This is a genomic window from Enterocloster clostridioformis, assembly GCF_020297485.1.
GTDB lineage: Bacteria > Bacillota > Clostridia > Lachnospirales > Lachnospiraceae > Enterocloster > Enterocloster clostridioformis.
In genome coordinates this window covers 461,372-519,042 of the sequence record NZ_JAIWZC010000001.1, presented here as the reverse complement: position 1 = coordinate 519,042, position 57,671 = coordinate 461,372, and the positions used below count along the sequence as shown (strand labels likewise).

Here is a 57,671-nt window from a genome sequence, read left to right as displayed (position 1 = left end):
TTGTTAGCCTGAACAAAACGCTCCAGGGTTGCTACGTTCTCAGGACTGTTTACAGTTACCTTAAAGCTGTCCCCATCCTTTTCTACCAGAGAACCGCCGTTTCCGTACATCAGGATATCGTAACGTGCTCTTGATACATCAGCAGCAAAGCCGTACTTTACGCCACCCTTTTCCTGAAGCACTGCCGCATTTTCATACAGCTGTTCCCATGTCCATGGATTCTCCTGTGTGGGAGCCTCAATGCCTGCTGCAGCAAATGCATCCTTGTTATAGAAAACACAGGTTGTTGTAAACTGCTCTGTGATACCTGTAATCGCATCCGAAGAATAGGATTTTCCTACAATATTAAGTGCGGACTGATTAAATCTGGAAAGATCTACCACATCCTCCATGTTTACGAACTCATCTGGATAAATCTGATGAAGGAAGGTAGTGGAAACAATATCCGGAAGGTCTTTATTCTTAGCCATAGCCGGGAACTTGCTTCTCATATCATCATGGGAAATGATAATCTTTTTAATGGTATTTCCGCTTTCCTCTGCCCAGTGGTTTAAAGCATTTCCAAGAGCATCCTGCTCTCCCGGCTCCTCAGAAAGCATTACGGAAAGAGTCTGTCCTGTAATAGGGCCTGAACTTTCTGCTGCTGTTTCTTCTCCCTTTTTTGCTGAATCAGAACCACCGCAGGCTGTCAGTGCTGCTGCCATAGACAGAGTCAGAGTCAGAACGCCTGCCAATGCTCTTGCTGATCTCTTTTTCATAATAATATCCTCCTTAATACCTCTTGTTTTTGCATTTCCTCTCAACTGCTTTCGATGACTCCATAGTATCATTTTAATACATCAATTTCTACGCCATTTTTGCCTTTTTCGATATATAATATTGTATATTTTGCTTTTCACTTCCATCTTTGCTCTTACAGACCTATTTTCCGGTACAAACCTTCGGTGTAAGGCGGATGGAAAAAATCTCATATGGTTTCATCTCAAATTCCAGCGTCTGCCCCTTCCGGCACAGCTCTGTCTCCGGAACAAATGAGATTGTCTTTAAATCGGTCTGTTCCATCAGATCACAGACGGCTGCCTCAAAATCAGGAAGTAAAGGAAGCTCCAGATGCACTCTGGTACGCATTCCATAAGCCTCATACAGGCGGATAATCAGGTCATCCCCCTCCTCAGCCTTCTTTACCGTATCTGTAAAAATGTTTTCTTCGGCAATCCGTAAGAAGGACCAGCTTTCTGTTTTTATTCCGTTTTCTCTCTGTATTATCAGAGGACAATTTAAGTCATATGCCTCCCGGATTACCCCTCCTCTCCTGAAATCGCCTCTGTGTGGATAAAGGGAGTATGTAAACTCATGGAGACCCTGATCTGCCTGAGGATCCGGGAATATGCCGGATTTAATCAGAGTCAGGCTCATCACTGAATCATGAATGTCACAGCCGTATTTACAGTCATTTAAGATTGCAGCTCCATAGCCATATTCGGACAGATCCATCCACTTGTGGGCGCATACCTCAAAGCGTGCCTGATCCCAGGTGGTATTTTTGTGAACCGGGCGCTTCACATTTCCAAACTGAATTTCAAAATCTGCTTCACTGCTCTGTATATCAAGAGGGAAGGAGGTTCTTAAAAGGAGCTGGCTTTCATTCCAGTCTGCCTTTGTCTTAAAATCAATTCTGGAGGTATGGGGATAAAAGCAGATCTTCTGTTCCAGAACGGAATCCATGAAACGGCGGCGGATAAAAAGGCAGCCTCTTACAGGGCCATTTTCCTCCAGATAAAATTCCATGACACCTCCGAATTTCCATTTCTTTTCCCTGTATCCTGCATCAATATTCCAAGCATCAAACTCCATGGGGCGATCCTCATATACCAGAAGTTCATTTCCAACAGCACCTTTTTTAAGCAGCTCTCTGTCCTCTCTCAGATCTCGTATACCGCAGATTTCCCCCTGACCGTCAAATTCCATATGGAAAAATGGCGTATCAAAGCTTACGGGCCAGCCTCGTTCATCTGTCATCAGGCTGGTGATCACCGGCTCTTCTTCCGCCCTGACGGAAGATGAATATTCATATACTCCGATTCCCTTAGAAGGCGCGTCTTTTATCAGGAATAATGTGCTGCCGTCCGGCGTTTTCTGTACGCTGATGTTCTCCGGGCAGCTCCCGTTTCGGTATTCCTCTGCCATAACAGCCTCTTCACCTGAAAGCTCTGCAACAGAGGTCCGTCCAAAGCTTAAGGGATTAAAGACAGCCAGACATTCTTTTTTATTCTCTTCTTCTAACACGGACAGAACAGCGGACTGGGATTCGTTTACAATTCTTCCGGCTGACTGAATGATTTCCTCATACTGAACAGCGGAATCCTCATACACATCCTTTATGGATGAACCGGGCAGAATATCATGAAACTGATTTATAAGCAGAAGCTTCCAGTTTTTTTCCAGGTCTTTTGCAGGATACTCATATTTCGCTCCCATTACCTTTGCCAAAACAGAATAAAATTCCGCATCACCCATCAAAAATTCGCAGGCTCGATTATACTTCTTATTTTTTGCCTGAGAGGTATAGGTTCCCCGATGAAACTCCAGATACAGCTCTCCGCACCAGGAGGGAAGACATTTCCGGTCCATATTATCTTCCAAAATATGGAAGAAGTCCTTTGCAAAGGTCTGGTGTACACGAGGTACACCCGCGACCCCCTCCTCCATTCTGCGGCTCTGCTCCAGCATCTCCTCTGTAGGGCCTCCGCCTCCGTCGCCATAGCCATAACAGGTCAGAACATCACTGCTGGTTTCCTTATTCTGATATCTCTGCCAGGTTCCCTTTATCTGACTGGGGTTCTGCAGTCCATTGTAGGTGGTGCTTCCATTTGGCATATCCTTAAGGCTGCATCCGGGAAGATAATTTCTGGTCGTAATCAGATGAGTCAGAACCTGGCTTCCATCAATCCCTTTCCACATAAACGTATCATAAGGAAAAACATTATACTCATTCCATCCCAGCTTGGTAGTCATAAAATAGGAAAGACCTGCTTTTTTCATAATCTGAGGCATGGCTGCACTGTATCCAAATACATCCGGCAGCCAGAGCACCTCCTGCTTTTTCGCCCCCAGCTCTTTTTCAAAAAAACGTTTCCCATAGAGAATATGGCGGATCAGCGACTCGCCGGACGCCAGATTGCAGTCCGGCTCCAGCCACATTCCTCCTTCGGCCTCCCAACGCCCCTCCTGTATCTTTTCCCGGATTTTCTCAAACAGCTCCGGAGCCTCTTCCCTTACAAATTCATAAAGCTGGGGCTGGCTGGACATAAACTTATACTCCGGATACTGCTCCATCAGGTTCAGAACCGTCCGGAAGCTGCGCACTGCCTTCTGTCTGGTCTGTCTCAAGGGCCATTTCCATGCCACATCAATATGGGTATGACCGATCGAATGGACCGTTACCCGCTGGCTGCGGCAGATTTTCGGCAGATTCTTTTTCACATACTCCCGCACCTCTTTTACAGACCGGAAAAATTCTTCTGATCCCGGCTTTCTTAAATCAAGGCCTGAAATGGCAGTATTTAAAAATTTCATAACTTCAATCCGGTCCAGATTCTCCTCGGAAAGAAGCTCTGCTGCCTCAAAAGGAACCTTCAGATCATAATACAGGCCTGCGATTTCCCTGTCATAGACAGCAGCCGTAAGATGGAAAAAGTTTGTAGGATTTTCGCTGTTGGAATAGGCATAAAACACCAGTTCAAATCTCCCTCTCTCCTGAGCCTTCTCTGTGAGAATCAGATCCTGATGATTCATATCCATAGTCCCTGCGAGAATTCCATCCTTATATGCCATAATCTGAGGATTATCCGTGTTCCAGATATCATCTGCGCCTGTATTTAAGGTTACACGGACTTCTTTCCCTTCCCATTCCCTCTTTATAACAACTCTTGTCCTGAACCAGAAATGCCGGTCCCTTCCGCCCCAGGTTTCACAGCTTCCAAAAGGCATCCATCCATCCCTTATCTGATCCTGATTAAGGGTTTCTGAAAAATGGTAGTCTCCCGGACGGATCTCTACCTCTGTCAGCTCCTCCTTCAGAGAGTAGCGCCACTGTCTCAGGCTGTCTAAAACCGGTCGTATTCTGTTTCTCATTACATCCATCTATCCGTCCTCCACCTCTTGTTTTTCCTGTCAGTTCTGCTTTAAAATACCTGCAAGCTTCAGGTACAGGCCATAAAAAACAGCCATAGCTGCGGGAAGTATCATAAAACTGATACCATAGCCCCATCTGGATGAAACTGCGCCGAAGAGCATATTAAATACAATATCTGCCACTGTAGCCGCACTGATAATAACACCTGTGCGGGTAGCCGCTGTGCCGGACGGGTAAATCTGCTGGATCAGAAGCACCATGGTCGGATACAGAATTGCCAGTGCGAATCCCGATGCTCCCAGAATCCATACACCGCCCTCTCCCAGAATACAGCCTGCACAGAACATAGCTGTTCCAATGCCTCCAAAGAGCTTCATACTTCTTACTGCTCCCATTTTCTGAACCACAGGAGCGAAAATCAGACGTCCGGCTGTCATACCGGCCCAGAACAGGGACAGGCTTGCAGAAGCACTGGCAGCTTCCATGGAAAATGCAGAAATACAGTATGACATCAGCCAGTTCATTATGCCATGTTCACCGATAAAATAACAGCCCATCATGGCAATAAAAATCCAGAATACCTTTGAATCCGGCTCCTTTTTAATTCTTTCCTTTTCCTGCTCCTTCTCTTCCCCCTGTCTGGGCACCTTTAAAAAGAAAAACAGTGCCATTACCAGACCGGCGATTCCTGAAAGAATGCCGTTCGTCCATTTCCAGCCCTCATAGTGAAAGGCATATCTTCCCAGCAAAAACTGGCTTCCGCTGGTTCCTATACCCTGAATAAAAAAAAGCACATTTACCATAAGTCCCGCATAGCCGGCAAACACAGCCGGAGTCAATATGTTCACGGTGGTGTTTAAAAGAGTGGATGCTCCCAAAGCAAGAAACATGGAAACCAAAATCCACATATAGCTGTCTGTCACCAGATTAATAAGAACAGCTCCCGCCCAGACTGCCGTTACAGCCATGGCCACATTCTTTCTTGGAAACAGATCCAGAAGCTTTCCTCCAATACTTAAAAACAGCAGATTTCCCTCATAGCTGATTGTGACAATCAGAGACAGCTGGCTCCCGCTTAAATCATACCTGTTCTGAAATACAGGGGCAAAAATTCCCCGAAGGGCGTCATTTGCTCCAAGTCCTGCCATTAAAAAAGCAAAGCATAGAAATGCAATCCATTTTGTTCGTTTCATTTTCTGATTTTCTCCTGTTTATTCTTCTGTCCTTCCCGGTGTTATAATCCAGGTTCTGGAAAATTCCGGTTCATTGAACTGATATTTTTCCAGCAGCTGAGGACCGCAGCTTCCTGAACCGATACCGCTCTGACTGTGATCCAGACAGAGAATCGTGCTGTCTGCCTCCTCCAGTTCAAAATCATGGGCCTTCCCGGACAGCTCCTCCTGTGTATAGGTACATGCCTGGAACATAAATGCCTCCCCGGATGTGACTTTAAGCCCCATCTCTTCTCCGCTGAGAGAGCACCAGCTGCAGTCCCAATGAGCGCCATACTCCTGAGGCTTCAGATAAGGCCGGTGCATGGTTCGTACATTTCCCTCAAATATGCCGTGCCAGGATGCCCGATGCTTATCCGGATAGCTTTCTTCCGGCCCCATTCCGCAGTAACGCACCTGACAGAAACTCTTATCCAGAAACAGACGCAGGCCAAACCTTGGAAGGAACGGAAATTCCATATCCTTCTTTACGTTCAGCTCCACCCGGATCTGCCCGTCCGTGTGAATCTGCCATCTGGATTTAATATTTAAGATGCGCTGAATATGAACCGCTGATAAAGACAGCTCTGTTACAAGCTCTGCTGATCCGTCTTTCAGCAAATGTGCTTCCGTTGAATAGGTTCGTACCCTGGTGCGGTCATAACCGGCTCTCTCCCATTCCAGACGGATGCGGCGGTCATTATCCGCAGGAGCTCGCCAGATATTGTACTCCATGGGATGGGTAAGGTATTCTTTTTCTCCCTTTTTAATCTCCGAAAAGACTCCCAGGAACGTATCATATACATAGGTGAAGTCCTTTCCTGTTACGGTAATCCGCCGTTCTGTCTGATCCAGTATAAGAGCAGCTCTGCCTGTTTCCGGTAATTTTTCTTTCCCGCAGATCTCTGTTTTTTCGGACACAGCCTCCGGCAGCTCTGCCTCATCAAAGCCAAGCTCCCAGCCTTCCTTCAGTCCGGAAACCGGATATCTGAGCAGATATCTTACTCTCAAAAAGCATCTGCCTCCTTCGGGAAGCCTGCCTGTATACTGCACTGCTGCACTTCCATGAGGCGGCACGGAGGGCAGCTCCTTTTGTATGCCTGTCTCTACGATTTTTCCGTCCTGAACGGCTTCCCATTTCAGATACACATAGTCCTTAAGATCTGTAAAATCCATATGGTTTTTAAGAACAACCAGCCCCTTTTCCCAGTCTACACTCTGTATTCTGGCAGGACGATATACGTTTTTAAATTCCCGTAAGCCCGGATGGGGAATCCGATCCGGAGACACCAGACCATCCACACAGAAGTTTCCGTCATGAAGTTCTTCCCCATGATCCCCGCCATAGAGAAAGCCTTCCTTCGTTTTTACCGCATGGTCGCACCACTCCCAGATAAAGCCGCCGCACATTCCATCGTATCTGTGAATTAATTCAAAATAGTCCTCCATATCTCCCGGTCCATTTCCCATGGCATGGCAGTATTCGCACATCATAAAGGGCAGATTTTCTGAAAAAATCCGGCTGTCCGGCTCTTCAAAATACCTGCATATTTCCTCCTGATCCGGGTACATCCTGCTGTACATATCCATGGAGCTGAAATCATATTTCTTTACATCCGGCACATATCTTGCGCCTTCATAGTGACACAGTCTGGTATCATCCCGTTCTTTGGTCCAGGCCATAGCTGCCTCAAAGGCACACCCGTAAGCGCTTTCATTTCCCATAGACCAGATCAATACGCTGGCATGGTTTTTATCCCGCTCCACACAGCGTCTCGTACGGTCCAAAACGGCCTCCGTGTATGCCGGATTATCTGCAATCCACCGATTCCACTGCCTCACATGGGTATCCCAGTCATCCACCTTTTTAAATACCTTATCTGTGCCATGGCTCTCATTGTCCGCTTCATCCATCACATAAAATCCCATTTCATCAAAAAGGTGGTAATACTGGGGACTGTTGGGATAATGGCTTGTACGGATGGCATTTACATTGTGCTCCTTCATCAGCCGCAGATCCGTTTCCATCTGCTGCCTGTTTATGGCAAAGCCTGTAACTGGATCACTGTCATGACGGTTTACACCATGGAATTTTACGGCTGTTTTATTGATAAACAGCACTCCATTGTCCACATAAATCTCCCGGACGCCGAAGCGGTCGGTGATCCATTCCTTTTCGGTCTGAAGCTCAATGGTGTAAAGCCAGGGCGTCTCTGCATTCCAAAACCGGCAGTTTTCCAGACAAAAACAAATCCTGTCTTCCTCTGTTTCTCTGCTCCAGTTCTGCTCTAAAACCACTTCTCCATCTGGATCCAGCACACGAATCAGCCCCTCCGGCCGGTTGGCGCCGTAAAAGGACAGCTCTACAGAAATCTCAGCTGAATTTCCCTGGATATAGGGCCGGATAAAATAATCCCGAACCGCTTCCTTCGGACGTTTCAGTACATACACATCTCTGAAAATGCCGCTCATACGGAACTTGTCCTGATCCTCCAGATAACTTCCGTCACACCACTTTAACACCAGCACTGTCAGACGGTTATCCCCCTCCTTCAGATACCGGGTAATATGAAATTCACTGGTTGAATGGGATACCTGAGAATATCCCACAAAGGTTCCGTTGATCCACACATAAAAGCAGGAATCCACACCCTCAAAATTCAAAAATGCCTCCGGTGCATCCGGGCAGCTTTTATATTCAAAGCTCCTTTCATACAGTCCGCAGGGATTTTCCCTTGGAACAAAGGGCGGATCAAAGGGGAATGGATATCTGGTATTGATATACTGATTCTCATCTTCACCATAGCTCTGCCATACAGCAGGAACCTCTGCCTCCTTTCCCCTGATTACTCCCTCATTCCAAAAATTCTCCGGCAGATCGTATACACTTTCAAAATATTCAAATTTCCAGATTCCGCTTAAAAGGAAAAAACGGTCTGATTTCTCCCTGTCCAGAAAATAACATCCTCTGCCGGAAGCCGGAATATAATACGCCCGGTCAGGCTCTGTATTTACATGCAAATGGTTCATATCCTCAAAATAACCTGGTATCTGCATTGCTGTATCTCCTATGATTATTATTTTTTTATTACAGTATACCTGCTTTTCAAAGCAATAACTATTTCAATTTTGTCTTTATGCTATTTAGGTATTGCATTTTTTGTTTTTTTATGATTTACTGATGATACCATCAGTGAATAAGGGGGCACAACTCATGAAAACCTATCACAACTCGCCTCTTCTCTACGAAGAAGGCTTTTCCATTATTATCAACGAAGTAGCCACACCCATTGAAAACTCCACGTTTTATTACTTTGACTACGATAAACGCAGCCACGCAATCAACATGGATTTTCCTCATTTTCACAGCTTCTATGAGCTGATGATCCTCTTAAGCCCAAAAGCATACCACTTTGTAGAGGGAAAACGGTATGACCTCATTGCAAATGACCTGGTGCTCCTCCCTCCCTCTGTGCTTCATCAGTCAGAATATCTGCCCGGACCGCCCAGCGACCGCATTATCATTGGCTTTATGCTGCCAAAGCAGATGAATTTTGGCGCTTCCGGCTACAAGGAGATCCTCTCCGTATTTAACAGCTCTGTGCCTGTTTTCCGTTTCCACAGAGAGGAACAGAACCGTCTGTATCAAAAGCTCAACGAAATCGTAAGCATTGCCCAGGACACGCCAAATGTCAATATCCGTAATCTGCTTATTCATACCAAATTTACGGAATTTCTCTTTCTCCTGTATGAAATGCAGGGTTTAAACCATTATGTCCCCAATGTAGAAAACGGAGTTAAGGAAAAAATTTATACCATCACCAACTATATCCATACCCACTATAGCGAAGATATCTCCCTTGCAGCTCTGGCAGATACATTTTACATCAGTCCCTACTATCTGTCCCACCAGTTTAAAAATGTCACCGGATATACGGTTGTACAGTACATACAGCTGACCCGGATTAAAAATGCACAGTATCTCCTGCTCAATTCACCGCTGCGCATTACGCAGGTAGCGGAATCCACAGGATTTTCCAGTTTTTCACAGTTTAACCGGGTATTCCGGAAATTCTGCGGTATGTCTCCTTCAGACTACAAGCTGATTTCCCACCATTCCTCTTACCGCCCAACAGCTCCGGATGAGCAGCAGTAATTTTACCACAGCTTTACAAAAACGCACAAAATGCACAATACACCTTTCAAAGGGGCTTTCCAGTCAAGGAAACTGCTTAAAAAGCAAAGGAAACGAAGGCATTGTTAAAGTACGCCAAAAATCCGAAAGGGCTCCCAAAACAAAAGAATTCCTTCCGGATTTTTTTATGCATAGAGCGAGGGTATCGCTCAATCATCTAATTTGATGATTTTGCGACACCCTCTGTCTTTATTTGTTGTGCGCCTGGCGGCGCACGTTTCTAACGGGTGAAAGTCCTGAATCCACCTGGTAGCGGGAAGGATATAGCCGAAGGCAAGGGTGTTGCAGGTGACTGCAAATCTGAAGGAAGCCGGATGTGGGGAACGAACCCATGGGCAAACCTCTGGTCTGACGGACAGAAACCGTATAGAAGGCTGTACATGAGGGTAAGTCTGCAACACAAGATGAAGCCCGATAGCTACACGGAATCGTGTACAGTAAATGCGGCAGATAGATGGAGGGAAAGAAACGTGTGGTACCCAGGGAGGTCTGTACGGAATGCTCTGAAAGGAGTAACCATTGCCGAGAGGTAATGCTGAGCGTACAGAAGTCAGCAGAGGTCATAGTAGCTGTTTTCAGTGAAGGACCGAATCAATAGGAGTCTTTAGTACGACAGGGAAAGGAGGAATGGGCAGATGGGTACAGAAAACAGAGAAAGCTGCTCGCAAAGAGATAGCGCGGAACGCAAAGGGTATGTGAGAGCGCACCGCTCATTCAACCGGATATGGAAGGAAAGAGACAGTGCAGAGCCAGACATCTTAAGTAAGATACTGAACAAGGAAAATCTGAACAGGGCTTACAAAAGAGTGAAGGCAAACAAGGGAGCGCCGGGAGTGGATGGAATGACCATTGAAGCGGCGTTACCATGGCTGAGGGAGAATAACTATGAACTGGTAGAGAGAATCAGGAAGGGGAAGTATACCCCATCTCCAGTCAGGCGTGTGGAGATTCCGAAGCCGGAGGGAGGGATACGAAAGCTTGGTATCCCCACCGTAATAGACCGTATCATCCAGCAGGCAATGCTTCAACAGCTCATGCCAATCTACGAACCATTGTTCTCGAAAGACAGCTTCGGCTATCGTCCGGGACGAGGAGCAAAAGACGCCATTCTCAGGATAAAGGAGTATATCGAACAGGGATACACGAGGGCAGTAGTTCTCGACTTATCGAAATACTTTGATACGCTGAACCATACGATACTGCTGAACCTGTTGAGGAAACAAGTAAAAGACGAAAGAGTGGTGCAGATGGTGAAGCGGTACCTGAAAAGTGGAGTGATGGAAAACGGTGTTGTGACAGAAACGAAGGAAGGCTCCCCGCAGGGAGGAAATCTATCCCCACTCTTAGCAAACGCGTATCTGAATGAGTTCGACTGGGAGTTCCACAGACGGGGCGTACCGTGTATCCGCTATGCAGACGACATCGTACTGCTGGCAAAGAGCGAACGGGCGGCAGAACGACTGCTGGAATCCAGCACGAAATATCTGGAGGCAAGGCTGAAACTGAGAGTGAATCGGGAAAAGAGCCGAACGGTCAGTGTGTTCGCAATCCAAAATTTTAAGTTCCTTGGTTTTTGTTTTGGGAAGAACGGAACAGGGACCTATATCCGTGTCCATGGAACGTCATGGAAGAAAGCCAAGGAGAAACTGCGCAGGCTTACTTCCCGGAGCAGGTGCGGGAGTATCATCCGAACCAAGGAAAAGATAAAAGTCTACATGAGAGGATGGCTGAACTACTATGGGATAGCGGACATGAAGAAAAACATCGAAAGCCTGAATGGATGGTTGTACCGCCGGATACGGATGTGTATCTGGAAACAGTGGAAACTGCCCAAAACCAGAATGAGGAAACTCATAGGACTGGGAGTAGACAGCCATTATGCGGCAACAATAGCCTACGACCGCAAGGGATACTGGTTCAATGCCGGAAACAAGGCGGTCAACTGGGCATTAAGTAAAGAAAGACTGATAAACTGGGGCTTTTATGACTTAGCCGCAGTCTATCAGTCTCTGCACACCAACTATTGAAAGCGCCGTATACGAGAACCGTACGTACGGTGCTGTGAGAGGACGGCGGTTAATCACCGCCTCCTACTCGATTATCCATATCCATATATACGGCGCACGTACCCTATCCTTCCATAGCGCGACCTACAGATACATTTTCCTGTCTGTTTTCCTTTTTCCCTCCGGTCCTATGTAGACAGAGTTATCAAGGGCCGGGACCGGATACGAACCGTGTAAATCGGTATCAGGGCCTTCCATCCGGCTTCCCCCGCCTTTCCAAATATGTCCCCTACTTATCAGCAGGCACGATTTCCAGCCAGTAACCGTCCGGGTCCTTGATGAAATAAATTCCCATGCCAGGATTCTCGTAGCAGATGCATCCCATCTCCTCATGGTGCTTGTGGGTGCCGTCAAAATCATCCACATGGAATGCCAGGTGGAATTCGCACTCTCCCAGATCATATGCTTCCTTCCTGTCCCGCAGCCAGGTCAGCTCCAGGGTAAAGTCCGTCACTCCGTCTCCCAGGTAAACCAGCTTAAAGGAACCGTCCGAAGCGTTCTTCTCTCTCACCGGTTCCAGGTTCAGCGCCTCTTTATAAAAAGCAAGGCTCTTCTCCAAATCCAGTACATTAAAATTAAAATGGTTAAATGTAATCATAGGTTGCTCCTTTCTCTTTTAAAAAACCGGCCTGCACCGCAGGATGCAGACCGGCAATTGTTTCATACGTTTAGTTTTTGGGAACCATCACTTCCATGCCGCCCATGTAAGGACGCAGCACTTCCGGTATCTTCACACTGCCGTCCGCCTGAAGGTTGTTCTCCAGGAAAGCAATCAGCATACGCGGAGGCGCCACCACGGTATTGTTCAGGGTGTGGGCCAGATACTTTCCTCCGTCCTCTCCCTGTACGCGGATTCTCAGACGGCGGGCCTGGGCATCTCCCAGGTTGGAGCAGCTTCCCACCTCAAAATACTTCTTCTGTCTTGGGGACCATGCCTCCACGTCCACTGACTTCACCTTAAGGTCAGCCAGATCGCCGGAGCAGCACTCCAGAGTGCGGACAGGAACATCTAAGGAGCGGAACAGATCCACGGTGTTCTGCCACAGCTTATCATACCACATGGGGCTTTCCTCCGGCTTGCAGACCACAATCATCTCCTGCTTTTCAAACTGATGAATACGGTAAACGCCTCTCTCCTCAATTCCGTGGGCGCCCTTCTCCTTGCGGAAGCAGGGGGAATAGCTGGTCAGTGTCAGGGGAAGCTGCTGCTCCGGCGTAATTGTATCAATAAATTTACCAATCATGGAGTGCTCGCTGGTACCAATCAGGTACAGGTCCTCTCCCTCAATCTTATACATCATGGCATCCATCTCGGCAAAGCTCATGACGCCTGTGACCACATTGCTGCGGATCATAAAAGGAGGTACACAGTAGGTAAATCCGCGGTTAATCATGAAATCCCTTGCATAGGAAATCACTGCGGAATGAAGTCTGGCAATATCGCCCATCAGGTAATAGAAACCGTTTCCCGCCACTCTTCTGGCCGCGTCCAGATCAATACCGTTAAACCGCTCCATAATATCTGTGTGGTAAGGAATCTCAAAATCCGGTACCACGGGCTCACCGAACCGCTCCACTTCCACGTTCTCACTGTCGTCCCTGCCGATGGGCACGGTTGGGTCGATGATGTTGGGAATGGTCATCATGATTTTGGTAATCTTCTCAGAAAGCTGTCCTTCCTTTTCCTCAAGCTCCGCCAGACGCGCGGAATTGGCGTTGACCTCCTGCTTCACGGTCTCTGCCTCATCCTTCTTCCCCTGGCCCATCAGCATGCCTATCTGCTTGGACAGCTTGTTGCGGCTGGCCCTTAAATCATCGGCTTCCTTCTGTGTGGCCCTTGCCTCCGTGTCCAGTGAAATCACTTCGTCCACCAGCGGCAGCTTGCTGTCCTGGAATTTATTCTTAATGTTCTGCTTTACAATGTCCGGGTTCTCTCTTACGAATCTTAAATCTAACATGGTATTCCTCCTGGATTTCCTTGATATAATACCTTCCAATTCTGGACAGGTATTCCTGTACTGTTAAAGAGTATATAACATTTTACCATGAAATAAAAGCCCTTTTTCTGTTTTTCCTGCTGCTGTTTTCCTGCTGCTGTTTTCCTTCCGCCTCCCTGCTGTACCGGCATACGCCGTCCACGTAAGTGGCTTCCACCGGAATGCCGGCCAGCTCCTCAGGAGAGGTCTCAAAGGGATTGGCTCCCAGTATCACAAAATCTGCCAGCATCCCTGGCGCAATCCGCCCCTTCACTTCTTCCTCAAAGGATGCGTGGGCGCCCTCCACGGTAAAGGAATCCAGGGCCTGCTTTATATCCAGTGCCTGTTCCGGTAGGTATGGGCCCACATGGTCCTTCACCGTTGTCCTGGTGACCGCGCACTGTATTCCCTTCATCACATCCGGCAGCTCTACCGGGCAGTCGGAGCCGTTGGAGGCATGGGTGGTTTCATAAAGGGTCCTGAAATGATAGCTGGACGCCGCCCTCTCCTTTCCGATTCGTTCCTCCACGATGTGGATGTCATAATCCAGGAAAATAGACTGGAAGTATGCGTGCAGGGACAGTTTCGCAAATTTATCAAGCTGGTCCGGCCTAGTAATCTGGCAGTGGACAATGCCGTGCCGGTGGTCCTTTCTGGGACACTGGGAAAGGGCCTTTTCGTAGGCTGCCAGGATATCATCCAGAATTCCGTCCCCTATGGCATGGACGGCCACCTGCATCCCATGGGAATTTGCATATCCCACCATGTCCTCGAACTGCTGTCTGGTGAAAATGGGAATTCCCCGGGTGGAGGCATCGTCTGCATAGGGCTGGCTGAGATAGGCGCTCCTGGCTCCCAGGGAACCGTCTCCCAGCATTTTAAGGGGACCAATCTTAAACCAATGATTTCCCCAGCCCGTGTTATATCCTTTTTCCACGAATCCCTTCAGCGCATCCAGATTCGTAAACTGGGACTGTTCATAAACCCTGACTGTCATTCTTCCCTCTGCGTCCAGTTCCCGGTATGCTTCCAGCACCCGTTCATAGGGCACATTGTTAAAAGCCAGCAAATCGTCTGTCTGGGATGAAGTGACTCCATAACGGTTGAGAGCCTTGGACGCTGCCAGTATCATTTCCTTTATGTCCTCTTTGGCGGGCTCAGGCAGGCATCCGTAGATCAGGTCCATTGCATTTTCCCGGAATATTCCGTTGGGCTCCCCGCTTTCGTCCACCTCATAGAGCCCGCCTTCCACCTGGGGCGTGTTTCCTGTGATGCCTGACAGATGAAGGGCCATGGTATTCACCACACAGGCATGGCCGCAGGTTCTTGTGAGGCAGATAGGGTAATCTGTGGATATCATATCCAGATCATGACGGTTGGGAAACCGCTTTTCATCCTCAAAGTAATCGTGATTCCATCCCCTGCCCCTTACCCAGACGCCGGGCTTTGGGGATTGTTCCCGGATAAATTGCTTCATATATTCCTTCATCCCGGCCAGGGAGTGGGTGTGCTGTGACAAATCCGCTGCGCGTAAGGCATTTCCATAGTTCAAAAGGTGCATGTGGGAATCATTAAAGCCCGCGCACACAAACCTTCCCTTTAAGTCCTTTACTTCATCTCCTGATTCCTTCATGGCCAGGGCGTCCTCGTCGGTGCCTGCGCAGACGAACCTTCCATCCTCCACCACAAAGGCCTGGCACAGGGGAAGCTCCCCTGTGTATACGGCTCCATTCCGGTATATTGTCCTCATGTCGTCCCTCTCCTTATTCCGTCTTCTCCAGCTTCTTTTTATCCTCATAGAACAGCGGCATATCCCTATCTTCCAGTGTTCCGATATTCATATAGCGGGCCTTGTAATCCTTCAGAAGCCTGAAATATGTGCCTGACAGGATAAGCACGACGAACACATTGATGAAAGTTGGGATACCGCTGGTGATGTCCACCAGGGTCCATATGCTCAAATCACCTACATGAATCAGGTAAAGGGTAAGTAAAAAGGGAGGAAGGGCATAAAAATACTTAAACATGCGCAGCAGCCATTTCTTCACCGTGGGATGGTTCATGGCCAAATGACGCAGGGTCGCCTCATAGTACACATACCAGCCTCCGGAAGTGGTCACGGAGAAAATCACCATGGCGGCCGTCATAAACACGGTGCCGAAAAATCCCAGATTGTGCTGGAACACATTGAGGGCAAGAGTTGCATTGGTTGCCCCGGAGGTCCATTCACCGGTAATCAGCACGCTGAGCGCTGTAATAGTACACACAATAAAGGTGTCCACAAATACCTCAAAGGAGCCCCAGAGTCCCTGCTCCACGGGATGGCGTGTCTTGCTGGAGGCGTGGACCATGGGGCTTGTACCCCAGCCGGCCTCATTGGAATAAACGCTTCTCTGCATTCCGGTGGCAATGGCCTTGGACACCGTGACTCCGGCAAATCCGCCCATGGCGGCTGTACCCGTAAAGGCCTGGGTAAAGATGGAGCCAATGGTGGGAATCAGGTTGCCGATGTTCAGCACAATGATTAGCAGGCCGAAAATCAGGTACCCCAGACTCATAACCGGCACCAGCTTCACAAATATCTTGCTCAAATTCTTAACGCCTCTCCAGATCAGGGCATAGATAAACACCACCAGCAGCAGGGATGCCAGTTCCTGGGGAATGCCAAAGGACTGGGCCAGCACTTCTGACGTGGTAAAGTTGGATGCGCTGATAAAGAAGGTGGAGAATATGCCAAGGCCGAACACAAAGGCCAGAGGAAGCCATTTCTTACCCCAGCGGCGCTCCTCCCCAAGACCGTACTCCATGTAATAGGTAGGTCCTCCGTATGGATTTCCCTCCTCGTCCGTACGGCGGTAATACACGGCCAGAGTAACCTCCACCTGCTTAATCAGCATGCCCATGAAGGCTGTCAGCCACATCCAGAGCACTGCTCCAGGTCCGCCTGTGGTGACGGCTGTCGCCACTCCGGCGATATTGCCAAAGCCCACAGAACCGCCTACAGCCGTTGCAATCGCTTCATAAGGGCTTAAAAGTCCCTTGTCGTTTTCATCGGCGGCATGGTCCTTTCTCAGGATGCATCCAAGGGTCCTCTTAAAGATGTACCCCAGGTGGCATACCTGGAAGAATCTGGATCGGACCGTCACGTAGATACCCGTAATGATGATGAGCGCAATCAGAGGAGGCCCCCATATGATTTCACCGTTTAACCAGTTTAAAAATTCTGTCATTTTCTTAATTCCCCCTATTGGTTCTGGATTGCGATACCATGGCGGCCCATGGGGCACTGCCAGACACGTTCCGGCACTGTACAGAAAAAGCAATGACCCCAGGCCATTGCTTTCCATAATCATGTATCTGCTTAAGAAAATCCAGCCAATAGCGCCACCACTTTAAAAGTGAGAGTATGCAGCCTGTTTGACTGCATCCCAACACATTCCGCCGGCAGACAGAATCTGTTTCGGCAGTAATCCCTTTCCCTGTGTTCTCCGGCCTGCCGGCCTCCGGGACAAAAATCCCCGCTGTCGGCCACCCTGTGGATGGCATCCATTATCACACAGATACTAATGCTTACCGCGCCTCTATCGCATCCTATATTTTAACATTGCCTTAACATCATACTATTTAAAGCTGAAGCTGTCAACGTTTTTCAACATTTCCCGGCCCGCCCTGACTGTCCGGACTGTCTGCGCGTTCCGCCAGCTTTCCCGCCTCATGTCTGCTGTCCGCCGCGCGGACCAGCACACCCATCAGTTCCTCAAAGCACACGCCATTGGCAATGGGGATGTCAAGCTCCTCCGACCTGGCGATGCAGGCTTTTACAAATGAGGCCGCCAGACGCACAGCGCTGTCCAGGCTCCATCCCCTTACGGCAGCAGCCGACACAACGGAGGAAAATACATCCCCTGTTCCCGGCCGCTCATGGCCCACCCGCCTGGTTCTGGGGAAAGCTGTCCTCTCGCCCTCTGCCACCACATTCATGATGAAGCCGCCCTGGTTTACACCTGTAATGACCACGCATTCCGGTCCCATGGCCTGGATTTCCCCGGCCAGCTCCCCCAGCTCTTTCCTGCTCCATCCATCCCTGCGGTAGGTCCGTCCGGTCAGGATACACGCCTCTGTCAGGTTTGGAGTCACGATATCACCCATGGATACCAGCTCCTTCATACGGCTGCACATAGCCGGTGTATAGGTGGCGTAGGTTTCCCCGTGGTCCCCCATAATGGGGTCTATGATTACCTTTGTGTCTTCCTGCCTGAACTGCCGTATGACATCCATCACAATCTCAATCTGTGCTTCGGAACCCAAAAAGCCGCTGACAATGCCGTCAAAGGTCAGCTCCAGCTCCTTCCACTTGTGAATAAACTCCCCCATCTTCTCCGTATAGTCGTCAAAGAAATAGACAGGAAAACCTGTGTGGTTGGATAAAATGGAGGTGGGTATGGGGCAGCACTGGACCTTCATGGCAGATAAAATGGGAATAGCCACTGTCAGGGAACAGCGGCCGTATCCGGATAAATCATTAATCATGGCAATCTTTTTCTGTCGGTAAACACTCATGTCAAATCTCCTGTCATCTGAACCGGTCAAAAAGTCCGGCCCTTATAAGTGTACTGCGAAGGGGCATGTAGATGACCACCGCCGCAACGGCAGACATCACCGCATTGATGGAGGTGGAGGCAACGTTCCAGGCCAGCACCAGCTCCGCTGCCGGTTTGCCCAGAATCGCCAGCTTGTAATAATAACCCACCAGCGGGTCAAATATCACGTTGAACAGCAGACCGCAGACAGAGGCCGCCACCGCGAAACGGAACACATGGCCCTTATCAGAGCTCTCATTGATTCTGCCGATTTTGTGGGCCACCAGACCGGTTATCAGGCCGATACAGAGCTTTAGCAGGAAGGTCTTTGGCGCGTATACCACATAGATGGGGTCAAATAAATCCCCAATGGTCATTCCCAGGGCCCCGCCCAGTCCGCCGTAAAAGCCCCCTAATATCAGGGCTCCCAGGACACAGACCGCGTTGCCCAGATGGATGGAAGTGGCGTCGCCTCCGGGAAGGGTAATCTTAATCTGTAAAAATGTAAAAACCACATAGGATAATGCCGCAAACAGGCCGGTCAGGGCCAGCTTGTAGATACGGCCGTCCTCCAGGCCCCTATGGCCTGCTGTCACTGCACTGGATGTCTTCATATAAATTCTCTCCTCATATTGTATATTTCTCTCTGCATCAACTGCATTCATTCATGCCACCTATGGTATCACTAAGGTGGAATGTTTTAAATATCCAGTTTGAGAAGTTTTGGCCAGTCCAGTTTTATCAAAAACAAATGTTTCTATCAGAGTTGTCAGTCGTGGGATTCCACCACAATCAGAACCCCGTCCGTGAAGGTAATGGTACCTTCCTCCCCCGCAAGCTCATTGCTGATGCAGAGACTTGTCCCTATCTCAATGTCCTTCTCATGGAGAGGATACTTAAAGCCGGTGAGAGTAATGCCTCTGACCTCCTGGGTAAGCGGCAGGAAGGAAATATAATTTCCCCAGGCCTCATTCCTCTTAAAGGTCCGTTCCCCGTCAATAAGGTAGATACGGTTCTGGCTGTCCAGGATATATGCCTCCATTCCCTTTTGCAGGCAGGGAAACAGCAGATGGATGTTGCCCAGCGTATGGTCCATGCGGCCGCCGGTGGCCCCCAGCACCACCACCTCGGAGCATCCCGTGGCCTGGGCCTTTAAGAGGGCCAGCTCCGTGTCTGTCTCATCCTTTTCCGGCTGGCGGGCATCCCATACAATATGTTCCATCCTCCTGTAATATGCCAGTACCTCCGGCTTTACCGTGTCAAAATCACCCACTATCATATCCGGTTCCAGTCCCAGGGCTTTCACGGCCTCCAGTCCCGCATCCACCGCAATGATTTTATCAAATGTTTCCTGTCCCAAAAAAGAACCGGCGAAGGACAGGTCCAGTTTTCCGCCGGTTATAATCAGACAACGCTTCATTTCTCATATTCCTTTAAAATATCCATAAATTCTCTTGTTCTGGCAGACGGGTCCCGGCCAAAAACAGCGGAACCAGCCACAAATATATTGGCGCCCGCGTCTATGATTTCCCGGACATTTCCCGCATTTACGCCGCCGTCCACCTGGATGTCCGTCTTTAACCCCTGCTCATTCAGCATGTTCCTGAGTTCGCGTACCTTGTTAAGGGTATAAGGGATGAACTTCTGGCCTCCGAAACCGGGATTCACGGTCATGATAAGAACCATGTCCAGCTGCCCGAGGATGCACTCCAGGGAACGCACCGGAGTGGCGGGATTTAAGGCAACGCCGGCCTTCAGTCCGGCTTCCTTAATCTGGTTCACCACACGGTCCAGATGTGTGCAGGCCTCGGCCTGGACTGTTATGACATCCGCCCCGCAGTCCTTCATATCCTCCACATAGCGTCCCGGCTCCTCCACCATCATATGCACGTCAAAAACAGCCCTGGTGCAAGGGCGCAGGCTCTTGATTACCGGCATGCCGAAGGAGATGCTGGGCACAAAGGCCCCGTCCATCACATCCAAATGAAGATACTCGGCGCCTGCCCCGTATACCTCCTTCACCTGTTCCCCCAAGCGGGTAAAATCAGCCGCAAGAATAGACGGCGCTAATTTGTAATACATGTCTAGTACCTCCTTTTATTTTTCAGCTCCTCATACATAAGGATGTAATTGTCATACCGGCTGCGGCTCAGATCCCCCCGTTTAAGGGCTTCCTTCACGCCGCAGACCCGCTCTCCCACATGGACGCATCCCAGGAATTTGCACTCATCCTCATATGGCCCGAACTCCGGGAAATAATGTTTCAGTTCTCCGGGTTCCAGAAAGTCAATGAACATGGAACTGAATCCCGGTGTATCCATCATGTAGGTTTTCTCTTCCACATAAAACAATTCAGAATGACGGGTGGTATGGCGTCCCCTCTCAATCTTGCGGCTGATATCTCCTGTCTCCATGGCAGCCTGGGGCTGGATGCAGTTGGTCAGTGAGGATTTTCCAACGCCCGAGGGTCCTGCCAGCACCGAGGTTTTTCCTCTGAGAAATTTTCTCATTTTTTCCAGTCCCGTATCGTCGTAGGTGCTGACAAAGTGGACCTCATACCCTGCCCTCTCATAGATGGCGCGGTACTTATCCACAAGCCCGGCCTCCCCCAGATCAACCTTGTTAAAACAGATGGTGACCGGCACGCTCTGAATTCCCATCATCACCAGAAAACGGTCCAGAAGATTCAGATTGGGTTCCGGATGGGTGATGGCAAACACTACCAGGGCCTGGTCCACATTTGCCACAGCCGGACGTATGAGAACGTTGGAACGGGGAAGGATGGCGTCAATATTGCCTTCCTTCTCCTCCTCATCCAAAACAGAAAACTCCACATTGTCCCCCACAAGGGGTTTGATTTTGCGGCTGCGGAACACCCCCTTTGCCTTGCACTGGTACACATGGTTCCTGCCGTCATTGACGTAATAAAAGCCTGCAATTCCTTTGATTATCTTACCTGTCATATACGCCTCTTATCCTACCGGGAAAAATGCCACCGGATAGGACTTGATTACTGTTAAATTATCTGCATCCACCACTTCCACCATACCGCTGTCCACGCCGTACGCCCCCTTGATTCTGGGGAATACCACGGGTACGGTCTGGGCGCCCACAACCAGCCTTGGACTCATAAGGGTCGTATAAACAGAAGCGCCCTCATCATTGGTCTGGTTCAGGCGGATCAGCACACGCACGCTGCTGGTCTGGGAAGCCGGTCCTATATAGTTGCTCAGGGAACATGCCTCGTCAATGGAGCCGATGTAATACCGTTCATCTGAAGCCTGGGTCTGTGCAGGCTTCCCGCTGACCACATAGTCCACTGCCGTGCCCGGTGGAAGTATGGTTCCCGGAAGCTCTGACTGGCTGATAACCAGGCCCTCCTCCACCGTATCGCTGGCTTCCGCGGTTACATTGCCTGTTAAGAGTCCTGCTCCTGCCAGAAGGGCGTCCGCCGATGTGGAAGTCTGTCCCTGAAGATTGGGAACCCGTCCCTCCACGTTCTGTGAACCCTTGCTCACATAGAGGCTGACGCCCTCGCCCACCTTCACCACCTGAGGGCTGAAACGAATCACATTGCCCTTTATGACAGTGTCGCTGTTCTCCTCTTTGACCTCTACAGTCAGTCCCTTCTGCTCCAGCAGAAGCCTGGCATCCTCCCCTGTCATCTGGGTCAGGTCCATGGCATTTAAGTCCACCTTATCGCTTCCCTTGCTGATGGTCACTCCCACGGTACTCCACTTCTTCACCACCGTTCCTGCCAGGATATCCTGGCCCATAACCTGGCCTTCCGCATAGTTATCGGAATACTCGCTGCCTGTGACCTCCATCACCAGGCTGCTCTCCTTCAGTTTTTCCCTGGCCATATCCTGGGGCAGTCCCAGGACGCTGGGCATATTTATCTGGTCCTCCGTGTTGATGTCCACCACGGTGGTGGAACCTTCGGTGGTCATGGCAACGGTCTCTGTGGCTGGCTTACTGCTGCTCTGCCTGAAAAGCCCGGTGAGCCGTGAAAATACAAACAGCACCACCGCCACGATAATGATGGCAGCCACGATGCCAAAGGCCGTGATGATGCGCTCAAACTGAGTGCTTACATCATCCCCATCATTCTTTTTCCGGGTGTGGATGCGCCCGTCTTTTTTGTGCTGATCCCTGGACCGTTTCCTGTCCGGATGCTCCGTCTGTTCCTCCTCCGGTTCCTCAAGGGTCTCCTCAGGATAGGTCTTCCTGCCTCCTTGGATGCTGTTCAGCTCTTCCCTTGTGATGGGCCTGGTCTTGCCAAACTCATCCTCTTCCCCGTCCTTGCGGGCATAAATGTCCGCGTCCGGGTCCATCAGGGCGGTACGCAGGTCCTCAATCACATCCGCTACACATGAATAGCGGCGGTCCGGGCGTTTCTGGGTACATTTTAATATAATCTGCTCCAGGGCGCGGGACATGTCCGGCACGCACTGGCTGGGCGGTGTCACCGGTTCTTCCAGATGGGCCAGGGCCACCGTAACCGTGTTATCCCCCTCAAAGGGTACACGCCCGGTTACCATCTCATACATGGTGATGCCAAAGGAATAAATGTCGCTGCGCTCGTCGCAGTAGCCGCCCCTGGCCTGCTCCGGCGAAATATAGTGGACAGAGCCCACAGCCGTAGCGTTCATGGTCTGGGAAGACACGGCTCTGGCAATGCCAAAGTCAGCCACCTTCACCTTGCCGTCCCTGGATATAATCATGTTCTGAGGCTTGATGTCGCGGTGTATGATGTGCTGTTCATGGGCAGCCGCAATGCCCTGGCCCACCTGAAGGGCGATTCCAATGGCTTCCTTGCTCTCCAGATAGCCCTTGTTCTCTATATAATTCTTAAGGGTGATGCCCTCAATCAGCTCCATGACAATATAATGGTACACATCCTCATCCACAACATCATAGACATTTACAATATTTGGGTGGGACAGGCGCGCCGCTGACTGGGCCTCCATCTTGAACTTGCTTACAAAATTCTCGTCAAAGGCAAATTCCTCTTTTAATACCTTGATGGCAACCAGACGGTCCAGGGTATGGCACCGTGCCTTATACACCACGGACATGCCGCCTGAGCCAATGCGTTCCAGAATCTCATAACGGTTCTGGAGATATGTTCCGGGAGTTAACATACGCCTGCCTCCCTTCCTGACGGATTTACAAGTACCACCGCAATGTTGTCAACGCCTCCCTGACGGTTGGCCGCCTCTATAAGAAGGGCTGCCTTTTCCTTAAGGCTTCCCTCTCCTGTGATGATGTCATACATGGACTGGTCCTCCAGCATGTTGCTGAGACCGTCGGAACAGAGCAGGATGTAATCCCCCTCCTCCAAATCCACCTCAAAAAAATCCGGCTCCACTTCCCTGCCGATTCCCAGAGCCCTGGTGATGATGTTTTTGCGCCTGTTGTAATCCTCGCTTCCTCTTCTCATCTGGCCGATGGCCACCATCTCCTCCACATAGGAGTGGTCCCTGGTGATCTGCCGGATGGAATCACCGTGAATGAGATAGAGACGGCTGTCTCCCACATTGGCCACATAGAGGATATTGTCCTCCACCACGCCGGCTACCAGGGTGCACCCCATCCCTTTCAGTTCTTCCCTTTTTAAGGATTCTTCATACAGCATCCCATTCACAGCCTCGATGCCCTTTTTTAACTGCATGACAGGAGAGCCGTCCCCTGCCCTGTTTATGTATATCACCAGATTCTCCACCGCGAACCGTGAGGCATAATCGCCGGCCCTGTGGCCGCCCATGCCGTCTGCCACCAGAAACAAGTTAGGCAGGGAGCCCACCTTTTCCGGTGAGGAATAAATATAGTCCTGGTTCATGGTTCTGACCCGGCCAATGTCTGTCAAAGCGTATGCTTCCATGGTCATCCCTCTCCTTCCGTGCATTGGGGTGCTGCCGAAGCTTCCTTATAGCTTCTGCGCAGCTGGCCGCAGGCTCCGCCTATATCCCGGCCCATTTCTCTTCTAATAGTAACATTTATACCGTTTTTTTCAAGAAGATTTTTGAATTCCTGTATGGCCTTCTGGCCTGACTGGACGTAATCCCGCTCCTTGATGGGGTTTACCGGAATCAGATTCACATGGCCGTGCTGATCCCTGATAAGCTTCACCAAAGCCCTGGCCTCATCCAAATTGTCGTTGACTCCCCGCACCAGACTGTACTCAAAGGTAAGACGGCGGCCTGTCTTCTCATAATAGTAATGGCAGGCCTCCAGCACATCATGCAGTTTATAGGTGCCCGCTATGGGCATAAGGGTTTTCCTCACCTCGTCATTGGGCGCATGAAGGGAAAGAGCCAGAGTCACCGCCAGACCCTCCTGTGCAAATTTCCGGATGCCCGGAACAATCCCGCAGGTAGATATGGTAAGACTCCGCTGGCTGATATTCAGCCCCTTGTCATGGGAAACCAGACGCAGAAAGCGGATGACATTGTCATAGTTATCCATAGGCTCCCCTGACCCCATGACCACCACATTGGAAACACGTTCCCCGGTGATGGACTGGATCCTGTATATCTGATCCAGCATCTCTGAAGGACGCAGGTTCCGTTCCAGGCCGTCCAGAGTGGACGCGCAGAAACGGCAGCCCATACGGCAGCCCACCTGGGAGGAAATGCACACGGAATTGCCATGGTGGTACTGCATCCACACACTCTCAATCACATGGCCGTCCTCCAGGCCAAACAGGTACTTCCTGGTACCGTCCACCTGGGAAACGCGCTCATCCACCAGCTTCAGGCAGGTAAGGCTGTAATTCTCCTTAAGCTTCTGCCTCAGTTCCCTGGACAGGCTGCTCATATCGTCAAATTTCTCTGCCAGCTTCACATGCATCCAGTCATAAAGCTGTTTTGCCCTGAAAGATTTCTCTCCCAGGGCAGCCATCTGTGCTGTCACTTCTTCCAGTGTCATGGATTTTATATCTTTCTTTCCATTGCAGTCCAATAAATCCAGCATAAAAACTCTCATTCCTTTCGCTTCGCTTAGGCACAAAACAGTTATGAAATAGCAAGTTTGTGCTTCCACTATTTTATTTTTGATGTTAAACTCTCCTCAGACAGATACACTACAGAGCACGGAGGAGGAAGTAGAATCGGTTCCTCCATTTGGGATCAAGTCCGCATAAAAACATGTGTCGGCTGTCTTCTCAAGCACAAACCAGTGACGCCTTGAGCTCGTAACCTAATCATTGTCAAAGCAATTCCTTAGGTCTTTCTTTGCTGGACAGCCAGTCAATGTCTGTCTATTTTACTTAGGAGGGCTGTTTTATGTTATCTATCAAACACTTTGTCTGCTGTGGCATGGACGTTCACAAGAAATTTGTTGTCGCTACCATTGCTCTGACAGACTACAGGGGCGTTACTTCTTATGTTAAAAAGCGGTTCGCCACCTTCAATTCCGATCTTAATTCTTTGAAAAAATGGCTTCTTTCTTTCAATTGCACTGAGATCTGCCTCGAATCCACTGGTAAATACTGGATTCCAATTTTTAATATCCTGGAGGATTCCTGTCACGTTGTCGTTGCTAACCCCAAGTATGTCAGGGCTATCAAAGGACAGAAAACCGATGACAAAGACTCCGCCTGGATTGCGGATCTGTTTAAATTTGATATTGTTCCTTCCAGTTATATCCCCTGTAAGGAAATTCGCATGCTTCGGGAATTGTTCCGATACCGGCAGAAACTGATTGGCCACCGCAGCAGTGAGAAAAACCGGTTACAGAATGCTCTTACGGTTTCCAACATTGCCCTTGCATCCGTCCTCTCAGATACCTTTGGAAAATCAGCGACCGCCATCGTTGACTATATCCTGACCTGTGAGGTATTTGACCCCGAATACTGTAAATCCCTGCTTCTTAAAAAAGCAAAGGACAAGGCAGATGATGTTGTAACCTCCATAATCGGTTATGAACTGCGCCGTGACCAATCCGTTAAGATTAAGGTCTGCAGAAAGCATTTCGATGAAATCAATGAGTGCGTCTCCACTCTCGAAGAAACGATTTCCGACCTGGCTAAACCTTACCATAAATTTATCGAATTGGCTACTACAATTCCTGGAATTACAGAGCAGTCTGCCACCTTTATCATTGCTGAAATCGGGGTGGATATGGCGGTATTCAAATCCTCAAAACGTTTGTGCTCCTGGGCTGGGCTGGCTCCTGAAAATAACGAAAGTGCCGGTAAAAAGAAGAGCGTCCATGTTTCAAGAGCCGGGGTGTACTTAAAGCCTCTGCTGGTTCAGTGTGCAAATGCTGCCATCAAGAGTAAAAACCCTTACTTCAGATACAAATATGACCGTATAAAAAAACGTCGTGGTCATAAACGGGCAATCATTGCCATTGCACGCATGGTGTTGACTTGCATTTACCACATGTTCCAAAAGCAGGAGGTATTTAATCCTGCCGATACGGATTATTCCGCTATTCCTGAAGAAATGTACCGGAAATTTCAGGAACAGTATGACAGAAATGCCATCAAACGTTTAGAGAAACGAGGCTATATGATTACTCCTCCTGCTATGGCCTGATACCCTTTATTCCATAGGATCCTTTGGGGCGGCAGTTTACTGGTGCTCTTGTTAAGTTACGATTTTTTTGATTTTTTCTTTCAACCTAACTCCCTCCAAAACACGCTCTAAATCCCATCCGGGCCTGACTCACCCTCCGCACGTCTGAACACGCTGATGAAAAACCCGTCATAGGGATTCACCCCCGGCAGGAACTGAATCCAACCTTCCTTTAACGAGGACTCCTGAGGCAGGCCGCCAAACCGGTCTGTCAAATCTACCGGCACAAGCGGAAACCGCTCCCTTAACCAGGCGGCATTGTCCTGGTTTTCCAGCCTGTCAATGGTACATGTGCTGTAACATAGAAGGCCGCCCGGCTTCACATACTGCCAGACAACAGACAGGATCTCCCGCTGGAGTCCCGCCAGCTCCTCAAGCTTCTCAGGCGTCATGTTGTACTTGATGTCAGGCTTTCTCCCTATGATTCCCAGACCGGAACAGGGCAGGTCCGCTATGACAATATCCGCCTTCCCGGCGGCCGACGGATCCGGTTCCAGGGCGTCCCACACCAGGGTCTTCATGTTGGTCACGCCGCAGCGGGCCATGTTTTCCTCAATCAGGGCTGTTTTCTGGTATGTAAGGTCTCTGGCCTCCACCATCCCGGTGCCTCTCAGCTTATCCGCCAGGTGGAGGCTCTTTCCTCCGGGGGCAGCGCACACATCTATAATATAACTGCCTTTCTCCGGGGACGCAATCTCCCCCACAAAGGCAGAGGTCACATCCTGTACCTGTATCCAGCCCTTCCGGAAGGCATCCAGCCCCTCCAGATAATCGTACCCGTCAATGGCTATCATGGACTCCATGAAAGGCAGCTCCCTGACCAAAGTCCCCTGCGCCTTAAGGGAAGCCAGTATGCGCTCCCGGTCCGCCCTGTGCAGGTTGCACCTGACCCAGGTGGGCTTATCCTCAAGAAAAGAGGCGGCAATCTTCCCCGCCTTCTCTTTTCCAAATTCCTTTTCCCACATGGCGTACATCCACTCAGGGATACTGTACCTCAGGGAAGGAGTGTCAAAGGTCAGTTTCTCCTTTTCCCTGGAAATAGTCCGCAGCACACCGTTCACAAAGCCCTTGAGCCCGGAAAAATGACGTTTCACCGCCAGCTTCACCGCCTCATTGCAGACAGCGGAATCCGGCACGCGGTCCATATATAAAATCTGGTATACGCTCATCCGCAGAAGACTGCGGATGAACGGCTTCATCTTGTATATTTTTGTCTTGGAATACCGGTTTATGACTTCGTCAATCTGTATCAGGTATTCCAGTGTTCCTTCCACAGCCCGGGTGATAAAGGAACGGTCCGCCTTGCCCAGGTACTGGTACTTCTGCAGGGCCTGGTTCAGTACAAGGTGAACAAAAGCCCCCTGTTCCAGCACCTCCGTCAATATGTCCAGGACAATCTCCCGGTTTTCCAGTCCTCTGTCTAAGGTCTTTGCCATCTGAATATTCTCCTCTCAGGGCCTGTCTGAATATGAATTCCCACCCTAGTCATTCCTGCGGTTGCCAAATAATATCAGCAGCCGGAGAAGCTGAAGGATGGAGGCTGCCGCTGCCGCCACATAGGTAAGGGCTGCCGCGTTCAGTACCTTTCTGGTCTGTCCCACTTCCTGCCCCACCAGGATACCGGTGGAATCCAGAAGGTTCACCGCTCTGTGGGAAGCATCATACTCCACAGGCAGGGTCACCAGCTGGAACAGCACTGCCAGGCAAAACAAAAGGATGCCCAGATTCAAAAGGACAGAGCTTCCTCCCAGTAAAAGTCCAATGATAATCAGAGGCCAGCACAGCCGGGACCCCAGATTAGCCGCCGGCACCAGGGCCGCACGTATCCTCAGCGGGGAATAATCATTGGCGTCCTGCATGGCATGGCCGCACTCATGAGCCGCCACTCCGATGGCTGCAATGGATGTGGAATTATACACTGCGTCGGACAGGTTCACGGTCTTGCTCCTGGGGTCGTAATGGTCTGTCAGGTTACCCGGTACGCGGCGCACGGTCACGTCATAAATTCCCTGATTGGCAAGAAGCCTCTTGGCTGCCTCCGCGCCCGTCATTGCGCACATGCTCCTGACAGCGCTGTAGCGCTGATACGTGGAGTTAAGCTTGGCAGAGGCTGCCATGGATATGACTACGCCAATCAATATCAGCACATAGGTTGGGTCAAAATAAAACATAGGGTAAAACATCATCAATCACTCTCTTTCTTTACAAACACGTCCCCCTCCGGGATGGGATATCCGCGGAGAAAAGCCGGGGTGTCCATGCGTTTCTTTCCTTCCATCTGAAGCTCCCTGACAGACAGCAGGCCGTCTCCGGTACAGACCACCAGGCTGTGCTTATCCGAACACACGACTGTGCCGGGAGTAATCCCTGTTTCTGAGGGGACTCCTGATTCGGACAGAAAGGCGGCAGCTTCCCGGCCTGTAGTCACATCAGCCGACCATATCTTTATTGTCTTCCCATTCCACAGGGTATATGCACTGGGCCACGGATTTAATCCGCGAATCAGGCGTTCTATGGACACCGCGCTCTGATTCCAGTCAATATCCCCAAGGGACTTTGTCAGCATTTTTGCATAGCAGGTGCCCTCATCTGTCTGAGGCGTACGGACCAGAGTGCCTTCCTCCAGCTTCTTAAGCGTGGATAAAATCAAAGCTCCGCCTGCCAGGGAAAGCTTGTCATGGAGGCTGCCTCCCGTCTCCTTTTCCTCTATGGGGATTACCGTCTTTTCCAGCATGTCCCCCGTATCCAGGCCCACGTCCATCATCATGGTGGTAATTCCCGTCTCCCTTTCACCGTCTATGACACACCACTGGATAGGCGCAGCGCCCCGGTACTTCGGGAGCAGGGACGCGTGGATGTTGATGCAGCCGTATTTTGGAAGCTCCAGCACTGCCTTCGGAAGAAGCTGGCCAAAGGCTATGACCACGTACACATCCGCCTCCATCCCCTGAAGAACCTCCACAAAGGAGGCTTCCCTCACCTTCGCCGGCTGATACACCGGAATGCCGTATTCCATGGCCTGTATTTTCACAGGTGTCATCTGGACTTCCTTTCCCCTCCCCTTTGGCTTATCGGGCTGGGTGACCACTGCAATTACCTGATGACCGGCTTCCACCAGCGCCTTAAGGGCAGGCACGGAGAAATCCGGTGTTCCCATAAATACAATGCGCATAAACTACACTCCTATTCTGTGATTTCTTCCTCGTCGGCGGCTGTATCCACCAGTTCGCCTTCCACCAGCTCCACATACATCCGGCCTTCCAGATGGGCGCACTCATGGCAGATGGCTCTCGCCAGCAGCCCCTCGCCTTCCAGCTCATAGGGCTCCATATTTTCATTAAGCGCCTTCACCTTCACGTAGTTGGGGCGGGTAACAATGCCGGACTTGCCCGGCAGGCTCAAGCATCCCTCGTAGCCCGTCTGGCTGCCGTCGGCGGCTGTGATCTCGGGGTTAATCAGGACATACTGGTTCCCGTCATCCACATCAATGGTTACGATCTGCTTCAGCACTCCCACCTGGGGCGCGGCTAGGCCGCAGCCGTTGGCCTGGTACATGGTCTCAAACATATCTTCAATCAGCTCCATGGTGCGCTCATTCATCGCCTTCACGGGCTTACACTTCTTTGTTAAAATTTCGTCTCCCATAATTCTTATCTGCCGAACTGCCATCTCTTTTCAATCTCCTTCGTCATGTTAAATCGTACTGCACAGTCAGTCCATCACGGCCTTCTAACCCCTTTAGGCCCTCTTCCGTCATTTTCCTAATCTGTATCAGTATATCATAATTTTCATGCTTTATATATAAAATTTTTCTATAAATATCATTAACTTTGTATACCGCTGCATTGACCGGTCCTATGAGCCGGAAGGACTTGTATCCCTGTACTTTTTCCTGCTCCATGCGATCCGCCCACTGCTGCACCCACCCTGCTGCCAGATCCGCTGTACGGGCCAGGGTCCCTTCTGCCGGACACGCCATCTGCACGGTGAGCAGCGCCACTGCGGGAGGATATCCCAGCAGTCTTCTGTAAGCCATCTCCTGCCTGTAAAAGCTCACGTAATCCTGGGTGGCCGCCGTGCGTATGCTGTAATGATCCGGCTGATAGGTCTGTATCACCACATTTCCGGCCAGCTGCCCTCTTCCCGCCCGCCCGGCCGCCTGGGTCAAAAGGGCAAAGGTCTGTTCTGCGCACCTGTAGTCCGAGGCATAGAGGGATAAATCCGCTGCCAGGGCCCCCACCAGAGTCACCTTTGAAAAATCATGCCCCTTGACAATCATCTGGGTGCCTATGAGTATATCCGCCTCTCCCCTGGCAAAGGAGGAAAGAATCTCCTGATGTCCGCCTTTTTTGGAGGTGGTATCCAAATCCATCCTGAGAATCCTGGCCTTAGGAAAAAGCTCTGCTGCCATGGCCTCAATTTTCTGGGTCCCGGTGCCAAAAGGCGCAATATATGGTGAACCGCAGACAGGACATTTCTTTGGCTGGGGAATGGAGTACCCGCAGTAATGGCACATCATGCGGCCATCCCGGTGCAGTGTCAAAGTAACATCGCAGTGAGGGCATCTGACAGCCTCGCCGCAGGAACGGCAGGACACAAAATTGGCATAGCCCCTGCGGTTGATAAACAGCATGACCTGTTCCCTCTTTTCCAGCCGTTCCTCTATCAGCGCTTTCAGACGCCTGCTGAAAACAGATCGGTTCCCCTCCTTTAATTCTTCCCGCAAATCCACGATCTCAACCCGGGGAAGGCAGGCGTCCTCCTTTGCCCTCTCCTTCAGGGTAAAAAGCCCGTACTCTCCCCTTAAAGCCCTGGTGTAGGATTCCAGGGAAGGGGTGGCTGACCCCAGTATAAGGGAGGCATCATTCATCTGAGCCCGCTTAGCCGCCGCCTCCCTGGCATCATAGCGGGGGGACAGTTCGCTCTTATAAGCGTTTTCATGCTCCTCGTCAATGATGATAAGCCCCAGGTTTTCAAAGGGAGCGAAAAGGGCGGAACGCGGACCGATGACGATGTCAATATCCCCTGTCCTGGCCCGTTCATACTGGTCGTACCGTTCACCGGCAGACATACGGGAATTCATCACCGAAACCCGGTTGCCAAAGCGGCTGTAAAACCGCATGACGGTCTGCCAGGTAAGGGAAATCTCCGGAATCAGCACAATCACCTGACGTCCCGCCGACAGCACATAGGCAATCAGCTCCATGTAAACTTCCGTCTTACCGCTTCCCGTCACCCCGTGAAGCAGATAGGTCCGCCGGATTCCCTGGCCGTACTCCCCTATGACAGCATCTGCAATCTCCCGCTGGAACGGATTCAGCTCAGGCGGAGCGCCCCACAGACCTGATTCCTGTTCATCCGAAACGTCCTGTTTTCTCTCCTGGCTGCCCATAAGCAGCTTCATTTCCTCCAGGGGATTCCGGTATTTCTCCACCACCTCCACGGCTATGATTCCAGCCTCCAGAAGAGGCTTAATGGCTGAAGGCGTAAGGCTCAGCCGGTTCATGGCCTCCTCATAGGGAATGGTGCCGGTCTGAAGCAGCGCATCTAAAAGCCGCAGCTTAGCCTTATGTTTCTTTCTCCCGGCTTCCTCCGCCAGCTCTTTAAGCACCCCCTTGCCCACCAGGGTGCGGATTTTCCGCTTGGGAGCCTCCCTGACCTTCTGTTTCACAGGCAGAACTGTTTTTAAGGCCTGATTCATGGTGGATCCATACCGCTCCTTCATCCACCAGGCCAGCCAAATAAGCTGGGACTCTGCAGCCACGCTTCCCTGCACAATCCCAGCCACATCCTTCAGTTTATGGACATCTATCTGAGCCTGGTCAGTCAGATCCACCACATACCCCTTGCGCTGTCTGTTTCCCTGCCCAAAGGGTATGCGGACCTGCTGCCCCACCTGAATCTTTCCCCGGAGCTCCTCCGGTATCCTGTACTGGAATGTCCTGTCCACATTTTCATGGGAAATATCTATGATAATACTGGCATATCTATGCGCCACTTACGTCACCTGTCTGTCTTGTTATTTTGTACTTTGGTTATTATACATGAGAATTGAGTAAAATGCAAATGGGGTGGGGGATGGGGGATAGGGACGCAGACGTGGCGGGGGGATTCCGTCCGTGAGAGGGAGGCGGGCGGGGATGGATTGATGGTTTCCGCGGTGGCAGGGTCTAAGGCGGCGGGGCGGGGATTTATTTTTGGAATATGTCAATTGCATGGCTGGTGATGCCTGTTAAGTCTTTCCGTTCACAGGTGGCGTAGTGGTATTTTAAATATAATTTGAATGTTTCATCGTCCATTTTGTCGATTGCTTCCCGTATGAGCAGCGCACAGCCGTCAGCCGCCGCATAATGCAGGCGTGTTGTTGGGAATATGGACATCAAATCGTCGATGTCTTCTTTGCGTACAAGCTCAAACAAATCCTTTGGCTCGGATTTGGCTGCAAATGTTTCGGGGTCCAGCAGTCCGTTTTTTATGTATTCAGCTGCATTGATATTGCCGCGGTTGAATCCTTCGTCCAGGAGACAGCCGTCGGATATGACGTATGCGGCAAAGATTATGCCTCCCTGCTTTGTGACGCGGATGGCCTCGCCCAATGCCTGGCGCTTTTCTTCTTTGCTGTACAGATGGTATAGGGGACCCAACAGCAGCGTGATGTCATATCGGTTGTCAGGAAACGCAGATAGGTCCAGTGCATTGCCCTGGGTAATTGTTATATGTTCTGTTGGCAGCATATGCCTGCGGAATACTTCGATGTTATGGGGGACCAGTTCCACTGCGTCAACCATGTATCCCTGACGCGCCAGCGCATGGGAATAACGGCCGGTTCCGGCTCCGATTTCAAGAACACGGCTTCCGGGTTTTATGTATTTTTCTATGTAGCGCATGGTTGTCAGAAATTCCACGGTCCCATGCTTTGGACTCAGTCGGCTGTCCTCGTCATAGCTATTGTAATAATCAATGATGTATTGATTTGTTTTCATATTGCACCCCTATGTTTTTATTGATTCGGACATACCGCTAAAGGGATAATGTCCAGTCCGGTTTTTCCTGTCTTATGAGAGCTGTCAGCATGTTTGCAGCCATTTTTTCTATGCGGTTCCTGTCTAATGTTATTTTTTGCGCCGCTGCCAGGACTGCTATGCCATGGGAATAAAGGAATAAATCCATGAATATTGCTTTTGCCGGCTCCGGTTCAATTCCAACGGCATCCGAAAATATCTTTTCCCTCTTTTCGTTGCCAGCCTCCTTATAGAAATCCTTTGGCTCCTCCATGCTCAGTTCCATATGGTTTATGAATAAAAGCCTGAACAGATGCGTCTCTTCTTTGGCAAACTCAATGTACGAAACCGGCAGAACCAGACATGGATTTATGTTTTCAGAACCGCTGAAATCCTCAACATACTGACTGTAAAATTCATAAGCATAATCAAGAAATTCCCTTTTTAACTCATCCATGTTCTCATAACATGTAAAAATAGGCCGCGTGGAACATTGTAATCTGCCTGAAATACTCCTGGCATTGACAGACTCAAACCCTGCCTCTCTTGTAATGTCCAGAACCGTATTCAGAATCATTTCTTTCGTTATCTTTGCTTTGGGCGGCATAGGCTTACCTCTCTCATTTTCATGTCACATCATGGTCATTGAGCAAGTTGTGCAACATACGCTGCACTACAATTGTTATATTACACTTGTTGCATTACATATGTTACGCAACTATTGTTGCATAGCAATCAACAACTGTCAAGAGATATTTAGAAGTATTTAGTAATATTTATACGTTTTATGGCAAAACCCATCCAAAAAGTACAACTTCTCCATCAATAATCGTATTAGCTGCACATACCAGCAGGAAAGTGATTTTCATTTTTGAACAATAGAAGGACCGCACCATTTCCCCCAGCCAGCCATTTACTTTTTCCGATTGTGAGGTGAAGTGCCGGGAGGCGATTCATATGTAGTGGGTGGGAGCAAGGGGGAAGGAAGCTGGGGATGCATCTACAGGGGCTTAGTCGGTCTTAGGGGGCGGAAAAAGGCGTGAAGAGTCAGACCGCACAGCTGTCTGAGCGCAGCGAGTTTGGGCGGTCTGACTCTTGCTTTTAGCCGTTTTCCGCCCCCTTAGACCGGACTTGCCCCGCAGCCGTATCCCCAGGTTCCTTCCCCCTTGCTCCCACGAACGCGGCACCCCCGCCTCCCCGCGCATCTTCACCTCTCACTCCACAACCCCCGCTCTCTTCTCAAACCCCTTAAACCTTCCTGAAAACATCAATGCCCGGAATATCCAGTCAATGAACATGCCGTACCATACCCCGGAAAGGCCCAGGTCAAATATGTATACAAAGAGGTATGCAAACCCGATTCGGAATACCCACATGGAGAATACGGATACCGCCATGGTGAACTTTGCGTCCAGGGAGGCCCTCAGGGCGTGAGGGATGATGAAGGCCAGGGGCCATATTATCATGGCTATGCTGTGGATCAGGAGCAGCTCACGGGCCATGAGGGCTGCCTGGGGGGACAGATGATAGATTCCCACCAGCGGGCCGGACCAGATGACCATGGCAGTGCTGAATACGGCCAGGATTCCATAAACCACCAGAATAAGGGACTTTGTGTCGTTCCTTGCTTCCTTCAGACGGCCGGCGCCGACGCATTGGCCCACTATGGTCACCAGGCCTAAGCCGATGGCATTTCCCGGAAGATAGAGGACCGTCACCAGATTGCTGGCCACGGCAAAGCTGGCTATGGATACTGTCCCCAGAGAGGAAACCAGACTCTGAAGGAATATCTTGCCGAACTGGAACATGCCGTTTTCCAGCCCGTTGGGAATTCCGATAGACAGGATGTTCTTTATCATATGACGGTCCGGAATCAGGAACTTCCAGCTGTTGAGACGGATGGAATTGTTCCTGCTCTGTATGAGGACGAACATCATAAAAGCAGCCGTCACACGGCTTATAAGGGTAGGCCACGCCACTCCGGCCACGCCCATTTTAAGACCGAATACGCAGATTGCGTTTCCTATAATGTTGATCATATTCATGACAAAGGAGGTCATCATGGATACCTTTGAGTTGCCCATGGAACGGAACAGGGCCGCGCAGGCATTGTAGAGTCCGATGAAGGGATAGGACAGTGCTGTGATCCAGAAATAGGTCTGTGCATTGTCCATGACGTCCTGTTCCACTTTTCCAAATATGCCTCCCAGCAGCTGGGGTCCCCCTACAAGAGCTGTGCCGGCAATGATGACAGAAACAAGCATGGTCACCAGAATCAGCTGTCCGGCTGCCTTCCTGGCATCCCTGGGCTGCTCCTTGCCCAGGTACTGGGCCGATATGACGGCTCCTCCGGTAGCCAGAGCTCCCATGATTTGTATGATTAAGACGCTGATGGAATCCACCAGGGAAACGCCGGACACCGCGGATTCCCCTACCGCGGCCACCATCACCACGTCCACCATTCCCACCAGCACCGCCATGATTTGTTCCACAATAAGGGGCGCCAGAAGCTTTATCATTTGTTTTCTGGAAAACATATCTTACCTTCCTCTTTCTCTCATAATTCCAACAAATTCTCATCGTTCCAACAAATTCTCATCGTTCCAGCAAATTCTCATCGTTCCAGCAAATACCCAGCCATGATTCCCGGAGGCCTTTCTTCCTCTCAGGGCTATGGCTGGGTATCTGTTGCCGCATATCTGTTGCGCATAGTTATTGCCGCATATTTATTGCCGCATTTCGTAGCTCCCGGAACCCATGGCCCTCATGGAGGTGCTGTAGAACCTCTTTGCGGCCCGAATCAGATAGCAGGTATCCTTGATTCCCGCTGTCTCGTACGGGGAGTGCATGGATAGCTGGGGCAGTCCGATGTCCACTGTATTCAGAGCCACATGGCTGTTGGAAATATTGCCCAGAGTGGACCCCCCTGCCTTGTCGGAACGGTTGGTAAATGCCTGGCAGGGTATTCCCTCTTCCTGGCACACCGCCCTGAACACGGCGGCTGAAAGTCCGTCCGTGGCGTACTTTGTGCTGTATTTGATGACGATTCCCTCATTCATGTAGGGACGGTTTACGGGGTCTGATTTGTCTCCATGGTTGGGGTGGGCTGCGTGGGCATTGTCAGCGGAAACCATGAAGCTGGAGGCAATGGCCATCAGGTACTCCTCCCCGCTCCTTCCCATGGCGCTGTTAATCCGTCTCAGCACATCCTCCAGGAAGGTGGAGTCAGCCCCCTGCTTGGTCAGGCTGCCTATCTCTTCATTGTCAAATACCGCGTGAACGCTCACACAGTCCGGATGGCCGCCCTCCAGAAATCCCTTCAAGGTGGAAAACGCGCACTGTAAATCGTCTAAACGGCCGCAGGACAGGAACTCCCCGCTGGCCCCCCAGATGCTTCCCGGCACACGGTTGTAGAGATAGAGATCGTGTCCCAGGATATCCTCCCTTTTAACCCCTGCGCTCTCAGCAACAGTTTCCATGAAGGTTCCCTTTGCGTCCGCTCCGCCGTATAAGGGCAGCATGTCCACCTGGGCATTATACTTATATCCGTCATTGACCTCGCGGTTAAAATGAATGGCCAGGTTTGGTATCATAAGCAGGTCCCGGTCCACCTTTACCAGCTTTGTGGCAATGCGGTTTCCCTCCTTCACAGCCAGACGGCCCGCCACGGAAAGGGGACGGTCAAACCAGGGAGCGCACAGCATACCGCCGTATTTCTCCACGTTCAGCTTTACATAGTGATTTTCTGCCTCCATCTCAGGATTTTCCTTGATTTTAAAAGAAGGAGAATCGCTGTGGCTGGCCATAATCTGGAAACTGGAAAATGCTTTTCCCGGCACCTTAAAGGACACGATGGATGAACCGTTCCTGGTCACAAAGTAGGAACCGCCCTCTGTGAGCTCCCATTTCTCGCCCTCATGAAGCTGTGTGAAGCCCGCCTCCTCAAGACAGTCCGCAATGGACTGTACCGCGTGAAAGCAGGTGGGGCTTTTTTCAAGAAAACTGATGAGTTCTTTGGCTGTGCTTAAACAGTCTTCTCTGTCTATATTCATATGACATCTCCTTTGTCTCTTTATTTCTCCTCTACTGTACCATAAACACACCTCCGCGGCAATGCGGGATGTTTAACTTTTTTTCTCCTTTGCTGCCATCCATGGCATAATGAACCCAAGTCCTACCAGCACAAAGGGAGTTACGATATTCAGAGCCAGCTGGAAGGGGTCATCTGAGTAAATGCCTGTCAGGCAAGCGAAGGCCGTGAATGCAAAACACCAGCCGCCCACCAGGATACCTGCTGCTTTCCCCTTCACAAACCTGTACTCGCCGCAGAACGCATTCCCGGCCCGTTTTAAGGCAATATATGCCACAAAGACCCACAGATAACGCAGGGGCATGCACACCGAGTTTACCTTGACCAGCCAGCGCACCAGAACGTCCACGTTCCTGATGCCAAAGGCAGGGACCACAATCAGTACGCAGACAATGAGAGTCACCAGCCGGTGTCCGTTCACATAGGTGCCATGTTCATTTTTCTCAAACATCCTGCTGGGAATGAAACGGGAATCCGCGCTGTCTAAGAGCATCCTGAGGGGCGCGTCCACGGACAGGACCATAACGGAAAACTGTCCAATCAGATTGGTCAGCGCGTATACCACCACGAAAAAATTCCCCACATGATAATATTCGCCCAGCTTCTGGAACGCGTAGTAGGCGCCGTTGGTCATCAGGTCCTGGGGAATATGGTTGGAATCAAACATCATGCCCAGGGCAATGGTGCCCAGGATGGCGGTCACAGCCACCATGGCTGCCAGGGCCACCATGCCCTTTGCAAAATCCCCGGAAGGATCCTTCATCTTATTTACATAGGGGGAAATCTTCTCACATCCTCCCACCGCGAAAACCAGGATGGAAAGGCTCAGGAAAAAGTTGGCGTTAAAGTCCGGTATGAAGGATGAGGGGGACCAGTCAACGGCTAAGAAGGCACCGTCTGTCAGGGCCGGAGCAGCCACCATCATGGCAATGAACAGCATGGACATAATGAACATGGCGGAACCTGCCAGCGTGGCAAGCCTCTTTAACACCCCTATACCCTTGCCGGACAGGTACATGGCAAACAGGAAAATGACCAGGCACAGAATCTGCATCACCGTGGTATTCATGCCGCTGGCCCTCTTGTCCTGAAACAGGGCCCAGCTGGCTGCAATTACAGTGGAATTTGGTTTTTGGGAGATATAGGGCATATGGACCACCCAGTAGGTCCAGCCCGCGTAGTAAGCCATCTTAGGCCCTATGGTCTCACGAATCCAGGAGCTGACACCGCCTCCGGCATGCTTGAAGGTGGAGCCCAGCTCTCCCACCATCAGTGCATAGGGCACAAAATAAATGGCAAATATAAGAATCCAGGATACAATGGCCTTTAATCCGCCGTACTCCGAGAATCCGTTTATCACATTCCCAAATCCCCAGACTGTTGAAAAGGCCATGAAAGCCAGGGTATGCCAGAGAATCTTCTTATCATCTTTCTGCTGCATCACAATGTTTCTCCTTATCTCATTCAGAATGTACTGTCTGTGACATTTCTGTCCATACCATACATTCTTTCCAAAATGAGGGAAAGATATGAGCATCCAGATAGAATCATGCCCTGGCTTCCTTCAGATGCCTCACTGCCTCGGACAGCTTCATGCTGTTGGACCCTTTAAAAAGAATGCAGTCGCCCTCCTTAATGTGCTCATCCAGCCACTCTTCTACCTGGGCCAAACGGTCCATTTCAATATGGGGCGTCACTGCGCGGGCTGCATCCATTCCGCTGCCAATGCAGGATGCCAGCTCTCCAAGCAAAAGGACCATGTCCAGGGGATGTTCTCCTATGTAGGCGCCGATTTCCTCATGGAACCTGACGGCTTCCAGGCCCAGCTCCTTCATATCGGCTAAGACCGCAATCCTTCGTCCTTCTCCCTTCACGCTGGCCAGCACCTCCAGTCCGGCCTTCATGGACACCGGGCTGGCATTGTAGCTGTCGTCAATGACAGTGACGCCGCCCCACTGAAATATCTGCTGGCGTCCCTTATAGCCCTTAAACTGTCCCAGGGCAAGAGCCGCCTTCTCCATGGAAAGCCCGTATGTATCCGCCACTGCCAGGGCTGCCATGGCATTGCTCACCATGTGGCTTCCCATAACCTGGAGACGCACCCGGACGCTTCTGTCCCCGTGAACCGCCGTGAACACGGGATAGCCTTCTTCCAGGTGCAGATCCTCCGCCCTGTAGTCACAGTCCCGGCCCAGTCCGTAGAGTACCCTCTTTCTGCCCTCCTTCGGAACCACTGAGGCCAGAAGGGGATCGTCGCCGTTTAAGAATAATATGCCCTCTGCCGGCATCCCGTCCTGGATATGCAGCTTCTCCTCCAGAATGTGTTCCTGGGAGCCCAGCTGTTCAATGTGGGCCACCCCTATGTTGGTCATGACGGCACAGTCCACCCTGGCAACCCTGGCAATGCGCTCCATCTCTCCCGGTTCGCTCATTCCCAGCTCAATGACGCCAATCTCAGCAGACTGCGGGATCTCCGCTATGGTAATGGGCACTCCCACCTGGCTGTTGCTGTTGCCCGGAGTCTTATACACCAGGAATCCGGCGCTCAGGGCCTCCGCTATCATTTCCCTGGTAGTGGTCTTTCCCACGCTTCCCGTGATTCCCACCAGCGGCAGGGTAAGGCGTTTCCTGCAAAAGCTTCCCAGGTCCTGAAGGGCCTTTTTCGTGTCAGGCACCTCAATCCACGCGGCCCCAAGGGCTTTCTTCTCCTGCTCCCTGTTTCCCCCGCACTGTTGCCGGACAGAGGCTTTAACATCCTCCCAGCAGTGATGTTCACTGGTAAATACTGCCGCGGCCCCGCTGGCAATTGCCTGGCAGAGAAAGCGGTGGGCGTCCACCCGTTCACCCACAATGGGTACAAACAGGTCATCCCCCTCCATTTTTCTGGAATCCAGGCTGATGTGTCCCGCATGCTGATCCTCCTGCCCCAGCAGAAGGTTTCCTCCTGTCGCCTCAAGCAGTTCCTTAACCGTTATTCCTGTCATACTGTATCTCGTCTCCCAACTCTTTTATGGTTTCTTCAATGACTTCCCTGTCCAGGAAGTGATGGCGCACACCGTTGATTTCCTGATAATCCTCGTGTCCTTTGCCGATGACAGCTATCATATCCCCCGGCTTGGCGTGAAGGATACTGTGGCGGATTGCGTCCCTTCTGTCAGGAATCTCAAGGAAGGCCCCGCCTGTTTTCTCGATACTTCCCCGGATATCCGCCATGATGTCCTCCACCTTTTCATACCTGGAGTTGTCTGCCGTGATGATGCTCAGATCGGCCAGTCTTCCTCCGATTTCGCCCATGGTGTAGCGTCTGTCCTTGGAACGGTTTCCGCCGCATCCAAATACAACCACCAGGCGTTTGGGATGATACTGGCGCAGAGTGGTAAGAAGGCTCTCCATGCTCACCGCGTTATGGGCATAGTCCACCAGGACCGTGCACCTGGATGAGGTGTGGACGATTTCCATGCGTCCATTGACACGTATGTGCTCCAGGGCGTGGACAATCCTCTCTTTTGGAAGTCCCAGAAAGGAGCATACGCACAGGGCTGCCAGGGCATTGTCCACGTTAAACAGGCCGGGGATTCCCAGGCGGACGTCCATGTCCAGTTTTCCTGCGACGTCAAACTCTGTGCCCACAAAGTCCGGCCGGGACACATACCGGATATTGGACGCCTCAAAGTCAGCTTTCGTCTCCCTGTCTTCCTTTACGCGGTACGTATAGAGCCTGCAGGACGCATCCTTCACGATTTCTTTAAAATGCCCGTCATTTAAGTTCACCAGCCCTATCCTGCACATATTCAAAAGGCGCGATTTGCAGTAAAGATATTCCGCAAAATCAGCGTGCTCATCCGGTCCTATGTGGTCCGGGGATATATTGGTAAAAATGCCGTAGTCAAAGGAGATGCCGTCCACCCGGTGCATCTTGATTCCCTGGGACGACACCTCCATAATCATATACTGGCAGCCTGCCTCCGCCATTTTCGCGAAGGACTGGTGCAGTTCATAGGATTCCGGCGTGGTATTCATGGTTGGGGTCACCTGGCCATTGATCACCGTGCCTGTGGTGCCTATCATCCCCACCTTTTTTCCCGCCGCCTCAAGAATGGCTTTTATCATATGGGTGGTGGTGGTTTTTCCCTTTGTTCCCGTGACGCCAATGGTGATCATTCCTGTCGCAGGATAGCCGAACCTGGCTGCCGAGAGAAGAGCCAGGCTTTTCCTGCCCTCCGCTGTTTTAAGTATTGTCACCCGGCCCATCTCATCCTCCGTAAGTCCTGAGGCAGCCAGCTCCTCCTCAACGTCCCGCTCCGTCACAAGCACGCGGACGCCTGCGCGCAGCACATCGGGAACAAAACAGTGGGAATCCACGCGGGTCCCCGCCATACACACAAACACAGCGCCGGGCACTGCCTTTCTGGAGTCATAGACCACCTCTGTGACCTCCGCATCCAGGCTTCCCCTGACAAGTTCATAATCCAGCTCATTTAACCAGGTTCTAAGTATCATCTGAATACCTCATTTCTTTTTCGTGCATCTCATATTATGCCTAAATATATCCTGGCCCGGCGCTCCTTTCCTGGATGCGCCGGGCCAGGCCCATTTCTTAGAAGAGTCCGGTAATCTTACCGTTCCCGTCCACATCAATGCTGTCTGCCGCCGGTTTCTTGGGAAGCCCCGGCATGGTCATGATGGAACCTGTAAGCGCCACCACGAAGCCTGCGCCCGCCGATACATAGGCGTCTCTTACATTGATGGTAAAGCCGGAGGGCCTTCCTAACTTGGTCTGGTCATCCGACAGTGAATACTGGGTCTTGGCCATACACACCGGCAGGTTTCCAAAGCCCATATCCTCAATGCGCTTTAATGCCTTGGCAGCGGCCGGTGCAAAGGATGCGCCGTCTGCCCCGTAAATCTCTCTGGCAATGGTGTTAATCTTATCCTTAAGGCTCATCTCATCCGGATAGAGCACATGGTACTGGGTTGGCTTGTTCTCCAGTGTATCCATTATCTTTTCAGCCAGGGCAATGCCGCCCTCGCCGCCCTTTGCCCACACCTCGGACAGAGCGAATTCACAGCCCCTGTCCTCGCAGAACTTCCTGATATAAGCATATTCCGCTTCGGTGTCCGATATGAAGGAATTGAGTGTAACCACCACGGGTACGCCGAACTTCTGGAGGTTCTCAATGTGCTTCTCCAGATTGACAATGCCCTTCTCAAGGGCTTCCGGATTCTCGGCTGACAGCTGGTCCTTCGGCACTCCGCCGTTGTACTTAAGGGCCCTTACCGTAGCCACCAGAACCACTGCGTCCGGCTTCAGTCCCGCCTTGCGGCACTTGATGTCAAGGAACTTCTCAGCTCCCAGGTCAGCGCCGAAGCCGGCCTCTGTCACCACCACGTCAGCCAGCTTCAGGGCTGTCTTAGTGGCCCTTACGCTGTTGCATCCATGGGCAATGTTGGCAAACGGGCCGCCGTGTACCAGAGCGCCTGTGTGCTCCAGGGTCTGAATCAGGTTGGGCTTTAAGGCATCCTTCAGAAGGGCTGCCATGGAGCCTACCGCATGGAGCTGCTCAGCGGTCACCGGCTCTCCCGCAAAATTATAGGCCACGATAATCTTGCCCAGACGGTTCTTTAAGTCCTCCATGTTGTCTGCCAGGCACAGGATCGCCATGATTTCGGATGCCACTGTAATGACAAAGTGGTCCTCCCTGACCATACCGTCTCCCTTTGCGCCCAGGCCTACCACGATGTTGCGCAGGACGCGGTCATTCATGTCCACGCAGCGCTTCCACTGGATCTGCCTTGGGTCAATACCCAGGGCGTTTCCCTGCTGGATATGGTTGTCTAAGAGCGCTGCCAACAGGTTATTGGCGGATGTGATGGCATGGAAATCACCTGTAAAGTGCAGGTTTAAATCCTCCATGGGCACAACCTGGGCATAACCGCCGCCGGCTGCTCCGCCCTTAACCCCAAAGCAGGGGCCCAGGGACGGCTCCCTGAGTGCTATGATGGCCTTTTTGCCCATCTTTCCGAATGCCTCGCCCAGACCAACCGTGGTAGTGGTCTTTCCTTCTCCTGCCGGTGTCGGGTTAATGGCTGTTACCAGCACCAGTTTTCCGTCGGGACGGTCCTTTACCTGCTCCCAGAGTTCGTCTGTCAGCTTTGCTTTATACTTACCGTAAAGCTCCAGGTCATCCTCCCCGATTCCATAAGCAGCAGCCACTTCCTTGATGGGCCGCATCACGGCCTCCTGTGCAATCTCAATATCTGATTTCATGATTTGTTCCTCCTCTTATATTACGCTTTGCGGCTTTCTGCCCCGCAGGTCCGCCAACGTTTTATTCAAAAGCACCGGCCGCTGCCGCCCATGCCGGCAGCCGCTGCTCTTGTTTCCCCATACATTCCTGTTTCCCCGGTCCGGTTCACCTGCACCGCGTTCCCGGGAACCAGGTTTAATCCCCCTGCTCCAGCAGTTCCTCGAATTCTTCCATGCTCATAAGCACTTTTCTGGGCTTGGTACCTTCTTCCTCGCCCACTACCCCCGCTTCCGCCAGCTGGTCCATAATACGGGCAGCCCGGTTGAAGCCAATCTTAAACATTCTCTGGAGCATTCCGATGGATGCCTTTTCCTTTTCAATAATAAATCTGCCTGCCTGGACAAAGTATTCATCCCGCTCAGAAGCCCCGCCGCCTCCGTCCGCGGACGGGGATGAGACACGGCTTTCCACTTCCGGATTATATTCCGCCACCATGCCCTGTTCTGTCAAAAACTCCACCACGCGGCCCACTTCCTCATCGGACACAAAGGCGCCCTGCACGCGCTGGGGTTTGGGGAATCCTGCCGGATAAAAGAGCATGTCGCCCTTTCCCAGCAGCTTCTCAGCCCCGTTCATATCAATGATGGTCCTGGAATCCACACCTGATGACACGGCAAAGGCAATCCTGGACGGCACATTGGCCTTAATCAGTCCTGTGATGACATTGACCGACGGCCTCTGGGTGGCAATGACCAGATGGATTCCCGCCGCACGGGCCAGCTGGGCCAGGCGGCAGATGGCGTCCTCCACCTCTCCCGGAGCCACCATCATAAGGTCTGCCAGCTCGTCGATGATAATGACAATCTGAGGCATCTTTGCCGGCTTCTTGTCATCCTCAACGTCCTTAATTTTTTCAACTCTTTCATTGTAGCCCTTTAAATCCCTGACATTGCACTCCGCGAACTTCTTATAGCGGTCCGTCATCTCGGCCACAGCCCAGTTAAGAGCTCCGGAAGCCTTCTTGGGATCTGTCACCACAGGGATGAGCAGATGGGGAATTCCATTATAGACACTGAGCTCCACCACCTTGGGGTCCACCATAATCATCTTCACGTCCTCTGGTTTGGACTTGAAAATGATGCTCATAATCAGGGTGTTGATACACACCGACTTACCGGAACCGGTGGCGCCCGCAATGAGCAGATGGGGCATCTTTCCGATATCCGTCACCACCACCTGGCCGCCGATATCCTTGCCCACGGCAAAGGCCAGACGTGACTTGTGGTTCTTAAATGACTCCGCCTCCAGCAAATCCCTCAGGTATACCATATTATTCTCTTTGTTGGGCACCTCGATTCCCACCGCCGACTTACCGGGAATGGGCGCTTCGATGCGGATATCCGCCGCAGCCAGGCTCAGCTTGATGTCATCGGTCAGTCCCACTATCTTGCTGACCTTCACGCCCTGTTCCGGCAAAAGCTCATACCGGGTCACGGCAGGGCCGCAGCTGATATTTGTAACCGTCACCCCTACCCCAAAGTTATGGAGGGTCTGCTGCAGCTTAATGGCCGTGGCCTTATACTCATCCCCTGAGAAGGAACCGGCATTCTTAGCCCCCCTCTTAAGCAGAGTGGTGGGCGGGAACACATATTCCTTCTTTACCGCCTCTTCCTTTTCCTTAATTTCCTGGGCCACGGCCATATTGGTATCCGGCTGTTTGGCCTCCTCCCGCTTCTTCTCAATCTTCTTCTGGAGAAGTTCTGTCTCGGTCTCTATGACCTTGCCTGATGCCGTAACCACCCGCTTGGGCTCCTCCGGCACAAATACGCTGTCATAATTGATACCCTGCTCCGACCTGTCTGTCTCGTAGATATCTGTTTCCCGGCCATCCGCTTCAGGAATTCCCGCTTCGCGAATTCCTGCTTCAGAAACTTCCGTCTCACGGCCCGGGGCTTCGGGCCGTCCTGACCCATAAACGCCGGCGCCTTCAGAAGATATGGCATCCCCGTCCCCGGCGGACCTGACATCAAACTCCATCTCCTCCAGGGTCTTTAAATCCTTTTTCACATGGATGGTGTCATAATCATCCCCGTCGTGTGTCCCATACTCGTCCTCCACCCGGATGCCGGTGACCACAGGAGCTTCACTCCGGTGTCCGGTACGGCTGTGGCCCTCTATGGATCTGGCCAGCGCTCCCAGCTCATCCGTGTCATAGGAATCCCCGTCATCCCCTTCAGACTCCAGAGGCGGGTCAAACCTGCCCACAAACTCATCCGGCGGCAGGACTTCCTTTGCGCCGGCTGTCTGGGCCGGTCCCCAGTCCTCCCCATATGTATCAGGCATATCCGGCATTTCTTCCAGATCCGCTCCAAACTCGCGGTCAAATGCCTCCTCGTCGTACTCCTCATCCTCAGGCGTCATCAGCCTGGTTGCATTCAGGTTAACGCCCCGCACTCTCTGTTCCTCTCGAATGCGTCTGCGTTCCTCCTCCCGTATGGCATGCAGCTCCCTGCGGCGGTCCATATCTTCCCTGGCATACTGATAGGCCTTGTCCCCTCCCCGCTTCACAGCGGACACAAAGGAACGCTCCGTGATACATACCATACAGATGATGAACAGGACAACCAGAACCAGAAAGGTTCCGGGCTTCCCCAATCCGATGGTAAGGAAGGAGGTAAGGACGCCCCCCAGCCATCCGCCGCCCGTACCGGTCAGGGTGGACTGCTTATAATACTCCATCCACTTGGCGCCGGCCGGAACCGTACCGAAAGCCAGCTGCAGCAGCCCGCATACCGTAATCACAGCCCCGGCCACGGCTGCCAGCTTCATGGCGGCATGAATGTTTCCCTGGTTGGACAGATGAAAACAGGTACCCACGAATATCAGAATAGGAAATATATATCCCACTATTCCAAATATCCCCAGCTGTACCCCCCGCAGCACATCGCCCACCACGCCGCACAGCTTGAAATTGCTCAGAAATAAAAGAATGGCAACAGCAAAAGAGCAGATGATGACCACTTCTGCTCTCATAAATTCCGTATTATCCTGTTCATAGGCCTTTTTCCCAGTTGTCCTCCGGCTCTTGGAGGAAGTGCCTGTCTTCTTGGACGTGCTTCCCTTTGGCCTTCCCGGTTTTCTGTTCCCACTCTGCTGTCGTTTCGTTGTTTCAGCCACTTGATACAGCCTCCTGTCATTCTCTTGCAAGTTATCATACCGTATCAGCCTCCCATTCCCACAGCAGGCTGTCTCATTTATACAGTTAACTTATATTATGCTATATTTGAGGTTAAAATTCAAGTGGATTGTTCCAAAAGACGGAATCTTAAGACGGAATCTACCGCCTGCGTTCCCGCTCATCAATCATGGCATAGAGCTTTCCCAGCGCTTCCTTGATGCCCCCCACCTGGTTGATGAGCCCTGCCTCCACGGCCTGGGTCCCCACCAGGACAGTGCCCAGGTCCCTGGTGAGCATCTTTGTATTATGCATCAGCTCCCTCAGCTGGTCATAGGCAATATCGGCATGATTTGATACAAACGTCAGTATGCGGTCCTGTATCATCTCAAAATACTCGTAGGTCTGGGACGTACCTATGACCATCCCTGTCATCCGCACCGGATGAATCATCATGGTGCCTGACGGCACGATAAAGGAATAATTGGTGGACACGGCCAGGGGAACCCCGATGGAATGGCTTCCGCCCAATACCAGGGATACGGTGGGAAGGCTGAGGGACGCAATCATTTCCGCAATGGCAAGACCCGCGTCCACGTCCCCTCCGGACGTGTTGAGCAGCACCAGAAGTCCGTCCACACTGTCGTCGTCCTCTATTTCGGCCAGCTTCGGCAGTATATGGTCGTATTTCGTAGTCTTGCTGCTTCCCGAGGAATTCTCGTGTCCCTCCACCTCCCCAATGATGGTGATGAGATGGATTTTCCTCTGTTTGCGGTTGTCCTCCAAAATGACCTGGCCATACTCCTCCAGCTTATTGTCTTCCTTCTCCTCTATTTCCTTCTCAAGCTTCTTAGCCTCATCGTCCTGCTGGCGTACCTGTCCGTTTCCGTTTTCCACCTGATTGTCTCTTTTTTTCCTGTTTTTTTTTCCTTGTCCCATAATCAGACCACCCTTTCGTGAACATTCATCAATTAAGGATAGTCTGTACCGCGAACCATAAAATATGCGCTGCCTTTCACAGAGTTTTACACAAAAACTGCCGGCCAGCAGAGACTGCTGACCGGCTTTCTGAATAAAATACAATATTTTTGATCTAGTCGCCCAATACATTTCTGATAGCCACAGGCGACCTGTAATTCCAGGTGGAAATCTTGATACCGCTCTTACGGCTGGCTGCATGGACTACCTGGCCGTTGCCGATGTAGATGGCTACATGGTTTACCTGGCCGCCGCTGCCCGCATAGAATATCAAATCGCCCGGGCGCATGTTGCCTGAGGTCACCGCCTTGCCCATCTTGGCCTGGGAGCCGGAATAATGAGGCAGGGATACGCCGAACTGTCTCATGACCTGCATGGTAAATCCGGAACAGTCCACGCCCTTTGTCAGGCTGGTTCCTCCCCATACATACGGGTTGCCCACATACTGAAGGGCGTAATTCACCACCTTGGAACGCCTGGACGCCGCATTGTTGGCCGCCGCCTCGGCAGGTGAGAACTTGATGGCCTCGTTCAGTGCGTAGCGCACCTCCACGTTGTTGTCCCTGGTGGAAATAAACGCCTTATCCACCTTGCTTGTGTCCTCTTCATCCACAGAATCCAGGTCAATCTCCACCCAGCCGTCTAACTGCGCCACAACCGGATAACGCTCGTCCTTTACAATCTGGGTCCAAATCTTGGCGTCCGTGTTGGGCTCCGTGCGCACATTCAGCACGTCTGTGTTGATAACCGCCTTAAGAGTGGCGTTCTGCATGGCTATATCCCTTGCCTCCTGGCCTGTGGCCGTGTACTGGGGGTCTGCTGAGATATAACCGATGATGGGGCCTGACTTAATTTTATACCAGCCGTCCAGGGTCTCCAGGATCTCGCCTGCCGCCTTGCTGGTCATCTTTCCGATAATCTTGCCGTCTGACTTTGGCTCCTGGCGCACATTCAGGTAGTTGTTCACCTTGGATATGACCAGATTGTCATACTGGTTGATGGCCATGGCCTTCATGTCCATTTTACGTCCTTCGTTCAGGGAATAGGCCACCTCGGCATATTCAGAGGAAATATATCCCTCCTCAATCTGAATCCAGCCGTCCTCCAATCCCTTGACCACGTAGCGCTCTCCCTTTAAGGCCTGTCCGATGACATTTCCCGGGTCCAGGGCAGGTGCCTGGCGGATGTTCAGATTGTCAGCCGTCACCGTGGCGCGCAGTTTGACAAGCTCCTTTGCCTTTTCCCTGGCTTCATCTCCGGTCAGAAGATACTGGTTGCTGATGTAGCCCTCCACTCCGCCGGAAGTGATGTGGGACCAGTCCCCTTCTGTTGCCAGAATCTCACAGGCTCCGTCCCCTGACAGCTTACCTATGATCTTGCCGTCGGTGCTGGGAGTCTCCCTTATGTTGAGGTAGCCGGACACCTGCACGATTCCCAGATTGCTGTAGGAGCTGATTACATTGTCAATCTCCTGGGCTTCCTTCAGGGCCGCTTCCTTCTCCGGAGAAACACTGGCCGGATCCGCCTGGGCCGGGGTGGCGTTTCGCACCTGTCCCGTGGGTGCCGGTCCGGCTGCCTTGCCGGATACCGGCTTCTTAACTGCCTTTACTCCCAGCACGATGATTCCCACTGCCGCGATGACAGCCAGCAGGAGCACAAGGTATCTGGGGTCCAGCCGTTGATTCCGTTTTTTTCTGGCCTTGTTCAGGCTCGATAGATAATCCTTATGTTCAAGCATGATTATTATAATCTCCAACTCATTTTTCGCCATAAAAGCTCATATAGCGTAAAGTATATCATAAAAACAGACTCGAAAATGTGAAAAATTTCTTAAATTTTGCCGGTCCCCGAAGTATTTACATGAAATGCCCCGGAAACCGGCAATGTCAGCGGCTGATATGGATTACTTTGAGAGCAGCATGCGGTCATTGGCAAACTGCCCTCCGCTGGCCTCCGCAAACTTGGCCAGAAGGTCATCTACGGTCAGGTTCTGTTTTTCACTGCCGGACACGTCATAGATAATACGGCCGTCATTCATCATGATAAGCCGGTTTCCTATCTGGATGGCGTCCTTCATGTTATGGGTCACCATGAGGGCTGTGAGATTCTGTTCCGTCACCATCTCATTTGTCAGGTCCAGCACCTTTCTGGCCGTCTGGGGATCCAGGGCCGCCGTGTGCTCGTCCAGCAGGAGAAGCTTCGGCTTCTGCAGCGTTGCCATGAGAAGGGTAAGCGCCTGTCTCTGTCCGCCTGAGAGCAGTCCCACCTTACTGCTCATGCGGTTCTGGAGTCCCAGTCCCAGTCTGGTCAGCAGGTCGTGGTAATAGTCCTTCTCATTGGCCCTGATCCCCCAGCCCAGCCCTCTTCTCTGTCCCCTTCTGAAGGCCAGTGCCATGTTTTCCTGTATTTCCATGCCGGCTGCCGTTCCCTTCATGGGATCCTGGAACACCCGGCCAATGTATTTGGCCCGCTTGTATTCCGGCTGCCTGGATATATTCACTCCGTCAATCTCGATCTTTCCGGAATCAATGGGATACACCCCGGCTATCATGTTGAGCATGGTGGACTTGCCCGCGCCGTTTCCTCCGATAACCGTCACAAAATCCCCGTCGTTCAGGGTCAGGTCAATGCCGTTTAACGCCTTCTTCTCATTGATGGTGCCTTTGTTGAATGTCTTGCGCACATTGGTCAAAATCAGCATTATGCATTCCCTCCTTCCGAGTATTCCTTGTAGGTCCTCCACTTATTGGCAGCCACCGGAATGCAGAGAGCCAGGGTAACCACAATGGCGGATAAAAGCTTCATGTAGTTTGGATTCATGCCCATCTTGATGACAAAGGCCCGGATGACAAAGTAAATCACGGAACCAATGACCGCAGCCGACAGCTTAAGGGCAAAGTTGCAAAACCAGCCAAAGAGCACTTCCCCGATGACTATGGCTGCCAGGCCAATGACAATGGCTCCGGTGCCCATCTGGATATCCGCGTATTTCTGGCCCTGGCATACCAGGGCGCCTGACATGCCCACCAGACCATTGCTGAGCATCAGGGCCAGCAGCTTGGTCCACTTGGTGTTAACCCCCAGGGCGCGTATCATATCCTCATTATTTCCCGTTGCCCTCAGGGCGCTTCCTATCTCCGTTCCGAAGAACCAATACATCACAGCCACCATAAGTATGGCCGCCGCGATTCCTATGACCTGGGACGCCTGGGCCTGGTTAAAGCCGGTGGAGGAAGAAACCATGGTCACAATGGTCTTGGACTTGAGAAGGGGTATGTTGCTGCTTCCTCCCATAATCCACAGGTTGATTGACCACAGGGATATCTGGGTCAGAATTCCGGCCAGTATGGACGGTATCTCAAATACTGTGTGAAGGATGCCTGTCACAAAACCGGCCGCCATTCCCGCCAGGGTGGCTATGGCCAGAGCCGCCACCGGATTCATTCCCCTGTCCACAATCAGCGTGGCACAGACGCAGCCCCCCAGGGCAAAGCTTCCGTCCACAGTCAAATCAGCAATGTCCAGGAGCTTGAAGGTGATGTACACCCCCAGCACCATGATTCCCCAGAGCACGCCCTGTCCCACTGCATCTAACAGATTGGGGCCCATGCCCTGCATCAGATTCGCCAAATTCATATCTATACTTACCTCCGTTCCTGTCTCTGTCCCTTTGTATCATTTGATTATGTAAATAGCTTGCCCAAACCGCCGTTCCCGGAAGCCTTACGGCTTGAGCAAACCATCTACCCTCTTTGCCGGATGCCAATTTACCCAATGACTGAAAAGAGGGTGCTGCGGGCCAAAGCGGTTTTTACCGTCTCTGCCCCGCAGCACCGCCTGTATCATCTGAGCCGCCCGACTGTTTATCTTGCTCCGGATACATCAATCCCAAGAGTCTGGGCTGTCTCCTCGTTCACTGTCAGCTCGCACTTCTCAGCCGGCAGGTACTCAATCGGCATATCGGCCGGTGACGCTCCCTCGGTGAGGATTTTCACAGCCTGCTGGCCGGTCATGTATCCCAGCTGGTAATAATCAATTCCGTATGTAGCCAGTCCGCCGTTCTGTACCATGCCTGCCTCTCCGCAGATAACCGGCAGCTTGTTGTCTCCTGCCACCATTCCGACTGTGGCCATACCTGCCGCGATTACATTGTCCGTAGGAGCATACACCGCATCCACCGCGCCTACCATGGACTGTACCACGGTCTGGATCTCATTGGAGCTGGAAACCGTATATTCCTTGCTCTGCATGCCTGCCGCCGCAATGGCTTCCTTGGCCATGTCCGCCTGAATCTTGGAGTTGGACTCCGCGGAGCAGTACAGCACGCCAACGGTCCTGGCATCCGGAACCAGCTGCTTAAGCAGGTCAATCTGCTCCTTCACAGGAGTCAGATCAGAGGTTCCTGTAACATTTGCTCCCGGCTTTTCATTGGTGTTAACCAGACCGGATTCAGCCGGGTCTGTCACTGCGGTAATCAGGACAGGCGTATCCTCCACCGCGCCCACCATGGCCTGCGCAGCCGGAGTGGCGATGGCCAGAATCAAATCCTTCTTCTCGTTGGCGAACTTGGATGCCACTGTCTGACATGCAGACTGGTCGCCGGAAGCATTCTGCTGGTCAACCTCGTAAACGATTCCAGCGTCGTCTAAGGCAGCGATGAAACCGTCATTGGCAGCGTCCAGAGCGGTGTGCTGCACCAGCTGGAGTACGCCAATCTTATAGGTGGTTCCCTCTGCCTTCGCGGCAGTCTCACCCTCTGAGGTCTCTCCCTCAGTTGTCTCTTCCGCCTTTGCAGCCGTATCAGCCGCGGTCTCCTTCTGTGCCTCGGTGGCAGCTGCCGTGGTTTCAGCCGTATTGCCTCCGCAGGCAGTCATGGACAGAACCATGACGCCGGCTAAAACCAGGGACATGATTTTTGATATCTTTTTCATAAAAACTCTCATTCCTTTCGCTTCGCTTAGGCACAAAACAGTTATGAAATAGCAAGTTTGTGCTTCCACTATTTTATTTTTGATGTTAAACTCTCCTCAGACAGATACACTACAGAGCACGGAGGAGGAAGTAGAATCGGTTCCTCCATTTGGGATCAAGTCCGCATAAAAACATGTGTCGGCTGTCTTCTCAAGCACAAACCAGTGACGCCTTGAGCTCGTAACCTAATCATTGTCAAAGCAATTCCTTAGGTCTTTCTTTGCTGGACAGCCAGTCAATGTCTGTCTATTTTACTTAGGAGGGCTGTTTTATGTTATCTATCAAACACTTTGTCTGCTGTGGCATGGACGTTCACAAGAAATTTGTTGTCGCTACCATTGCTCTGACAGACTACAGGGGCGTTACTTCTTATGTTAAAAAGCGGTTCGCCACCTTCAATTCCGATCTTAATTCTTTGAAAAAATGGCTTCTTTCTTTCAATTGCACTGAGATCTGCCTCGAATCCACTGGTAAATACTGGATTCCAATTTTTAATATCCTGGAGGATTCCTGTCACGTTGTCGTTGCTAACCCCAAGTATGTCAGGGCTATCAAAGGACAGAAAACCGATGACAAAGACTCCGCCTGGATTGCGGATCTGTTTAAATTTGATATTGTTCCTTCCAGTTATATCCCCTGTAAGGAAATTCGCATGCTTCGGGAATTGTTCCGATACCGGCAGAAACTGATTGGCCACCGCAGCAGTGAGAAAAACCGGTTACAGAATGCTCTTACGGTTTCCAACATTGCCCTTGCATCCGTCCTCTCAGATACCTTTGGAAAATCAGCGACCGCCATCGTTGACTATATCCTGACCTGTGAGGTATTTGACCCCGAATACTGTAAATCCCTGCTTCTTAAAAAAGCAAAGGACAAGGCAGATGATGTTGTAACCTCCATAATCGGTTATGAACTGCGCCGTGACCAATCCGTTAAGATTAAGGTCTGCAGAAAGCATTTCGATGAAATCAATGAGTGCGTCTCCACTCTCGAAGAAACGATTTCCGACCTGGCTAAACCTTACCATAAATTTATCGAATTGGCTACTACAATTCCTGGAATTACAGAGCAGTCTGCCACCTTTATCATTGCTGAAATCGGGGTGGATATGGCGGTATTCAAATCCTCAAAACGTTTGTGCTCCTGGGCTGGGCTGGCTCCTGAAAATAACGAAAGTGCCGGTAAAAAGAAGAGCGTCCATGTTTCAAGAGCCGGGGTGTACTTAAAGCCTCTGCTGGTTCAGTGTGCAAATGCTGCCATCAAGAGTAAAAACCCTTACTTCAGATACAAATATGACCGTATAAAAAAACGTCGTGGTCATAAACGGGCAATCATTGCCATTGCACGCATGGTGTTGACTTGCATTTACCACATGTTCCAAAAGCAGGAGGTATTTAATCCTGCCGATACGGATTATTCCGCTATTCCTGAAGAAATGTACCGGAAATTTCAGGAACAGTATGACAGAAATGCCATCAAACGTTTAGAGAAACGAGGCTATATGATTACTCCTCCTGCTATGGCCTGATACCCTTTATTCCATAGGATCCTTTGGGGCGGCAGTTTACTGGTGCTCTTGTTAAGTTACGATTTTTTTTGATTTTTTCTTTCAACCTACTATCTCCTCTTTCCACTTAAGAATTCGTCCCCTATCAGGACTTTTCCTATCATACTACAAAAAAATTGCGCCGTCAATTTTATTACTTTAAATTTCTGTGATTTTAAAGTAATAAAGTGAAAAATCGCTGTTTTTTGCAGTTATTTCCGTTATTATTTATGCATGTCAAGAGGAATAGTGACCGTAAACTCCGTACCTTTGTCCAGTTCGGAGGTCACATGGATGGTTCCATGGTAAAAGTTCACGATGTGTTTCACAATGGACAGCCCCAGCCCCGTACCGCCCTGTTTGCGGCTGCGTCCCTTATCCACCCGGTAGAACCGCTCGAAAATGCGGTCCAGGCTCTCCTTCGGGATTCCCACGCCGTTGTCCTTTACTCTTACCAGCATGTCATCCCCCTGTTCCCCCACCGTGATCCACACCTGGCCTCCGGGCCGGTTGTACTTAATGGCATTGGTGGCCAGATTGGTAAACAGCTCCTTCATCTGCTGCAGGTTTGCCCGGATGCATAACGGCTTCACATCCACATGGAGAAACACCTGGCAGGAGGCTGCCAGAGGCTTTAAGCTGTCCATGATTTCCTGGAGAAGCACGCTGATTCTCACATCAGAGAACATCACCTCGGCATCCATGGACTCCAGGCGGGATATCATCAGAATGTCATTGATAAGCCCGGTCATTCCGGCGGCCTCCTTCTTGATTCTTCTCGCGAAATCCAGTTTCATGCCGTCATCCTGAATCATGCCGCTCTCCAGCAGCTCCGCGTAGCCCTGGATGGAGGTGATGGGGGTTTTAAGCTCATGGGAGGCGTTGCTGAAGAATTCCTGGCGTATCTGCTTTTCCTTTTCTATCTGGCTTAAGTATTCCTTTACATCCTTTGACATATTCATGATAGTCTCGGCGATGACGTTGATTTCAGGATACTGGCAGCTTTCAAACTGGAGCTCCGTGTAATCCCCTTTTACCTTCATCACGGCTTTTGAGATGTGGCGCAGAGGTCTGGTGACCGATGACACAAAACGTCTGGTAGTCACCACGGAGCAGGCCATAGCCATAAGGAAGCTTAAGATGGCTGCCGGAAACAGCATGGGAAGGTATTCCTGTATGCCGGAATAGGGTACTGCCAGACGGAGCACCATATCCGAATAATCCGATCGGCAGGCCACATAGAGCATGGTCTTGCCCAGTGTTTTGGAATAACGCCTGGCATACCCCTCCCCGTGCTCCACAGCCGCCCGTACCTCCTCACGTCCCAGATGGTTGTCCAGATACTCCGCGTCCGCGTCCGAATCCGTCACAACGGTACCGTCCGAATTTATGAGGGTCACCCTGCTGGAATCCCGGTCCGTAAACGCCTCCAGGCGCTCCATCTGCTCCATTAAGTCCCTGTCATAATCCAGGATGCTGTCCACGGCCCTGATGGTGTAGGTCATGTCATTTTTGGAATTTTTTAACATCATTTTGCTGCTGGCAATATAAAAGATGACGCTGTTGATACACAGCGCCGCCAAAAGTACCAGGATAAATCGTTCCAATAATGCCTTACGCATACCTTCCTCCTTGGTTTCCTGTCATGTTATCTCACCATACGGTAGCCCACGCCCCGAACCGTCTTAATACAGGCACCGCCCTCTTCTCCCAGCTTCTGGCGAAGGGTACGGATGTGCATATCGAGGGTTCTGGTCTCTCCATCGTACTCATATCCCCAGATACGGTTGAGCAGTTCATCCCTGGTCACCACCCTGGACTGGTTCTCCAGCAGATAAACCAGCAGTTCAAATTCCTTCAGTGTAAGCTCCACCAGCCGGCCGCCGCTTGAAACCTCCCTGGTCTTGCGGTTGACCTGGATATCCTGATAGGACAGCACATCCCGGTTCTCCTCCCGTTTGGTCCTGCGAAGCAGGCTGCGGATACGGGCCGACAGCTCCAGCACCCCAAAGGGCTTTACCATATAATCGTCTGCCCCGCAGTCCAGCCCAACCACCTTGTCAAGCTCCTTTTCCTTGGCAGTCAGGAGCATGATGGGCACATATTTTAACTGCTCCGTATTCCTTACCTCCTTGATGGCCTCTGTCCCGTCCATCCCCGGAAGCATCCAGTCAAAAATTACCAGGTCCGGCTTTTCCTCCCGCATCCTGGCCAGGCCTTCCTCTGCGGTCTCAAACCCTTCCGCCGCATACCCAAAGCCCTCCAGTGCAATTTTTAACAGATTCCTGATGTTTTCATCATCTTCTATAATATAAATCCGCTCCATTTTCCAACTACCGCCTTTCCCGGCATACGCCTATGTAAACAGCATACCAAACAGAAGTAAAATCCGCCTCATGGGAATGTAAAATCTGTGTAAAGTTTTTCCCCTTACAGGATGTCCTTATACACCCGCAGCACATTTTTACAGAATACAGCCTCTATCTCCGAGGCGGTAAAGCCTTCCCGTTCCATGGCGTCCGCCAGCATAGGCAGCTTTCCCGCATCCCCCATCTCCAGGTTTCCGCTGATTCCGTCGAAGTCAGAGCCCAGCCCGATACAGCCGATGCCGCCGATTTTCCGAATATGCTTCATGTGCTCCACCATGTCGGATATGCGGCTTAACTGCTCTTCCCCCGGTCCGAAATCCCGAAGGAAGGCCGTGCAGTAATTGATGCCCATAACGCCGCCCCTCTCTGCCAGGGCGCGTATCATATCATCTGTCAGGTTCCTTGGATGGGAGGCCATGGCCCTTGCGTTGGAATGGCTGGCCACAAAAGGTTTTCTGGTATACCGGAACACATCCCATATGCCTGCGTCATTCAGATGGGAAATATCGATTATCATTCCCAGGCGCTCCATTTCCTTCACAAAAGCA

General features: G+C 51.2%; 42 protein-coding genes and 1 riboswitch (2 of these 43 running past the window's edge). Of the genes, 4 read left to right on the top strand and 38 right to left on the bottom strand.

What is annotated here, in order from left to right; translation table 11 throughout:
* From LA360_RS02290 to LA360_RS02275, 4 genes are all read right to left on the bottom strand, one after another.
* A protein-coding gene (locus LA360_RS02290; RefSeq protein WP_022202442.1) for an ABC transporter substrate-binding protein crosses the window boundary here: on the bottom strand, positions 1–758 show its 5' portion. 565 nt of this gene lie to the left of the window's left edge; only the first 758 of its 1,323 coding nucleotides appear in the window; its start codon is at positions 756–758; the stop codon falls past the left edge of the window.
* Between the two features lie 163 nt (positions 759–921).
* Positions 922–4,143, bottom strand: a complete 3,222-nt coding sequence (locus LA360_RS02285) for an alpha-mannosidase (RefSeq protein WP_057573079.1) — start codon at positions 4,141–4,143, stop codon at positions 922–924.
* A 30-nt stretch (positions 4,144–4,173) separates the two neighbouring features.
* Positions 4,174–5,328 (bottom strand): MFS transporter, encoded by a 1,155-nt coding sequence (locus tag LA360_RS02280; protein WP_057573078.1) that lies wholly within the window; start codon positions 5,326–5,328, stop codon positions 4,174–4,176.
* 18 nt (positions 5,329–5,346) lie between these two features.
* Entirely contained in the window at positions 5,347–8,403 is a 3,057-nt protein-coding gene (locus LA360_RS02275) for a glycoside hydrolase family 2 TIM barrel-domain containing protein (RefSeq protein ID WP_057573077.1), read from the bottom strand.
* A gap of 157 nt (positions 8,404–8,560) precedes the next feature.
* On the opposite strand from LA360_RS02275, the gene LA360_RS02270 reads away from it, so the two are divergent.
* Positions 8,561–9,502 carry an AraC family transcriptional regulator gene (locus LA360_RS02270; protein ID WP_070104045.1) on the top strand — a complete coding sequence of 314 codons (942 nt, stop codon included), beginning with the start codon at positions 8,561–8,563 and terminating at the stop codon, positions 9,500–9,502.
* A gap of 674 nt (positions 9,503–10,176) precedes the next feature.
* Positions 10,177–11,568, top strand: coding sequence for a group II intron reverse transcriptase/maturase (ltrA, locus tag LA360_RS02265; RefSeq protein WP_112483052.1), 1,392 nt, complete (start codon positions 10,177–10,179; stop codon positions 11,566–11,568).
* 268 nt (positions 11,569–11,836) lie between these two features.
* Here the strand turns inward: ltrA and LA360_RS02260 are convergent, their stop codons facing one another.
* The 12 genes from LA360_RS02260 to rlmN form a co-directional block, all read right to left on the bottom strand.
* The gene (locus LA360_RS02260) at positions 11,837–12,205 is read right to left on the bottom strand and encodes a VOC family protein (protein ID WP_002564519.1); all 369 of its coding nucleotides are present in this window, start codon (positions 12,203–12,205) and stop codon (positions 11,837–11,839) included.
* A gap of 70 nt (positions 12,206–12,275) precedes the next feature.
* Positions 12,276–13,565: a serine--tRNA ligase gene (serS, locus tag LA360_RS02255; RefSeq protein ID WP_002583417.1), complete on the bottom strand. Its 1,290-nt coding sequence runs from the start codon at positions 13,563–13,565 to the stop codon at positions 12,276–12,278.
* An 82-nt stretch (positions 13,566–13,647) separates the two neighbouring features.
* Entirely contained in the window at positions 13,648–15,333 is a 1,686-nt protein-coding gene (locus tag LA360_RS02250) for an amidohydrolase (RefSeq protein WP_057572809.1), read from the bottom strand.
* A gap of 13 nt (positions 15,334–15,346) precedes the next feature.
* A complete protein-coding gene (locus tag LA360_RS02245) occupies positions 15,347–16,813 on the bottom strand; it encodes an alanine/glycine:cation symporter family protein (RefSeq protein ID WP_057572810.1) in 1,467 nt (488 codons plus the stop codon).
* A gap of 141 nt (positions 16,814–16,954) precedes the next feature.
* Positions 16,955–17,175: riboswitch (Lysine riboswitch) on the bottom strand.
* Between the two features lie 47 nt (positions 17,176–17,222).
* The gene (locus LA360_RS02240) at positions 17,223–18,143 is read right to left on the bottom strand and encodes a pyridoxamine kinase (protein ID WP_057572811.1); all 921 of its coding nucleotides are present in this window, start codon (positions 18,141–18,143) and stop codon (positions 17,223–17,225) included.
* Between the two features lie 13 nt (positions 18,144–18,156).
* Positions 18,157–18,777, bottom strand: a complete 621-nt coding sequence (locus LA360_RS02235; RefSeq protein ID WP_022202433.1) for an ECF transporter S component — start codon at positions 18,775–18,777, stop codon at positions 18,157–18,159.
* 155 nt (positions 18,778–18,932) lie between these two features.
* Positions 18,933–19,583, bottom strand: coding sequence for a thiamine diphosphokinase (locus LA360_RS02230; protein ID WP_002583422.1), 651 nt, complete (start codon positions 19,581–19,583; stop codon positions 18,933–18,935).
* Positions 19,580–20,245 carry a ribulose-phosphate 3-epimerase gene (gene rpe, locus LA360_RS02225; RefSeq protein ID WP_002583423.1) on the bottom strand — a complete coding sequence of 222 codons (666 nt, stop codon included), beginning with the start codon at positions 20,243–20,245 and terminating at the stop codon, positions 19,580–19,582. The genes LA360_RS02230 and rpe overlap by 4 nt, the downstream gene beginning before the upstream one ends.
* 2 nt (positions 20,246–20,247) lie before the next feature.
* A complete protein-coding gene (gene rsgA / locus LA360_RS02220) occupies positions 20,248–21,126 on the bottom strand; it encodes a ribosome small subunit-dependent GTPase A (protein WP_057572812.1) in 879 nt (292 codons plus the stop codon).
* A gap of 9 nt (positions 21,127–21,135) precedes the next feature.
* Positions 21,136–23,307: a Stk1 family PASTA domain-containing Ser/Thr kinase gene (pknB, locus tag LA360_RS02215; protein WP_057572813.1), complete on the bottom strand. Its 2,172-nt coding sequence runs from the start codon at positions 23,305–23,307 to the stop codon at positions 21,136–21,138.
* Positions 23,301–24,047 carry a Stp1/IreP family PP2C-type Ser/Thr phosphatase gene (locus LA360_RS02210; protein ID WP_022202430.1) on the bottom strand — a complete coding sequence of 249 codons (747 nt, stop codon included), beginning with the start codon at positions 24,045–24,047 and terminating at the stop codon, positions 23,301–23,303. The genes pknB and LA360_RS02210 overlap by 7 nt, the downstream gene beginning before the upstream one ends.
* Positions 24,048–24,049: 2 nt before the next feature.
* A complete protein-coding gene (rlmN, locus tag LA360_RS02205; RefSeq protein WP_002583427.1) occupies positions 24,050–25,138 on the bottom strand; it encodes a dual-specificity RNA methyltransferase RlmN in 1,089 nt (362 codons plus the stop codon).
* A 311-nt stretch (positions 25,139–25,449) separates the two neighbouring features.
* Between rlmN and LA360_RS02200 the strand changes: the two genes are divergently transcribed.
* On the top strand, positions 25,450–26,706 hold the full coding sequence (locus LA360_RS02200; protein ID WP_057572861.1) for an IS110 family RNA-guided transposase: 1,257 nt from the start codon (positions 25,450–25,452) through the stop codon (positions 26,704–26,706).
* Positions 26,707–26,813: 107 nt separating this feature from the next.
* On the opposite strand, the gene rsmB is transcribed toward LA360_RS02200, so the two are convergent.
* The 19 genes from rsmB to LA360_RS02105 all read right to left on the bottom strand — a co-directional run bounded on the left by rsmB (position 26,814) and on the right by LA360_RS02105 (position 53,168).
* Positions 26,814–28,181 carry a 16S rRNA (cytosine(967)-C(5))-methyltransferase RsmB gene (rsmB, locus tag LA360_RS02195; RefSeq protein WP_112483054.1) on the bottom strand — a complete coding sequence of 456 codons (1,368 nt, stop codon included), beginning with the start codon at positions 28,179–28,181 and terminating at the stop codon, positions 26,814–26,816.
* A 45-nt stretch (positions 28,182–28,226) separates the two neighbouring features.
* On the bottom strand, positions 28,227–28,931 hold the full coding sequence (locus tag LA360_RS02190; RefSeq protein WP_112483056.1) for a zinc metallopeptidase: 705 nt from the start codon (positions 28,929–28,931) through the stop codon (positions 28,227–28,229).
* Positions 28,931–29,917 carry a methionyl-tRNA formyltransferase gene (gene fmt, locus LA360_RS02185; RefSeq protein WP_022202428.1) on the bottom strand — a complete coding sequence of 329 codons (987 nt, stop codon included), beginning with the start codon at positions 29,915–29,917 and terminating at the stop codon, positions 28,931–28,933. Before fmt ends, LA360_RS02190 begins: the two co-directional genes overlap by 1 nt.
* 11 nt (positions 29,918–29,928) lie before the next feature.
* The gene (gene def / locus LA360_RS02180) at positions 29,929–30,414 is read right to left on the bottom strand and encodes a peptide deformylase (protein ID WP_002583431.1); all 486 of its coding nucleotides are present in this window, start codon (positions 30,412–30,414) and stop codon (positions 29,929–29,931) included.
* A gap of 19 nt (positions 30,415–30,433) precedes the next feature.
* Positions 30,434–32,743: a replication restart helicase PriA gene (gene priA, locus LA360_RS02175; protein WP_002595687.1), complete on the bottom strand. Its 2,310-nt coding sequence runs from the start codon at positions 32,741–32,743 to the stop codon at positions 30,434–30,436.
* 193 nt (positions 32,744–32,936) lie between these two features.
* On the bottom strand, positions 32,937–33,728 hold the full coding sequence (locus tag LA360_RS02170) for a class I SAM-dependent methyltransferase (protein ID WP_002583433.1): 792 nt from the start codon (positions 33,726–33,728) through the stop codon (positions 32,937–32,939).
* Positions 33,729–33,765: 37 nt separating this feature from the next.
* Positions 33,766–34,353 (bottom strand): TetR/AcrR family transcriptional regulator, encoded by a 588-nt coding sequence (locus LA360_RS02165; RefSeq protein ID WP_002583434.1) that lies wholly within the window; start codon positions 34,351–34,353, stop codon positions 33,766–33,768.
* Positions 34,354–34,960: 607 nt separating this feature from the next.
* Complete coding sequence (locus LA360_RS02160) at positions 34,961–36,283, bottom strand: MATE family efflux transporter (RefSeq protein WP_002583435.1); 1,323 nt, start codon at positions 36,281–36,283, stop codon at positions 34,961–34,963.
* 189 nt (positions 36,284–36,472) lie between these two features.
* On the bottom strand, positions 36,473–37,798 hold the full coding sequence (locus tag LA360_RS02155) for a M18 family aminopeptidase (protein WP_002583436.1): 1,326 nt from the start codon (positions 37,796–37,798) through the stop codon (positions 36,473–36,475).
* A 72-nt stretch (positions 37,799–37,870) separates the two neighbouring features.
* On the bottom strand, positions 37,871–39,277 hold the full coding sequence (locus LA360_RS02150) for an APC family permease (RefSeq protein WP_022201902.1): 1,407 nt from the start codon (positions 39,275–39,277) through the stop codon (positions 37,871–37,873).
* Positions 39,278–39,383: 106 nt separating this feature from the next.
* Complete coding sequence (locus tag LA360_RS02145; RefSeq protein ID WP_022201901.1) at positions 39,384–40,820, bottom strand: UDP-N-acetylmuramoyl-tripeptide--D-alanyl-D-alanine ligase; 1,437 nt, start codon at positions 40,818–40,820, stop codon at positions 39,384–39,386.
* A complete protein-coding gene (locus LA360_RS02140; RefSeq protein WP_022201900.1) occupies positions 40,801–42,336 on the bottom strand; it encodes a UDP-N-acetylmuramoyl-L-alanyl-D-glutamate--2,6-diaminopimelate ligase in 1,536 nt (511 codons plus the stop codon). The genes LA360_RS02145 and LA360_RS02140 overlap by 20 nt, the downstream gene beginning before the upstream one ends.
* A 97-nt stretch (positions 42,337–42,433) precedes the next feature.
* Entirely contained in the window at positions 42,434–44,104 is a 1,671-nt protein-coding gene (locus LA360_RS02135) for a formate--tetrahydrofolate ligase (protein ID WP_022201899.1), read from the bottom strand.
* Positions 44,105–44,279: 175 nt separating this feature from the next.
* Entirely contained in the window at positions 44,280–47,261 is a 2,982-nt protein-coding gene (locus LA360_RS02130; protein WP_022201898.1) for a DNA translocase FtsK, read from the bottom strand.
* A 160-nt stretch (positions 47,262–47,421) separates the two neighbouring features.
* Positions 47,422–48,198: a ClpP family protease gene (locus tag LA360_RS02125; RefSeq protein ID WP_022201897.1), complete on the bottom strand. Its 777-nt coding sequence runs from the start codon at positions 48,196–48,198 to the stop codon at positions 47,422–47,424.
* A gap of 154 nt (positions 48,199–48,352) precedes the next feature.
* The gene (locus tag LA360_RS02120) at positions 48,353–49,975 is read right to left on the bottom strand and encodes a C40 family peptidase (protein ID WP_057572572.1); all 1,623 of its coding nucleotides are present in this window, start codon (positions 49,973–49,975) and stop codon (positions 48,353–48,355) included.
* A gap of 165 nt (positions 49,976–50,140) precedes the next feature.
* Positions 50,141–50,938: an ABC transporter ATP-binding protein gene (locus LA360_RS02115; protein ID WP_022200732.1), complete on the bottom strand. Its 798-nt coding sequence runs from the start codon at positions 50,936–50,938 to the stop codon at positions 50,141–50,143.
* A complete protein-coding gene (locus LA360_RS02110; protein WP_022200733.1) occupies positions 50,938–51,873 on the bottom strand; it encodes an ABC transporter permease in 936 nt (311 codons plus the stop codon). Before LA360_RS02110 ends, LA360_RS02115 begins: the two co-directional genes overlap by 1 nt.
* A 227-nt stretch (positions 51,874–52,100) precedes the next feature.
* Positions 52,101–53,168 carry an ABC transporter substrate-binding protein gene (locus LA360_RS02105; RefSeq protein ID WP_057572573.1) on the bottom strand — a complete coding sequence of 356 codons (1,068 nt, stop codon included), beginning with the start codon at positions 53,166–53,168 and terminating at the stop codon, positions 52,101–52,103.
* A 311-nt stretch (positions 53,169–53,479) separates the two neighbouring features.
* Between LA360_RS02105 and LA360_RS02100 the strand changes: the two genes are divergently transcribed.
* Positions 53,480–54,736, top strand: a complete 1,257-nt coding sequence (locus tag LA360_RS02100) for an IS110 family RNA-guided transposase (protein ID WP_057572861.1) — start codon at positions 53,480–53,482, stop codon at positions 54,734–54,736.
* Between the two features lie 242 nt (positions 54,737–54,978).
* Here LA360_RS02100 and LA360_RS02095 read toward each other — a convergent pair whose 3' ends face one another.
* The 3 genes from LA360_RS02095 to LA360_RS02085 all read right to left on the bottom strand — a co-directional run.
* Positions 54,979–56,376, bottom strand: coding sequence for a sensor histidine kinase (locus LA360_RS02095; RefSeq protein WP_022202489.1), 1,398 nt, complete (start codon positions 56,374–56,376; stop codon positions 54,979–54,981).
* Between the two features lie 26 nt (positions 56,377–56,402).
* The gene (locus LA360_RS02090) at positions 56,403–57,080 is read right to left on the bottom strand and encodes a response regulator transcription factor (RefSeq protein WP_002583448.1); all 678 of its coding nucleotides are present in this window, start codon (positions 57,078–57,080) and stop codon (positions 56,403–56,405) included.
* Between the two features lie 104 nt (positions 57,081–57,184).
* On the bottom strand, positions 57,185–57,671 hold the 3' end of the coding sequence (locus LA360_RS02085) for a dipeptidase (protein WP_022202490.1). The gene runs 509 nt beyond the window's last position; the window shows 487 of its 996 coding nt (coding positions 510–996); its start codon lies beyond the right edge, outside the window; the stop codon is at positions 57,185–57,187.

Coding starts and splice junctions, on each gene's coding strand:
- LA360_RS02285 (WP_057573079.1), bottom strand. CDS start 4,143: ATGGATGTAATGAGAAACAGAATACGACCGGTTTTAGACAGCCTGAGA.
- LA360_RS02280 (WP_057573078.1), bottom strand. CDS start 5,328: ATGAAACGAACAAAATGGATTGCATTTCTATGCTTTGCTTTTTTAATG.
- LA360_RS02275 (WP_057573077.1), bottom strand. CDS start 8,403: ATGCAGATACCAGGTTATTTTGAGGATATGAACCATTTGCATGTAAAT.
- LA360_RS02270 (WP_070104045.1), top strand. CDS start 8,561: ATGAAAACCTATCACAACTCGCCTCTTCTCTACGAAGAAGGCTTTTCC.
- ltrA (WP_112483052.1), top strand. CDS start 10,177: ATGGGTACAGAAAACAGAGAAAGCTGCTCGCAAAGAGATAGCGCGGAA.
- LA360_RS02260 (WP_002564519.1), bottom strand. CDS start 12,205: ATGATTACATTTAACCATTTTAATTTTAATGTACTGGATTTGGAGAAG.
- serS (WP_002583417.1), bottom strand. CDS start 13,565: ATGTTAGATTTAAGATTCGTAAGAGAGAACCCGGACATTGTAAAGCAG.
- LA360_RS02250 (WP_057572809.1), bottom strand. CDS start 15,333: ATGAGGACAATATACCGGAATGGAGCCGTATACACAGGGGAGCTTCCC.
- LA360_RS02245 (WP_057572810.1), bottom strand. CDS start 16,813: ATGACAGAATTTTTAAACTGGTTAAACGGTGAAATCATATGGGGGCCT.
- LA360_RS02240 (WP_057572811.1), bottom strand. CDS start 18,143: ATGAGTGTTTACCGACAGAAAAAGATTGCCATGATTAATGATTTATCC.
- LA360_RS02235 (WP_022202433.1), bottom strand. CDS start 18,777: ATGAAGACATCCAGTGCAGTGACAGCAGGCCATAGGGGCCTGGAGGAC.
- LA360_RS02230 (WP_002583422.1), bottom strand. CDS start 19,583: ATGAAGCGTTGTCTGATTATAACCGGCGGAAAACTGGACCTGTCCTTC.
- rpe (WP_002583423.1), bottom strand. CDS start 20,245: ATGTATTACAAATTAGCGCCGTCTATTCTTGCGGCTGATTTTACCCGC.
- rsgA (WP_057572812.1), bottom strand. CDS start 21,126: ATGACAGGTAAGATAATCAAAGGAATTGCAGGCTTTTATTACGTCAAT.
- pknB (WP_057572813.1), bottom strand. CDS start 23,307: ATGTTAACTCCCGGAACATATCTCCAGAACCGTTATGAGATTCTGGAA.
- LA360_RS02210 (WP_022202430.1), bottom strand. CDS start 24,047: ATGGAAGCATACGCTTTGACAGACATTGGCCGGGTCAGAACCATGAAC.
- rlmN (WP_002583427.1), bottom strand. CDS start 25,138: ATGCTGGATTTATTGGACTGCAATGGAAAGAAAGATATAAAATCCATG.
- LA360_RS02200 (WP_057572861.1), top strand. CDS start 25,450: ATGTTATCTATCAAACACTTTGTCTGCTGTGGCATGGACGTTCACAAG.
- rsmB (WP_112483054.1), bottom strand. CDS start 28,181: ATGGCAAAGACCTTAGACAGAGGACTGGAAAACCGGGAGATTGTCCTG.
- LA360_RS02190 (WP_112483056.1), bottom strand. CDS start 28,931: ATGATGTTTTACCCTATGTTTTATTTTGACCCAACCTATGTGCTGATA.
- fmt (WP_022202428.1), bottom strand. CDS start 29,917: ATGCGCATTGTATTTATGGGAACACCGGATTTCTCCGTGCCTGCCCTT.
- def (WP_002583431.1), bottom strand. CDS start 30,414: ATGGCAGTTCGGCAGATAAGAATTATGGGAGACGAAATTTTAACAAAG.
- LA360_RS02170 (WP_002583433.1), bottom strand. CDS start 33,728: ATGAAAACAAATCAATACATCATTGATTATTACAATAGCTATGACGAG.
- LA360_RS02165 (WP_002583434.1), bottom strand. CDS start 34,353: ATGCCGCCCAAAGCAAAGATAACGAAAGAAATGATTCTGAATACGGTT.
- LA360_RS02160 (WP_002583435.1), bottom strand. CDS start 36,283: ATGTTTTCCAGAAAACAAATGATAAAGCTTCTGGCGCCCCTTATTGTG.
- LA360_RS02155 (WP_002583436.1), bottom strand. CDS start 37,798: ATGAATATAGACAGAGAAGACTGTTTAAGCACAGCCAAAGAACTCATC.
- LA360_RS02150 (WP_022201902.1), bottom strand. CDS start 39,277: ATGCAGCAGAAAGATGATAAGAAGATTCTCTGGCATACCCTGGCTTTC.
- LA360_RS02145 (WP_022201901.1), bottom strand. CDS start 40,820: ATGACAGGAATAACGGTTAAGGAACTGCTTGAGGCGACAGGAGGAAAC.
- LA360_RS02140 (WP_022201900.1), bottom strand. CDS start 42,336: ATGATACTTAGAACCTGGTTAAATGAGCTGGATTATGAACTTGTCAGG.
- LA360_RS02135 (WP_022201899.1), bottom strand. CDS start 44,104: ATGAAATCAGATATTGAGATTGCACAGGAGGCCGTGATGCGGCCCATC.
- LA360_RS02125 (WP_022201897.1), bottom strand. CDS start 48,198: ATGGGACAAGGAAAAAAAAACAGGAAAAAAAGAGACAATCAGGTGGAA.
- LA360_RS02120 (WP_057572572.1), bottom strand. CDS start 49,975: ATGCTTGAACATAAGGATTATCTATCGAGCCTGAACAAGGCCAGAAAA.
- LA360_RS02115 (WP_022200732.1), bottom strand. CDS start 50,938: ATGCTGATTTTGACCAATGTGCGCAAGACATTCAACAAAGGCACCATC.
- LA360_RS02110 (WP_022200733.1), bottom strand. CDS start 51,873: ATGAATTTGGCGAATCTGATGCAGGGCATGGGCCCCAATCTGTTAGAT.
- LA360_RS02105 (WP_057572573.1), bottom strand. CDS start 53,168: ATGAAAAAGATATCAAAAATCATGTCCCTGGTTTTAGCCGGCGTCATG.
- LA360_RS02100 (WP_057572861.1), top strand. CDS start 53,480: ATGTTATCTATCAAACACTTTGTCTGCTGTGGCATGGACGTTCACAAG.
- LA360_RS02095 (WP_022202489.1), bottom strand. CDS start 56,376: ATGCGTAAGGCATTATTGGAACGATTTATCCTGGTACTTTTGGCGGCG.
- LA360_RS02090 (WP_002583448.1), bottom strand. CDS start 57,080: ATGGAGCGGATTTATATTATAGAAGATGATGAAAACATCAGGAATCTG.